The organism is Streptomyces sp. NRRL S-87 (genome assembly GCF_000719335.1).
GTDB lineage: Bacteria > Actinomycetota > Actinomycetes > Streptomycetales > Streptomycetaceae > Streptomyces.
The window spans coordinates 1-56,788 of the sequence record NZ_JOGB01000009.1 but is presented as its reverse complement, the minus strand read 5'-3'; the positions used below and the strand labels follow the sequence as shown (position 1 = coordinate 56,788).

Sequence of the window (56,788 nt, the reverse complement as noted above, 5' to 3'; positions counted from 1 at the left end):
AACGAACGGGCCACCCGAACACGACCGGACCACCGAACGAACCGAGCCGTCCGAACGGACGGGACCGGCCGGGGCGCTCGCCCCGGCCGTCGACGGTCGAGCGCCGAGCGCCGAGCGCCGAGCGCCGAGCGTCGAGCGCCGGCCAGGGGCCGTCGGTCGTCCACCGTGCGGAACGGGCCGTCAGCTGCCCGCGGCCGGGGTCGCCGTGGCGGCCGTTGCCGGAGCGGCTTCCAGCTCCCAGGCGTGCCGCTTGAACTCCCGCTGGTAGTCCGGGTGGTCCTCCCACTGGCGGGCGATCCCGCGCAGGACGTCCCAGTTGTGTTCCAGCGACTGGTCGATGATCCCGCGCAGCGCCGCGTCGGCCGCGGCCCGCTGCGCGATGATCCCCTTGATGGCCGAGGCGCCGAGCACCGCGTTGCGCAGCGCGCGCAGGGCGCGGGACTTGTCGTCCATGCCCCAACCGTGGTCACTGCCCTCCTGCGGGTCGAACAGCGGCGTCAGCCGCGCCTCGATGAACGCGGTGATCCGCTCGAAGTGCTGTACGTCCAAGGCGGGACTCCCTCTCTCTGGCTGAACGGTCCGGGGTTCATCATCCGCCAGGTGCCGACCCGCCCGGTCACCGGCCCCGGTGCCGCGGGCCGGGTCAGCGCACGCCGTAGCGCGCGCTGACGCCGTCGAGGATGAGCTGGAGGCCCTCCTCGAAGTGGGCGTCGTACTCCTCGAAGAGGTGCGTGCCGGCCGCCGCGGAGAGCGGGAACTCCGCGAGCCGCTCGCCGCGCTCGGTCACGTCGTAGCCCTCGCGCCGCTCGCCGGGGACGGGGTGGACGCCCTGCTCCTCGGTCACGAAGCCGAGGGTGTACGAGAACGTCGTCGCGAGGGTCCGCACCGCCTGGTCGAGTTCGAAGCCGGCGGCGAGCAGGGCCCGGAGCTGGATCTCGGAGTGCTCGGCGTGGTCGGTGCCGGTGAACCGCGAGCCGCTGAAGACCCGGGCGCCGTCGCGGTAGGCGAGCAGGGAGTGCCGCAGGCCGCGGTTGGCGACGAGGACGCGGTCCCGCCAGCCGAGGGCCGGGGCGGACGGGTCCGGGTCCAGGGTGGAGAGGGACTCCGGGGCGTCCCGGGCCATCCGCCGGTACATCTCCGTCGCCATCTCGTCGATGAGCTCCTGCTTGTTCTTGAAGTGCCAGTACAGGGCCGGGGCCTTCACGTCCAACTCGCTCGCGATCGCGCGCAGCGTCAGCTTCTCCAGGCCGGTCTCGTTGAGGAGGCGCAGGGCCGCCTCCGCGACGGTGGTGCGGCTCAGCGGCGGGACGCGGGGCGGCGTGCGGTCGGGCGTGGGGGTCATCGCCTGCCTCTTCTCGGGTTCCGCTTTCTCGGGGCTTGACAGCTTAACAACGTTAAAGGCATTCTCGCTTCACGCTCTCCTTAACGGCGTTAAGGAGAGCGGGTCGCAGGGTGCGGCCACGGGGACGGAACGGGGAAGACGATGAGCGCGTACGCGGCGCAGCACCAGGCACGGGACGAGGCGCAGGGACAGGCGCAAGGACAGACGCAAGGCCGGACGCACGGGATCGAGACGGACGTCCTGATCGTGGGGGCGGGGCCGACCGGCCTGGTGCTCGCCTGCGACCTGGCGCGGCGCGGTGTCCGCGCCCTGGTGGTGGAGCGAGCGCCGGGGCTCTTCCCCGGCTCGCGCGGAAAGGGGATCCAGCCGCGCACCCTGGAGGTCTTCGAGGACCTGGGCGTCCTCGACGAGGTCCTGCGCTGGGGCGGCCCGGCCCCGATGGGGATGGCGTGGCGGGACGGGGTGCGGCTCGGCGAGCACCCCGTACTCGAACAGGGCGAAGCCACCGAGCAGGAGCCGTACGCAAACCCCTGGATGCTGCCGCAGTGGCGGACGCAGGAGATCCTTCTCGCCCGGCTGCGCGAACTGGGCGGCGAGGTGCGCTTCGGCAGCGAACTGACCGACCTGGCCCAGGACTCCGAGGGCGTCACGGCCACGATCGTTCCGGCCCCGGCCCCGGCCCCGGCCCCGGCCGCGACGGCCGCGCCCGCCCCCGGCGGACCGGCCGGCGCCGAGGCCCCCCTGGAGGTCCGCGCCCGGTACGTGGTCGGGGCCGACGGCGGCCGGTCGACGGTGCGCCGCCTGACCGGCATCAAGATGACGGGGGAGCGCGTGGACAACTCGCCGCTCGTCGTCGCCGACGTCGTCGTGGACGCCCTCGACCGGGACCACTGGCACGTCTTCCCGCCCTCCGAGGACGGCACCCGGGGCTTCGCGGCGCTGTGCCCGCTCCCGCACACCGAGGAGTTCCAGTTCGTCGCCCAGTACTCCGAGGCGCGCCCCGAGCTGACCCCGGACGACGTGCGCGCCGTCGTGGCCGAACTGACGCACCTGCGGGCCGAGGACGTCACCGAGGTGCGCTGGGCCTCCGACTTCACGGTGAACGCGGCCATGGCCGACCGCTTCCGCGAAGGCCGGGTCTTCCTCGCCGGCGACGCGGCCCACATCCACTCCCCGGCGGGCGGGCAGGGGCTCAACACCAGCGTGCAGGACGCGTACAACCTGGGCTGGAAGCTCGCGGCCGTGCTGCGCGACGGCGCGCCGGAGGGTCTGCTCGACACCTACGAGGAGGAGCGGCTGCCCAACGCCGCCGAGATGCTGGGCCTGTCCACGCGCATCCACCGCGGACAGGCCAAGCGCGGGGCCGCCACCCGCCAGCTGGGCCTGCACCACCGGTACTCCTCGCTCACCCGCGAGACCCGGACCGGGCTGCCCGACGACGCGCTGACCGCGGGCGACCGCGCCCCCGACGGCCGGCGCGACGGCACACGGCTCTTCGACCTCTTCCGCGGCCCGCACTTCACCCTGCTCGCCGTCGACACCGAGCTGCCCGGGCACCTGCCATCGCTCCCGCAGCTGCGCACGGCGCGCATAGGGGCGTACGAGGCCTACGGGCGGGGCCTGTTCCTGATCCGCCCGGACGGCTACATCGCCTGCGCCGCCCAGGACGCGGTGGCCGCACCCGAGGACTGGGCGGCCCCGTTCACCGGACCGGCGGTGCCGGCGGTCCGGTGAACCCGGCGGCGCCGGCGGTGCCGGGCGTCTGATGTCGGGCCGGCGGCCCAGGCCGTGCCGGCGGTGCCGGGCACCTGGCGTCGGGCCGGCGGCCCTGGACGGCCCACGCCCGCGCGGTGAGCGCGACCGTGCCGTCGGGACCGACGTCCACGGCCTGACGGAGTGCGTCGCGCAACCGGTCGCGGGCCGACGGGTCGAGCCCCGCGACGTAGGCGGGGGCGGGGCCCTGACCGGCGAGGAACGGCTCCCAGAGGTCGGCGAAGCCGGCGAAGCGGGTGGGCGCCTCGACCGGTGCGACGCGGACGTCCGTCAGCCCCGCCCCCACCCATACGGCGCGCAGCGGTTCGGGCCGGCACAGGGGGAAGCGACGGCCCTCGTGCAGTGCGGCGGCCGCCGGATCCAGCGCGACGGCCGTGTCCCAGAAGCGGCACAGGAAGCCCATGCCCTCGGCGTAGTCCCACACGTACGCCGCGACCAGGCCGCCGTGCCGCACCGTCCGGGCCGCCTCGGCCACCGCCGCCCGCGGGTCGGGCAGGAAGTTGAGCGCCAGCCCGCTCACGGCCGCGTCGCACACCCCGTCGCGCAGCGGCAGGGCGGACGCGTCGGCCACCGCGAAGCACACCGGGGCGGGGGCGGGGGCGGCGGCACCGGCGGCCGCCACGAAACCGGGGGAGCGGTCCAGCCCCAGCACCCGCCGCGGCCGGCACCGGTCGGCCACGGCTGCCGTCAGCGCCCCGGTGCCGCACCCCACGTCGAGCCAGCGCAGTCCCTCCCCGGCGCCGAGCCACTCCACGAAGGCCCGTGCCACGGGTCGGCTCCAGCGGCCCATGTACCGCTCGTAGGCGTCACCGGCGGCCCACATGCCCGGGGACTGCCCGGACGTCGCGGGTCCGGACTGCCCGGACGTCGCGGGTCGGGCCTGCCCGGACCTCGCGGGTCGGGACTGCCCGGACGTTGCGGGTCGGGACGGCTCCGACGTCACGGGCCCGGCTGGGGGGTGCGGGCCAGCAGGAGGGCGACGTCGTCCTGGGCGGCGGTCGGGAGGAGTCGGACCAGGATGCTGTCGCACACCTCGTCGAGGGGCCGGTCCAGGCCCTGGAGGGCGTCGGCGAGCCGGGCCATGCCCTGGTCGAGGTCCCGTTCGCGGGACTCGATCAGCCCGTCCGTGTACAGGGCGAGCACGCTGCCCGGCGGCAGCGCGAACCGCTCGGTGCGGAACTCGCGCCCGCCGGTGCCCAGGGGGGTGCCCGCCGGCCCGTCGAGGAAGGTGACCGCACCCCCGGGCAGGACCACCGCAGGCGGCGGGTGCCCGGCGCGGGCGAGCACGCACTCGCCCGTCACCGGGTCGTGGACGGCGTAGACGCAGGTGGCCATCTCGTCCTCGCCCACGTCCGCCACCACCTCGTCGAGGGACCGCAGCATGTGCTCGGGCGGGATGTCGTGCCGGGCGAGGGTGCGCACCGCCGTGCGCAGCTGACCCATCACGGCGGCCGCGTGGATCCCGTGGCCCATCACGTCGCCGATCACCAGACCGGTCCGGCCGCCGGACAGGCGGATCGCGTCGTACCAGTCGCCGCCCACGTCGTGGTCGCTGGCCGGGAGGTAGCGGCCCGTCAGCTCCAGGCCCGGCACCTCGGGCAGCGCGTTGTTCGTCAGGCTGCGCTGGAGGGTGAGGGCCGCCTCCCGCTGGCTCATGTACAGGCGGGCGTTGTCGATGTTGAGGGCGGCCCGGGCCACCACCTCGTCCATCAGCACGCAGTCCTGCTCGTCGAAGGGCTCGCGCCCCTTCAGCCGGGTCACCGACACGGCGCCCAGCACCTTCCCCCGCGCCACGAGCGGGATCAGGCGCGCCGAGCCGACGGCGGTGCCGAGGTAGCGGCGAAGCGATTCTGCACGGCTGCCCTTGATGAGGGCCGGGACGTCCGAGGTGTACAGGTTCATGGCCCGGGCCTCGGTGATGACCTGCTCGTACACCGAGCCGAGGGGGATCTGGAAGGTCTGCCCCACCGCGAGCTTCGCCGTCGGCGCCGTCGGATCGGGGAAGGCGGCCGCCAGCCGGCGCAGCAGCCCGTGCGGGGCGCTCGCGTCGTCGGGGGCCAGCACCGTCTCCAGGATCTGCACGTCGGCGGAGTCGGCCAACCGGGGGACCAGCACCTCCACGATCTCCTCGGCGGTCTGCCGCAGGTCCAGCGTCGTACCGATGCGCTCCCCGGCCTCGGCCAGCACCGCGAACCGGCGCCGGGCGCGCTCGGCCTCGACCAGGGCCCGCTGCCCGTCGGTGATGTCGATGAGCGAGGCGATCAGGCCGAGCCGCCGCCCCGCCCCGTCCCGCAGCGGGGCGTACGAGCACGACCAGGTCCGGTCGTGGTCGGGGTCGGCCGGGGTGCGGCCGGTGCGGCGGGCGTCCAGCACCGCCTCGCCCCGGTCCAGCACCCGCTGCATCATGGCCTCCAGCGCGGCGGCGTTCACGCCCGGGACCACCTCGGTGAGCCGCCGCCCCATGTGCTGGGCGGCGGGCACGCCGTTCATCCGGGCCAGGGCGTCGTTGACGCGCAGGAAGCGCAGGTCGGGGCCGAGCGTGGCGAGCCCGATGGGCGACTGGGTGAACAGGCTCTCCAGCGCCGCCAGGGAGTCGCGCATCCGCAGCACCTGGGAGGTCTCCACCGCGATCAGCATCGCGCCCGGCCGGCCGCGGGGGTCCGCGGCCGGCAGGATCCACATCTCCATCGTCACGGGGTGCCCGTCGCGGTGCTGCACCGACAGGGTGCCGCCCACGGTCTCCCCGGAGTGCACGCGCCGCGTCAGGTCGTCGGCGAGGCCCCAGTTGCCCCGCGGGACGAGGACCTCCGCGGCCGGTTTCCCGAGCACCGCGCCGGGCCGGTATCCGAGCAGCTCCTGCGCGGCCAGCGACCATTCCACGATGCGTCCGTCCGCGTCCTCCCGCCACAGGGCCATGGGCAGGAGCTCGCGGAGCACCCCCGCGTACCCGACCGCCGTGAGGGGCTGATCCGGACTCTCGCTCGTCGACTGGTAAGTGTCCAATGCATCGACCTAACCCCGGGGGGTGCAGTTCTACCGAAAACCCTAGCCGAGGCCCGGCCACGCTGCGCCACCGTGCCCGTCCGCCGCACCTCCGGCAGCGTGGCGGACGGGACTGCCGGGCCGGTCAGCAGGCCTTGCGGACGTACCCGGTGCGCCCGACGGGGCGCAGGTCGACGTTGCGCTGTACGACGGACAGCCGGCCGCCCCACGTCGCGCAGGTCCTCTTGAAGTCCCGCGCGCGGTACTCGATCACGAAGACCCGGTTGCCGTACGCCGCCGTGTACGCCCCGCACTCGTCGTACCGGCCGCACTCCTCGGCCACGGCGAAGTCGAACCCGGTGCGCCGGCCCTGCGGAGCCAGCTCGGACGTGTTCTTCTGGCCGATCGCCAGTCCCCGGGCGTGCGAGCGGGCGGCCAGCAGCCGGGCGAAGGCCACGTTGTCGCTCTTGCGCAGCAGGCCCTTGGAGCGCTCGTAGGAGTCGAGGTTGTCCGGCTCCACGGCCTGGAAGCCGTGCCGGGCGCAGCCGTCGATCCACCGCCCCACGACGGCCGCCAGCCGGGTCCGCTTGGCGGCGGTGCGCGTGTCGAGGAGGACCTCGTTCCAGTCCTCGTCGACCACGGGTCGGCCGTGCGCGTCCTTCAGCAGCAGGTCCGGGTGGTTGCGCTGCCACCAGCGGAGCTCGTTCGGCTGGGCCTGGTAGCCGTTGACGTAGCAGATCGTGTACGCCCCCGGCACCGGCCGGTCCGACCGGTCGCGGGAGAGCACCTCCACCCCGGCCGCCGGACGGTACGCGCCGCCGAGCTGGTAGTCGAACGGTGCGTTGCCGGGCGGCATCGGGATCCGCACGGCGGCGGCCACCGGGCCGGCGGCCCCGACCCCCTGAGCGTCGGAGGAGGCCGCGCCCGGGCCCGTTCCGGAGGCCGCGCCCGTGCCGGCCCCCGCCGCCGGCCGGTGGTCGGCGGCGGCCGCCAGCGGTTCCGCCCGCCCGCCGTCGTCGGAACCGTCCGGGGAGTTGAGGTACGGCAGCCCCGCCAGCAGCCCGCCGGCGGCGCCGAGCGTGAGGCCGTACCGCGCGGCGCGGCGCTTGAGGGACGGGGTGCGGGCTTCGGTCACGGGCTTGCTCCTCGGCGCTGGGCTCTTCCACGAGAGCGACGAGCCCGGCGGACGGGCCGGGCCGAGGCGATCACATCATAGGCCCGCCCCGCCCCGCGCCCGAACCCGTCAACCGCCGCCCTACACCATGACTTCGGCCACGTCCGCCCGCCGGAACGGGGCTGTGCGCCGGGGGCGCATCACCCCGCCCACGCGCCCCCGGGGCGCGCCTACGCACCCGCCAGAGGGTTCGGCAGCGCCGCCCACACGTCACCCGTGCCCGGAGCGCTCAGGCGCATCAGGGTCAGGGCCTTCGCCGGCAGCGGGTGGGTGCGCAGGGCCGCCGCGTCCGGGCCGTCGGGGACGGTCGCCAGGGCCGCCTCCAGCAGCGTGCCGAGCGTCTGCGCGTCCCCCGCCAGCGGTCCGAGCGCCCCCGTGACCAGCGACCCGAACAACTTCGCCCGCAGCGCCGCCGGGTCGTCGGTGTGCTGCCGCTCCGTGAGCGCCGGCACCGCGATGCCGTGCCGCGCCAGCCGCTCCGGGCTGATCCGGGTGTCGGCCACGTCCCGGTACACCAGCCGCCGCGGCTCGCCCCCGGCGTCCAGCACGACCAGCAGGTTCTGCCCGTGCGCCTCCAGCGCCAGCCCCAGTTCCAGCAGCCGCAGCCCGATGCCGACCACCAGTTCCGCGTAGGCCGTCAGCCACTCCAGCCGCCGCCCGGCCGGCACCACGGCCCCCAGGCTCCCCACCGGCACCACCGACTCTCCCGCCGCCCGGTCCGCGTACCGGTCCGGTGACTCGCGCAGCACCGCGGCCAGGTCGGGCGCCGGCGCCCCCACCGCGCCCAGCGTGCGCGTGATGTGGAGCCGCCCGGCGAGCGGGCCGTCCAGCCGTGCCGCCAGGCCCTCGACGAACTCCGACAGCACCGCCGCGTTCGCCACCGAGTACGCCGAGATGTCCCGCACCGACGAGGTCAGCCGCGCGCTGAGCGCCGTCTTCACGTCCACCCCGGGCCCCAGCTCCGCCGCCTGCGCGTGCAGCGTGCGCAAGGCCATCAGCGGCCGCGCCGGCAGTGCCGGGCCCCGTACCGGTCCGGGCAGCACGTGCGCCGCCTGCCAGGGATGCACCGGCACCAGGACCGCCGTGCCGTCCCGCAGCACGTCCGGCCACGCGCCCGCCACCACGGCCTCGCGCGCCGCCACCAGCGGCAGCCGCACCACCGGCCGGTGCTCGGGCGCGTAGGCCAACTGCTCGGCGGCCGTGAACCCCGGCCGCGACCGGCAGCCCGGGTGGTACGGATGCCCGTCGACCACCCGCTGCTCCCACTCCCACGAAGCCCCGGGCCGGCCCGCCGCGACCGGCGCCGTCCGGGACAGCGCCAACGACGCCGCGCTGCCGTCCAACTCGGTCGCGAAACCCTCGCCGTACGGCACCCCCAGCGCGTGCAGCAGGCGCGCCGGATGCGCGTACGCCGCCCCGTCGAGCTCCACAGCCTTCAGCACGGCACCGGTCGCCCACGGGTCCTGCACCGGCCCGTGCAACCGCCGTCCGTCGGCCAGCCGCAGCACCAGCCCGTCGCGCACCGTCTCGCGCCCGGTCACCCACGGCACCGGTTCGTGTACGAGTCCCCGCCACAGCCGGCCCAGCACCGACGCTCGGGCCCCCGGCAGCGCGGCCGCGTACGGGGCCACCAAATCGGGGCGAACCACCTGCAGTTCGTCGGCGAGGGCGACCTCGGCGGCGGTCTGGAACACTGGTCCTCCTGGAACGCACGGGGGTGCGAGGGTACCCATACTGATCTCTGATGAACGCGATTCCCGTCACCGCCGACCCGACCACCGCCCCGACCGCCGACGCGCTGGCCGTCATACCGCTGCTGAACTGCCTGCTCAGGGAGCTCGCCGACCCGGTCGCGGACCGGCCCGCCCACCTCCTCCTCGACCAGGCCTCGCCCGGCCCGCGCACCTACCGGCTACGGGCCGGCGGCGACCTGCTGCGCGTCCGCGGCCGGCACCGGCCGCACGACCCCGAACTGTGGTCCGACCAGGGCTGGCGGCGGCTGCACCACGCCGATCTCGTCGACCTCGTGACGCGGGAGATGGCCCTGGCCACCGGCCTGTCCAACGACGCCCTGGCCGACGAGATGGCCGAAAGCCACGAGGCCGTGGCCGCCATCCTCGCCGCCCGTGCCCGTACCGAGGCACCCGCCGACGCCTGGCTGCGCTCCGAGCAGGCCCTGGTCACCGGCCATCCCTTCCACCCCGCCCCCAAGGCGCGCGGCGGCGGGCCGGCCGACGGCTGGCTGCGCTACGCCCCCGAGGCGCACGCCCGGTTCCCCCTCGTCCTGCTCGGCGTCCGCGAGGACGCCCTCGTCGAGGAGGGCGACACCCGTGCCCTCGACGCCCTCGGCCGGGCCCCCGCCGGCTACCGCGTTCTGCCCGCCCACCCCTGGCAGCTGGCCCTCACCGCCCACCTGCCCGAACTGCGGGCGGCGTTCGACGACGGGCGGCTGGTCCGGCTCGGCGAGACGCCCTGGCCGGTGCACCCCACCGCCTCCGTCCGGACCGTGCACCTGCCCGGCCGCCGCCCGGCCGGCCACGACGAGGACCTCTTCCTGAAGTTCAGCCTCGACGTCCGCATCACCAACGACGTCCGCCGCCTGTGGCGCCACGACCTGCTGCGCCTGCTGCGCACCGACCGGGCCGTGGCCGCCGCCTTCGCAACCGGCGCCGAACGCCCCGGAGCGGCGTGGATGAGCGACCGCGGCTACCGCACCGTCGACGGCCTCTTCGAGGCCTGCGCCGTGCTCGTCCGCGACGGCCTGGACCGGCACCTGCGGCCCGGCACCACCGCGCTGCTCCCGGCCGCGCTCGCCGAGGGGTTCGAGGGCAACCCCCTGGACCGGCTGGCCGACCCGCGGCCGTGGTGGGCGGCCTACCTGCGGTGCGTGGTGCCGCCGGTGCTGGACGCCTTCGCCCGGCACGGCCTGGTCCTCGAGTGCCACCTGCAGAACACCCTGGTCGCGGTGGACGCCGCGGGCACCCCCGTGCAGGCCGTCTTCCGCGACCCCGAGGGCGTCAAGCACGTACCCGAAGTGGGCCGCGGGGCCGGCTGGGAGCGCCTGGTGTACTGCCTGGTCGTCAACCACCTCGCGGAGCTCGCCGGGGCGCTCGCCGAACGCTTCCCGGGCGCCGCTCCCGCCCTGTGGACCGCCGTACGCCGGGAGTTCGAGGCGTACGCCGACCGGCGCGCGCTCCCCGAGATCGCGGACCTGCTCGCCGGGCCCACCCTGCCCGGCAAGGCGAACCTCCTGCTGCGCTGGACCGACGCCGACGGCGCCGCCTCCCGCTACCTCCCGCTGCCGAACCCCCTGCTCGAGTCCCGGGCCTGAGCCCCTGCCCGAGCCCCGGACCGAACCCCGGCCCGAGCCACGGGCCCCGGCCCCGGACCGAACCCCGGCCCGAGCCACGGGCCCCGGGCCCGAGCCCCGGGCCCGAGCCCCGGGCCCGAGCCCCGGGCCCGGGGCCCGCGCCGGCCGGGCGGCGGCCGACCACTCCGTCCGCTCCGTCCGCCCCGGCCGCCGCCCGGACCGCGCGTCCGGGCGGGCCGGACTCAGGTCATCGGCCGCAGCACGGGGGAGCCGTGCGCGGCGGCGGCGTACGCCGTCCCCGCGCCGGGGTCCGCGGCCGCCGTCTGCCCGGCCGGGCCGGACAGCGCGCTGCCGGCCCGCCACGCGGCCCAGCTCAGGTTCCAGTCCCCGAAGCCGTTGTCGAAGGGCGTCATCGCCGCGCCGCCGCTGTTGACCACGGTGACGATGTCCCCCTCCCGCACCGTGTCGAAGAACCAGTGCGCGTCGTCGGTGCTCATGCCGGTGCAGCCGTGGCTGACGTTCTCCTGGCCCTGCGCCTCGACCGACCACGGCGCGGCGTGCACGTACTCGCCGCTCCACGTCACGCGCGTGGCCCACTCCACGGGCAGGTCGTAGAACTCCTGGGTGCCGCGCCCGATGCCCACGCTGTCGCCCCGCATCCGCACCTTGGGCTCCTTCTTGAGCACGACCTTGATCCCGCTGCGGGTGCGGAAGCCCGGCTTGCCGGTGGTCACCGGCAGGGTCCGCAGCCGCAGGCCGTTGCGGCGTACGGTCATGCGGTGCGTGCGCGCGTCGGTGAGCGCCTCGACCCGGTCGCCGATCAGCAGGTGCAGCGGTTGCGACGGGCCGCCGTACCGGCCGCCGCCGAGGGCCACGCCGTCCAGCCCCGCGCGTACGTCGACCACGGTGTGCGCGGGCCAGAAGTCCCGCGGCCGGTAGTGCAGGGTCCGGTCGTCCACCCAGTGCCAGGAGCCCTCCACCCGCGGCTGCGAGCTGACCTCCAGGGCCCGTTCCACCAGCGCCCGTCCCCGCCGGTCGGTGGCCGGGACGGCCAGGCTCAGCTCGGCGGTCAGCACCTGTCCGGCGCCGAACGTGCCGGGCCCCGGGCCGAAGTCCACGGTCAGGCGCTCGCCGGCGGCGGCTTCGGTGCCGTCCGCTCCGGCGGCGGGGCCGCGGTCGTCGGGAACCCTGCCCTCCGGTGCGGTGCGGAACGCCAGCGTGACCCCGACGGCCCGCTCGTCGCGCCCGCCCTGGGCCCGGACCCGGACGGCGTACGACTCGCCGGCCCGCAGCGGGTCGGTGCTCCGCCACGTCCCGCCCGTGGGGTCGAGCACGCCGGCGATGCGGCGGCCGTGCGCGTCCTGGACGACGACGTCGGTCAGCCGGTCCGGCTCGGCCACCGCCAGGCGCAGCGGACTGGTGGCGCTGGTCGGCGGGCCGGCCGGTGGGGCCCCCGCGGCGAGCGCCGCGAGCAGCTCGGCCGGCCCGGAGTCCGCTCCCTCCGGGGTGGCCCGTACCGTCTGCTGCCGCCAGCCCCCGCACGCGCCGGCGCGCAGGCTCCCGGCCTGGCAGTCGGTGGCGGTGCCGACCACGACCCGGTCCAGCAGGACCGGGACCGCGGCCGTCGGCGGTCGGACCGGGGAGGCGGCCGCCGGGGACCGCCCGGGTGCCGCCGCGGTGACCAGCAGCGCGCCGGTCACACAGGTCAGAGTGCCCCACTTCAACCGTTGCCGTGCCTGCGACACCGTCACGCCGCCCTCCTGCGCTCGTAGCCGGTTCGCAGTATGGGCGGCGCGGGTGCACCAAATGATCATCTACTCGGTCCGCTGGGCCGTACGGGGGCGGAGAGCACCCGCACGGCCCAACGCCCGTCCGGCCCGTCGTCCGGCCGGACGGAGGCGGATCCGTCAGAAGCGGAGCTGCCAGCTGTCGATGTAGCCGGCGTTGCTGGAGTAGGGGTCGTTGGCGCGCAGGCGCCACGTGCCGTTCGCGGTCTCCGCGGAGGCGTTGACGGTCCAGACGCCGCCCACGTCGGGCATGTCCCACGAGGTGTCGGCGAGGCTGAGCGGGTAGGAGGTCCCGTCGGGGGCGACCAGGGCGAGCTCGAGGAAGCCCCACGCCGGGAACTTGATCGAGACCGCGACCTCCAGGTCCTTCGGGGCCGCACCGGCCACGCCGCTGGCGGTGACCGGCGACAGCGCGGGGACGTTGCCGCTGATGACGTAGTTCTTGGAGTTCGAGAAGCGCTTGCCGACCGGCTTCAGCGGCGTGGCGCCGACGTAGAGCAGCCGGTTGTACGAACCGGTGCCCCGGTCCCAGATCGTGCCGGTCGTCGAGTTCGCCTTGAGCGCCGCCGTCACGGTGGCCGGACTGGCCGTGCGGTGCGAGGCGAGGTACAGCGCCACCGCTCCCGCGACGTGCGGGGTGGCCATGGAGGTGCCCGACAGGGTCGTCGAGGAGGTGTTGTCCCACCAGACGGCCGACGTGATGTCCGTGCCGGGCGCGAAGAGGTCCACCAGCGGACCGTAGTTGGAGAAGTCCGAGCGCCGGTCGTCGCTCTGGGTGGAGCCCACCGTGATGGCGGTGCCCACCCGCGCCGGCGAGTGCTTCGAGGCGTCCTCGTTGTTGTTGCCCGCCGCGACGGCGTAGGTGATGCCCTTCGCGATCGAGTTGCGGACCGCCGTGTCGAGGGCCGGGTTGGGCAGACCGCCCAGGCTCATGTTGGCCACGGCCGGCTTGACGGCGTGCTTGGTCACCCAGTCGATGCCCGCCACCACCTGGGCGGTGGTGCCCGAGCCGCTCGCGTCGAGCACGCGGACGGCGACCAGCTTGACCTTCTTCGCCACGCCGAAGGTGGCGCCGCCCACGGTGCCCGCCACGTGCGTGCCGTGCCCCTGCTCGTCGTCGGCCGGCGTGCCCGGGGCGACCGCGTCGTAGCCCGACCTGGCGCGGCCGCCGAAGTCCCGGTGCGTGAAGTTGACGCCGGTGTCGATGATGTACGCCGTCACGCCCGAGCCGGCGGTGGTGGGGTACGTGTACTTCTTGTCCTGGCCGGGCTTGCGGCGCCGGTCGATCCGGTCCAGCCCCCACGAGGGCGGTACGGGCTGCGTGGTGTCGGCGTGGACGAGGCTGTCCTGGACGACCTGCGCCACCGCCGGGTCCGCGGCCAGCCGCCGGGCCTGCTGGGCGGTCAGCTCGGCCGCGTAGCCGTTGAGCGCCGAGTCGTAGGTCCGCGTGATCTTCCCGGAGTACCGCTCGACGACCGAACGGCCCTGCGGGGACTGCGACTTCGCGCCGGCGTCCTTGAGGATCACGAGGTAGCTGCCGGGCACGGTGCCCGGTGCCCCGGCGTTGACCACGACCCCCTCGGGCGGCGGTGCCGCCTCGGCCTGGGCCGCCAGGCCCGCGGAGAGCAGCGTCGCCGCGGCGACGGCGAGCACGGCGAACCGCCGGCGCCCGGAACGGATTTGGGCATGCATGTAGGAACTCCCCCCTGGGACCCCCTGCCGGTCCCGTGAGAGGAAAGAGTGTCTGTTCGGCCTGTCCGTCGGCAAGGGGTCTTCCGGCGCGGCGCGCACCCAATCGGCCTTTCGTCATGGGGAGTTGGCGCGCTGCGCACGGCTCTGACGTGCTGCGGGGCGGCCCGGCCGGCCGCTGTCGGGTCCCTCTGGTCGCACGCGTGTACCCCTAGCGGTCCGGACGGCCGTCTCGCCGTTCGGACGTGCTCGGCCCTGCCCTACCCTGCCCTGCCCGTGGAGTGGGGGCTCTTTACGCTGCACGGGGTAGTGCACGTACGCTGAGAGGCAGGAGGGCCGGATGGGAACGGAAGGGCTCGCTCGGGCGGGTGGATCGCGTCGCCCGGAGAAGCGGGAGGCGATCGTGCGGGCGGCGGCACTGGTCTTCGGCCGCGAGGGCTACGCGCGCGCGAGCGTCGACACGATCGCGGCCGAGGCGGGGGTGTCGAAGCGGACCGTCTACAACCACTTCGGCGACAAGGAGACCCTGTTCCTCACGGCCTCCGTCGAGACGGCCGGCGAGCTCACCGAGCACATCGCCGCCCTCGCCGACCGGCACCTGCGCAAGGTGGTGGACGTACGCGCCGACCTGGCGGACTTCGCGGTCGACCGGGCCCGGGCCGTGCTGGCGCTCGCCGACAGCTACGCGCTGCCCCGGGCGATCCGCGCCGAGGCCGCGAACCTCCCGCCGGACGTCCTCAAGGCGTGGCTGGAGGCGGGCCCGGTGGCCTCGGTGCGCGACCTGGCCGGACACCTCGAGCGGATCGCGGGGCTCGGGCTCCTCGCCGTCGACGATCCGGTGCTCGCCGCCGAGCACTTCAACCTGCTGACCTTCAGCGGGGCCGCCGACCGCTCGTTCTGGGGGGCCGTGCCGCTGCCGGACGAGGAGCTCGTGCGGATCGCCACGGCGGGCGTGGACACCTTCCTGCGCCTGTACGGGGCCGGTGCGGCCGGCGCCTGAGGGGCCCGACCCGGTTCGGGCGGGGTGTGGGACGGGGTCGGCCCGGGCGCACCCCGGCCCTCCGGCCGTGATGCGCCGTCAGGTCCCGTCGGTGGCGTCCGACGGGACCTGACGCGCGTCCGCCCGGTGTCGGGACGGACGCGCGACCGCTCAGTGCCAGAGCTGGTAGCGGCCGCCGTTCTCGGGGTGCAGGTAGACGTCGGTGCCGTTGCTGTCCAGGAACTGGCCCGTGGCCTTGTGCTTGAGCTTCCAGCCGGCGCTGGTGCGGACCTCGTACCAGCGCTGGTAGTCGTTGCCGGTGCACCGCTCCGCGTACACGTCCTGGTCCCAAAGCGTCGTGCTGCCAGGTGACCCAGCCGTCGGCATGGGCCGAGGTGGTGAGTCCGACGACGAGGGCGGCGGCGCCGCCGGCGGTGGCCAGGGCCCGAGTGATGCGCTTCATGGATCTCCGTAGCTCGGTGGTGGATGTGACGACGGGTCGGTCGACGTCCCGGCGCACGACGGTGCGTACGTCGGGGGTGGAGCGGGGATCGGGCGGTGTCCCGGAGGAGTCGTGGCGCGGTCCGGACTCGGAGCGGGTGGCCGCCGGTCCTGCGCCGGCTGGCCGTGCCCGTGCACGTCTGCCGGTCTCGTGCGTGCAGGTCGGCCGGTCTCGTGCGGGCCGGCCGGGCCTGCCCCGGCTGGTGTGCCGGGCCGGTGGGGACGACGGAACAGTAGGGGCCGGGCCGGGGCCGCGGGTCGGTCCGGCCGTCCCCGGGACGTCCCGGGGACGCGGCGCCGTGTCCCGGGAAGCCGGCCGGGACGTCCCGCGCGACGTCATGGGATGCCCCTCCGCCGGGGGCGTTTTCTCTTCCCCGTCCTGAGGCTCCGCCAGCAGAATGCACTCTCCGGTGTACAAAGTGCACTGCACGGTGTAGTTTCAGTCAGGCGGGGAGGACACCGGCCCCGCGGACCGGAAAGCACCCGCACCTTCGGAAGGAATCGCCATGCCCGTCGCCACCGTCGGCACCGCCCGCATCCCCTACCGCGTCATCGGCCAGGGCCCCGCCCTCGTCCTCGTCCACGGGACCGGACCCGGCTCGATGATGTGGGACCACCTGATCGACGCCTTCGCCGACCGCCACACCGTGGTCCTCCCGGAACTGTCCGGCAGCCAGACCGCGGAGGACGACGGCGGCGCGCTGACCGTCGACCTGATCGCCGGTCAGGTGGAGGCCGTCATCGAGGACGCGGGCCTGGGCCCCGCGGACGTCATGGGCTTCTCCCTCGGCGCGCCGCTGGCGGTCGCCGTCGCGGCCCGGCGCCCCGACCTCGTACGCCGCCTCGTCGCCGTGGCGGGCTGGAGCCACCCCGACGACGAGTACCTGCGCAACATGATGACCGTGTGGCTGCAGATCGCCGACAACCCCGAGGCCTTCGGCCGCTACGCCACCCTCACCGCCTTCAGCCGCGGCTACCTGCAGGGCATCGGCCGCGAAGCGGTCGAGCTCAACACCACCTTCATGCGCCCCACCCCCGGCGTCCTGCGTCAGATCGACCTCAACCTGCGGCTGGACGTCCGTGACCTGCTGCCCCTCGTCCGGGCCGAGACCCTGGTGATCGGCTGCGCCCAGGACGCCACCATCCCGGTGGCCAACCACCGCGAGCTGCACGCGGGGATCCGCGGCAGCGAGTACGCCGAGTTCGACACCGGCCACATCGTGGTCTTCGAGCAGGCGGAGGAATTCACCAAGGTGGTCCGCGACTTCCTCACCGTCTGACCGTCCGGACCCAGACCCGAGACCGAGACGCGAGCCGCGAGACCCGAACCGACCCCGGATCCACCCCGCAAACGCCACACGCCCCAAGGAGCTGAACCGCCATGTCCTCGACCGAGCCCACCCCGGACACCGCAGAGACCCCCTGGCAGGGGGCGCGGCTCGACCTCGACGCCTACCTGACGCGGATCGGCTACGACGGCCCGCGCACCGCGACCCGGCAGACGCTGTTCGACGTGTACCGGGCGCACCTCACCACGATCCCGTTCGAGAACTTCGAGATCATGCTGGGCCGGCCGGTCCTCCTCGACCTGCCCGCCCTGCAGGACAAGCTGGTGCGGCGCCGTCGCGGCGGCTACTGCTACGAGCACGTCCTGCTCCTCGCCGCCGCCCTCGAGGCGCTCGGCTTCAGCCCCCGGGGCCTGCACGCCCGCGTCTCCCTGGGCGCCCGCAGGACCCTGCCCGCCACCCACGCGCTGCTCGCCGTGCCGGCGGCCGAGGTCCCCGGTGGTCCCGTCCGGACCTGGCTGTGCGACGTCGGCTTCGGCAGCGGCCCGCTCACCCCGCCCGAGCTCGTCGACGGGGCCGAGGTCTCCACCGGGGGCTGGTGGTTCCGCCTGGAGCGCACGCCCGATCCGTGCGGCACCGACCTGTGGACGCTCTACGACGGCGGCGAGGACGGCCGACGGAACGAGGACGGCCGCCTCGACCGGCACCGGTTCACCCTCGCCCCGCACCACGCCGTGGACTACGAGGTGGGCAGCCACTACGTGAGCACCCACCCGCGGTCGCCGTTCGTGACGCGGCCCTTCGCGCAGAAGTTCACCGCGGAGGCGGCGTACCGGATCGACGGGACGGCGTGGAGCGTGCGCAGGCCCGACGGCTCGGTCGTCACGACCGAGGTCACCTCGGACGACCTCCCGGGCATCCTGGAGCGTCTCGGCATCGTCCTCGACCCCGCCGACGTCGCCCGCCTCCAGGACATGGTCAAGCCCTCCGCCCAGGGGGCGGAGGGCACGTCGGTCCGGGCGGTCGGGGTCCCGCTCAGCCCCGAGGGGTGAGCTCGGCCATCTCGCTCCAGCCCTGCCCCGGCACCTCCACGTGGATGATCTCGGGCTTGGTGGCGATGGCGCCCGCCATCACCTCCATACCGGCCTTGAAGTGGTCGGAGGCGACGTGGGCCGCGCCCGCCGCGGCGTCGGCGAAGCCCTCGAGCAGCGTGTACTGGTTCGGGTCGTCGACACTGCGCGACCAGTCGTAGAAGAGGTTGCCCGGCTCGCTGCGCGTGGCGCGGGTGAAGTCGTCGACGATGGCGAGCCAGTCGTCGCCGTGCTCCGGGCGGACGGTGAACCTGACGGCGATGAAGATCATGCCGTCCAGGCTGGCACCCGGCACGCCGCGAAGCACGCCCGACGCCGCGGTTTTCCGGCCCTGCCGGAAAAACCGGCCGGTCGCGAGCTCGGCCGGTCCCGCCGAACCCGGTCCCGCCGGCCCCGGTCCCGCCGAACCCGGTCCCGCCGGCCCGCGCCCGCCGCCCCGTGGCCCTCCGTCGCCGGTCCCGCCGGCCCGGGGTCCGCCCGCATCACAGCCGGCCGGCCGCCGCCTCCGCAAGGGCCCGCCGGACCGCGTCCGGCCGACGCCGGTACTCCGCCGTCGGCAGCGACACCGACAGCGCGTGCACCGCGTCGGTCCCCGCCCCGGCCGCCCCCGGCAGGGCGAGCGCCAGGCACGTGTACGCCGGGTCGGCCTCGCCGATCGAGACCGCGAAGCCCTGGCCGCGGACCCGCGCCAGCTCCGCTTCCATCCGCTCGGCCGAGGTGATGGTGGCCGGGGTCAGCCGGGCCATCCCGTGCTCGTCGAAGTACCGCCGGCGCAGCGCCCGCGGCAGCTCCGCGAGCAGCGCCTTGCCGTGCGCGGTGGCATGGGCGCGCAGCTCGCGGCCCGGGGCGAACGGGTTGGCCGTGTCCGTCACCGGGGCCGTGGTGTCCACCACCGTGATCCGGCCGCCCTGGTACGCCGTGTGGTAGGCCTCGCCGCCGGTGGCCCGCCGCAGCCGGGACAGCAGCTCGGCCATGCCGTCCGCCCGCCCGTCCGCGGGCCCGAGGTGCCGGCGCAGCGCCCGGTGCAGCCCGGGGATGCGCGGCCCGGGCACGTACCCGAGCGGCGTCCGGGTCAGGTACCCGCGGTCGGTGAGCGGCCCGAGCAGGTGGTACGCCGTGGACAGTGCGCACCCCACCTGCCGGGCCAGTGCCTTGGCGCTCACCGGGCCGGGCGCCTCGGCCACCGCGTCCAGGACGGCCAGCGCCCGGTCCACCGACTGCGGTCCACCCTGCGGCATCCTCGCCCCACCCCCGTGCTCGGGCCCGTTCCCGGCCCCCGACCCTACGCGACCGAGGGCCGGTCCCCCTTCCCCCCGTCGTAGCCGCGCTTGTTGGCCAGGCGCACGGTCACGGTCCGGTCGGGGTTGCGCTGCGAGACCTCGAAGGGGCCCGCGACGTCGACGTCCGGGAAGGCGTACCCCTCCGGCACGTCGGTCTCCACCAGGTAGTACGAGCCCGCGACCAGCGTGTCGTAGGTGCAGGCGCCCTGGTCGTCGGTGGCGCAGCCGTCGTCCACGAGCAGGTCCCGGCCGGTGCCGCGGTTCTGGAGGCCGGGCGTGCCGTTGGTCTCCCGCCACAGCTCGAAGACGGCGCCGGCCAGTGGGCGGCCGGTCTTCGCGTCGGTCTTCAGCAGCAGGATCCGGCCCTCGTACGGGGGCTCCGGCGGCACGTGCCGGGTGTTGGAGGCGGTGATCGCCACCCCGTCCGCCGCGTTGCCGGCGGTCAGAACGAGCGGCCCGAAGACGCGCGGGTCCGGGAGGTCGTACCCGGTCGGGGCGGCCGTCTCCTGCCAGTAGTAGGTGCCCAGCGGCTGCACCGACGTGCAGCTGCCGTCGCCGCTCGAGGTCGCGCAGGTGGTCACCGAGGTGTCCGGCGCGGCCCCGTCGCTCTGCAGCCCGGGGGTCCCGTTGGTCTCGCGCCACAGCGTGAAGGCGGCGCCGCCGAGCGGCGCACGGCTCTCCGCGTCGACCTTGACGATCCGGACCCGGCCGGTGGTCGGCCCGGGGTCGGGGGTGCGGGTGTTGGCCGCGGTCACGGAGACGCCCGCGCCCGCGTTCTCCTCGGTCAGTGCCGGCACGGCGAAGACGGCCGGGTCCGGGAGGGCGTACCCGTCCGGGGGCGCCGTCTCCCGCCAGTAGTACGTGCCGAGCGGCACCCGCCGCACGCAGATCCCGTCCGTGGGCGTCGTGCAGGCCTCTCCCACCAGGGTGTCCGGTGTCGCCCCGCCGGTCTGGAGGCCGGCCGTGGCGTTGGTCTCGCGCCACAGCTCGAAGCGCGCCCCGGCCAGTGGCGCCTGCGTCCCCGCGTCCTCCTTGAGGACGGAGACGTCACCCAGGGTCGGCTCGGGCTCGTCCCCGCACGCGGGCAGGTCGCCGTTGAACGGGTACGCGTGGAACTCGACGCCCGAGGTGGCGGAGGTGTGGGTGAGACCGCCGGCTGTGAAGAAGCGGCCGTTCATGCCGGGCAGGGACACGGTGGCCTGGGACGCGCCCTGGCCGATGAGCACGCTGCCCTGGAACTGGCCGGTGCCGGTCAGGTTCACGGTGGTGGCGTCCGGGAAGTTCCACAGCAGCCGGTCCCGGTACGGGCTGTCCCCGACGTACGTGTTGATCGTGCGCGTCGTGCCGAGGACGTTGACCAGGACCGTCGCCCCCGCGGGGATGCCGCGGAACTCCAGCCCCTGCTGCCCCCCGGTGGCGCCCGCCATGTCGAAGTCGACGTTGAAGACCTGCAGCGCGGAGGTGCCGTCGCCCGTGAAGACGGTGGCGGACCCGGTGTTGGACGCGGTGCCCGTGCTCGGGCGCGGACTGCCGTCGACCCGCGCGTAGCACCGGCTCGCCGCGGTCAGGCGGGGCGCCAGCCCGGCGTACGGGAGGGCCGCGCCGGTGTCCCGCACCGGCGTGCCGGTCGCCACCCCGGTGAGCGCGCCGGCGTGCCGCACCACTCCGCCGTCCGCGAGCAGCCGCTCGCCGGCGGCCACGGTGACGTCGCCCCCGGTGGTGAGGAAGTCCGAGCCGAGCGGTGGCCGGACCAGCGAACCCGCGCCCACGATGCCGACGTTGTACACGCTGCTGCCGGCCGGGTCCTTGTCCTGGTCGAAGTCGCCCAGCACCACGACCTTGCCCTCGGCCTCGGCTGCCCGGCCGCGGACCCTGAAGTTCCCGCCGACGAAGATGTTGATGTTGCGGTCCTCGCCCTTGGCCCCGGTGCCGACGGACACCGGGGGGAACGGGTCGGGGCACCGGCCCGGGATGCAGGGCCCGAGCCCGCCCGGCAGCGGCGCGGCGGCCGCCGCCCGCCCGGGGGCGCCCGCCGCCGGCCGCGCCGCGGTCCCGTCCGGGCCGGTGCCGGCCGCGAGTGCGGGCGTGGTGGCGGCCAGTACGGCGCCTGCGGCGAGCCCGAGCGCCCAGCGCGGCACCGGTGCGCGCCGTCCGTCCCTCATGTGTCCGTGCATCTGGTGGTCTGCCCTCGCGTCTTCTCGAACGTCGTCCCGGTCGCACTCGCGGACCGGCCGGCCGCCCGCCGGGCCCGCTGTGCGGGCGGGCGCACGGGGGGTGCGGTGCGGTGGCTGCCAGGCTGCGGCCCGGTGTCCGGGGCGGGGCCGGCCGACACTCGCCATACGCCCGTCTTCCGCTCCGGCGTCACCCGCCCGGGGAGGTCCGACCGGGCCGGCACACCGGGCGTAGACCGGGGTGGGGGGACCGGGGCCGGTAGACCGGGCGTGGACCGGGGTGCGGCGGACCGGGTCCGGCAGGCCGGCCGGCAGGCCGGATCCGTGCGGTGGGGCGACGGACGGCCCCGCCGGACGGGTGGATCTCGGGAGTGGTGTGAATGGTGCTAGTGTCATTGGCATCATGCTGCTGAGACTGGACGCCACCGACGGAGCCCCGCTGCACGAGCAGGTCGCGGGCGCCGTCCGGCGCGCCGTCGCCGAGGGCGAGTGCGCCGCCGGTGACCGGCTGCCGCCAGCCCGGGACCTGGCCGCCGCGCTCGGCGTCAACGCGAACACCGTCCTGCGCGCGCTGCGCACCCTGCGGGACGAGGGCGTCCTGGAGTTCCGGCGCGGCCGGGGAGTGACCGTCGCGGTCGGCGCCGACCGGCGCTCGACGCTGGTGGACCAGGTGCGCGGGCTCGTGGCGGACGCGGCCCGGCTGGGCTACAGCAGGAACGACCTCATCGAGATGATCAGGGGGCTGTCGTGACGGACCGCGGGGGGCGCGGCGCAGCCGCGACGGGAGGCGGCGCAGGGCGGTCGCGGGGCGGGGGCGCGGGGAGTGCGCGGGCCGGCGGGCCCGGTCGGACCGGAGACCCGCGCGGGGCCGCGAGTCCACGTCCGACCGGAGGCCCCCGCCGGGCGGGAAGTCCGCGCCGGGCCGCGGTGGCGTGGGCCGCCGGCGTCGGCGCGGTGCTCGCCGGGCTGCCGCTCGCCGTCAGGGGCCGGCTCCCGGACCGGCTCGCCACGCACTGGGGCGGCGCAGGACCGGACGGCTCGATGCCGCTGTGGGCGGCGGCGCTGTTCCCGGCGCTGCTGTGGGCGGTGCTCGTCCTGTCCGTCGGACTCGCCGTCCGGCGCGGTGCCCTGCCGGCGCGCGGCGGGCTCGGCGCCGTCCTGCCTGCGGCGGCGGTGTTCCTGACCGGCATCCAGGCCACGGTGGTGCGCGCCAACCTGGACCGGGCGGACTGGCGGCAGGCCGGATCCGTGGCCGCCGGGATCGCGGTCGGAGCCGCGGCCGCGGTGCTGGCCGGAGTACTCGGGTGGGCGGCCGCCGCGCGCGCCGCGGGGCCGGGAACCGCACCGGCGGACGCACCCGCACCGGCGGACGCACCCGCACCCGCACCTGCTGCACCGGGGGACGTGACGGCCGCCGGACCGGCCGTGGAACTGCCCGACGGGGCCCGCCTGGTCTGGCTCTCACGTACCTCGAACCGCTGGCTGTCCCTGCTGGGCGTGGTCGCGGGCCTGGTCGCGTTCGCCGCCCTGGCGGCCGCCGCAGCGGGAGCGACGGACGCCGGCTGGGCGGTGGGCGCGCCCTTCGCCGTGGTCGCGCTGGCCGGGGCCGGCTGCTCCTCGGTGACCGCGCGCGTGACCGAGCGGGGGCTGGACGTGGCCTTCGGGCCGCTCGGCCGACCGGTACGCCGCTGGTCCGTCCAGGACGTCGCCTCGGCCCGGGTCGAGACCCGCCGGCCGGCGCAGGTCGGCGGCTGGGGCTACCGCCTCAGCGGTCACGGCACCACGGTCATGCTGCGCGCGGGGGAGTGCCTGGTGGTCCGCCCGCGTACGGGCGCGGAGTTCGCCGTCTCCGTCGACGACGCCGCCCGCGGCGCCGCGCTGCTCAACGCCCTGACGGCCCGGGCGCCCCGCTGACCGCGTCGGGTCCGCCCGCCGGGGCGAACCCCCTCTCCCCGGAGGCGGGCCGGGCGCCGCCCCGCCCCCGGCCCGCGACCCCCGTCCGCGCCGTCTCGAAATCCGCCTCCGCCCTCCGCCTCCGTCTTCGTCTTGGACTCCGGCTCCGCCCTCCGCCTCCGTCTTCGTCCCCGTCGACCACGCGTGCGCGGGGTGCCGGCGCCGGGTCACTCCGAGGACAGCCCTGCGGCCGGCTCGGGGTAGACGTCGACGTCGGTCGGGGACGGGTCCGGCGGGTCGAGGGGGGTTTCCGGCAGGTGGGGCACGCCGATCCAGGCCACCACCGGGCTGGTCGGCGTACGCGAGCCCCCGGTCGGCTCCACCGTGATGCACACCGCGGTGGCCCGGGCCAGCGGGCCGACCAGGCGCAGCTGCCGGTCACCCCAGCCGGCCAGCACGCCCGCCGGCCGGTAGTCGCCGGAGTCGCTGAACCAGAGCTCGTACGCCTTGCCCGCGGGCAGTTTCGGAAGCCCGGTCGCGAAGAACGCCGCCGCGTCCCGGTCCCGCGACACCGCCACCGTGGAACGGCCGGCGGCCACCAGCTCCTCCGTGTTCAGCTGCACGTCCGGAGCCGTGAGGACGTCCGCCACCCCCGACACCTGCTGCTCGGCCCGGCGCACCACGGTGTGCGCGTCCCGAGCCTCGCCGTGCTGCCACAGCGCCACCCCGGCCAGCGCCAGTACGGCCGCCACGGCGGCGCCGACGGCCACCGCCACGCGCCGGCGGCTCCGGCGGCGGGAGGGGGAGCCCCGCTGCCCCGGCGCCGGCGGGGCGGGACGACCCGTGCCCCGGTGCGGGCGCTCCGCCGCGCCGGCGGCCGGGGGTGCCCCGGGGGCGGCGGTCGGAGGCTCCCGACCCATGCCGGTGGAGCGGGCCCCGCCGGTGGGACGGGACACGGCGGGCGGCGGCCCCTCCGCGGCCCCGTCGGGCGGCGGCTCCGGTGCACCCACGGCGGGCCACCGTTCCTGCGGTACGGTGCCGATCGCGCGCAGCACCCGCCCGCGCAGCGCCGGCGGCGGCTCCGCCTCCAGGCCCGCGCCCAAGCGGGCCGCCACCGCGCCCAGTTCGACCGCTTCCAGGGTGCACTCCGGGCAGGTCGCGAGATGGTCCTCGAACACCCGCCGCTCGTCCTCCGGCAGCGCGTCGAGCACGTAGGCCCCGACCGCGTCGTGCGGCCCACCGCCGGCCATCACGGCCTCCTCAGGCAGTCGCCCACCAGCCGCAGCCCGGACCGCAGCCGCGCCTTCACCGTGCCGACCGGCTGCGCCAGCGCCGCCGCCACCTCGCGGTGGGTCAGTCCCGCGTAGTACGCCAACACCATGCACTCGCGCTGCGCGCGCGACAGTTCCGCGAGGCAGCGCCCCACCCGCTCGTGCTCCAGGTGCCGCTCGACCTCCTCGACGACCTCGTCGAACGGCCGCTCCCAGTCCCGTACGGCGCTGCGGCGCTCCCGCTCGCCCGCCGCCCGCGCCGACCGCACCCGGTCGACGGCGCGCCGGTGCGCCAGTGTCAGGACCCAGGCCATGGCGCTGCCCCGTTCCGCCCGGAACCGGCCGGCCGTGCGCCACACCTCGACCAGGACGTCCTGGGCCACTTCCTCGGCCTGGGCCACGTCCCTGACCACGGTGCAGGCCATCCCCATGACGGGGCGGCTGACCACCTCGTACAGCCGCGTGAACGCCTCACGGTCGCCGTCCGCCGTCCGCTCCAGGAGTTCGTCGAGCTCCGACCCCGCTGTTCTGCGGTCCCCCGAGGAGGACCGTTGACGTCCGGCGGACACACTCAGCGCACCTCGTTCCCCTCGTGGACTGCCGGCGGCACCGGCCCCCTCCCATGCCAGCACCATTCGCCGGCGGCCGCATCACCGGGGCCGTGTGCGGCCGCGTCCCCGCGGCGGGAGCCGCGGTCCTCGGGGCCGGCCGAGCGGATTTCCGGTCACGTGGACCTTGCCACGTGACCGGAAGGTCCACGTCACCGGAAGGTCCGCGCGACCAGGGACCGGCCGTCCTCAGGGCCGGTCATCCGTTCCAGTCGTCTCCGTTGCCCCAGCGGTCCTTGCAGACCACGTGTCCCTGCACCCAGACCCAGGTCCAGTGACCGGGGACGTACACCCAGGTCCAGTGGCCCTTGTCGTGGTGCTTCCACTCCCAGTGGCCGTCGTGCCACCGGCCGTCGTCGTCCCGGTGGCCCTGCTTCCAGTCACGGTCCTGGGACCAGTCGCCCCTGACCCACTTCTTCTCCCAGTGGCCCTTGATCCACTTCTTCTGCCAGTGCCCGTGCTTCCACTCGCACCGGTCGGACCTGTCGTGGTCCTTCTGCACCGCCGCGGTCCCCGTGGCCGGAGCGGCCGTGGCCGCACCGATCCCCGCCGCAGTGGCTCCGCCGGCGAGCAGACCCGCGGCGGCGACGCTGACCATCAGCCGTCGGACTCCGAGCTTCCCGGTCATGGCCGGCACCTCCTCGTCTTCCTGCGTCTTGCTTCGTCCTGCTTCCGGTCCGCCCCGGGGAGCAACCCGCGGGGTGTACCAGTGATTCGTAGCCGAGGGGGCCGGCGGACGGTCCCGGCGACGAGAAACTTTCCGGGCCGCTCCCTCAGTCACCTTTCTGAATACTCGCATTGTTGAGTATCGTCGGGCGCATGACCGGCACCCCCGCGCACTACCAGCGCTACGTCGCCCTGGGCGACAGCCAGACCGAGGGCCTCGGCGACGGCGACGACAGCACCGGCCAGCGCGGCTGCGCCGATCGCTTCGCCGAGCTCCTCGCCGCCCACGAACCCGGCCTGAGGTACGCCAACCTCGCCGTGCGCGGCCGCCTGGCCCACCAGGTGCGCGAGGAGCAGTTGGCCCCCGCCCTCGCCCTCCGCCCCGACCTGGTCACCGTCGTCGCCGGGGTCAACGACCTGCTGCGACCCGGCTTCGATCCCGACGCGGTGGCCGGCCACCTGGAGGCGATGTACGCGGCATTCGCCGCCCAGGGCGCCCGTGTGGTCACCGTGACGTTCCCCGACGTCGCCCGCCTGGTCCCGCTCGCCCGGCCGCTCGGCAGCCGGGTAGACGCCCTCAACGACCGCATCCGCGCGGCTGCCGGGCGGCACGGCGTCACGCTCGTCGAGCTCGGCCGGCACGCGGTGGTCACCGATCCCCGCCTGTGGAGCGCGGACCGGCTGCACGCCGGTCCGCTCGGGCACGAACGCATCGCGGCCGCTCTCGCCCACGCCCTCGGCCTGCAGGGCAGCGACGACGCGTGGACCCGTCCGCTGCCCGCGCCCGCCGTCCCGCGCCCGACCGGCTGGCGGGCCGCGCCGGGCGAGCTCCGCTGGGCGGCCGGCTTCCTCGGCCCGTGGCTGCTGCGCCGCCTGCTCGGCCGCTCCTCCGGTGACGGTCGCACCGCCAAGCGACCCCGGCTGCTGCCCCTGCGCGCCGAAGGAGTCTGATGTCCGCGGGAGTTGGCGAGGTGGCGTAGGGGGCGGACGCGGGCCCCGCGGCCGGTTCAGGCGTACGTGATCGGGCAGCCGTGCCGCAGTGAGTACTCCGCCGCCCGCAGGTACAGCGCGATGTGGAAGGCCGCGTCGAGGTCCCGGCTCCAGGGGCCCGGCCGGGCCCGGGCCAGTTCCGCGGCCCCGCCGTCCAGGAACCACGAGGTCAGGGCGAGTCGGGTGCCGGCGACGGGGACCTCGTCGGGCAGTGCCACGGCCCGCGCCAGTCGGCGCGCGGCCGCGCGTGCGCCCTCGGCTCCCGCCACCACCGCCTCGTCGAAGTGCGGGGACGCGACCGGGAGCCGCAGCGCCTCGGTCAGCGGCAGGGGGACCAGCACCGTCCAGCCCCACACGGCATCGTGCTCAGCCGGCGTCAGGTGCGCGGCGCACAGGGCCGTGAAGCCGTCGGGGCCCGCGACCAGCTTCTCCTCGAAGCCGGGTTCGGGAGCCGGCGCCCGCCGACGGCCCGGGCCCGTCGGCCGTGGCCACCACGCGCGGCGGCGCCTCCGCCCGGCAGGGGGTGGGCCCGACGCCTTCGCGGGTGGGGCGGGGAAGGTGTACGGGGGCAGGCCGCGCCGCGCCAGTTCCGCGTCCAGCGCCGCCGCGAGCGGCCGCCTGCCCTCGTCGTACCGGTCCTCGTCGTACCGGTCCTCGTCGTGCTGGTGCACGTCGGACGGGTCATCGGTCCCGGCCCCGTTCGGCGGGGCGAAGTCGTCGCCGCGCCAGTCCCGTTCGTGGACGCCCACGAGATAGATCCCCATGCCCGGACGGTAGGTGGTTGCGCTGACAGCGGGCCGTCGGGATGCGGGGTGGGTGGGTTGGGGGTTGGGGGCGGCGCGGCGAGGGTCCGGGACGGGACGCGGCCCGGCCCGGTCAGTCCTCCTTGGCGCGCAGCTGGTCGGCCGCCTCCTGGTAGGCGGCCGTCGCCCGGGTGAAGTAGTCGAAGAGCACGCGGAGTTGCTCGGGCGAGTAGTCGCCCAGGATCTGCGCGATCCGCTGCCGGGCCGGGGCCATCACCCGGTCGAGCTCCGCGGGCGCACCCACCGGCTCGACGAGCACCTTGCGACGGTCGCCGGGCGCGGGCGCCCGGCGCACGTAGCCCGCCTGCTCGAGCCGGTCGACCAGACGGGTGGTGGGCCCCGTCGTCAGGCCCGTGCGCGCGCCGAGCTCGCCTGGGGTCATGGCCCCCGAGAGCTCCAGGATGTTCAGCGCGTACAGGTCCGTCGCGCCCAGGTCGCAGGCCCGCGCCCCGGCATGGCCGTGCAGCATCACGGCGCTCATGTAGCGCCGGTAGACCTCGCTCGCGTCGGAGCGCATCCCTGCCGTTGACATGAGCCGACCCCCTCCCTAATCTCTTCCTCAAGGAAGAGAAATCTTCAAAGAAGTAACTTCATGTACGAAGTTACCATGGGAGGGACGTGTCATGACCAGCACCCGTACCGCCACCCCTGCCCCCACCGCCGCCGACCACGAGGCCGTCCGCGCCCTGCTGCGGCGCAGCGCCGAGGCCTGGGGCCGCGGCGACGGCGCCGCCTACGGCGAGCACTTCACCGCGGACGCCACGGACGTGACCTTCGCCGGCACCGTCTACCACGGGGGAGCCGAGATCGGCCGTGCCCACCAGGCCCTGTTCGACTCGTTCCTCAAGGGCACCCGCCTCACCGTCGAGATCACCGACCTGCGCTTCCTGGGCGCCGACGCGGCCGTGGCCGTCACCCGCGGCGCGGTCCACAAGGGCGCGGAGCCGAAGCGGCTCGACAAACTGGCCACGTACACGGTCGTGCGCGAGGTGGACGGGCAGTGGCGGATCGCCGCCGTGCAGAAGACCGCCCACCGCCGCCTCATGGAGGCCTTCTCCTTCCGCGCCGAGCCCGCGACCCGGCCCGCCGCCCGCTGAGCCGGCTCCGCGCGAACCCGTCGGGGGCTGGAGTCCGCAGGGGTAGGGGCAGGGCAGGGTCAGGGGCAGGCAGGCTCAGGGCGCGGGTCAGGGCGTCAGGCGGCGGCACAGGAGGGCGTCGGGGGTGCCCCGGCTGCCGACACGGGTGGTGAAGGCGATCCCGGCCGCGTACTCGTCCGCCCCGCACTGGCCCTTGTAGCTGCCGGACGCCCAGTCGCCCCCGAGGTCACCGGCCGGCCGGTTGTCGCCGCGGTCGAACCACACCGTCCGCCCGGCCGTGCCCAGGGCCGTCCGGGCCGGCGCGCACAGGGCCGCCGAGACGCGCTCCCCGCGCCGGCTGTACCCGATCAGGAACTGCCCGGTCGGGCACTGGAACTTGGTGTACCCCGACGCCCAGTCGCCGCCACCCGGGACGAAGCGCTCGTCGCGCACCACGATCTGCCCGCCGTCCACCGCCCGCAGGTCACCGGCCCCGGCGTCGGTGCACAGCCCGCGGCCGCCCGTGTGCCCGAGGCCCGTCAGCCGCAGTCCGTCCGGGCAGGCCGCCTTGCGGGCGCCGGAGTCCCAGTCGCCCTCCGCCCGGGCCCGGAGTGACTGGACGAAGTCGGCGTGGTCGGTGTTCAGCTGCTGCCACACCGGTACGCGGGCCACCTGGCCCGTCCGCTCCGGCCCGGCCAGCAGGCGCTGCCACGGCGCGCTGCGCCAGTCGCCGGCGTCGAGCATCCCCGACCGGGTCCCGGAGGGCCCGTACCGCAGCATGGCCCAGCTGTCGTGACCCTCCCAGCCGACCAGCGGCCAGTACGCGAAGTCAGCGTCGGCGGCCACGAGTTCGTCGGTCATGTTCCCGAACCAGGCGCGCGGCTTCGCGCCCGTCTCGTCCGACCCGATGCCGAACTCGCTCACCCACACGGGCGCGGTGAAGTGCTTGCCGCCCTCCCCGGAGACGAAGAAGGCCTGGTCGTACAGGACCCGGTGCAGCTCCTCGCGCGAGAGGTCCTGGTAGCGCGGGTCGTGGGTCTCGCCGAGGCCGGTGGCGCCGCTGTGGTTCGGGCCGGTGTACCCGTAGAAGTGCGCCGAGTAGACCAGCTTGCCGGAGCGGACGAGGGCGTGGGAGAGCGTGCGGGCGGGGGTGAGGGTGGGCCGGCCGTGGGCGAAGCCGTCCACGGGGATGCCGGTCCAGTTGATGCCCTCGATCACGACGAGCAGCTCGGGGTTGGCCTCGGTCAGGATCCGGTCGCCGGCCTGCTGGGCCGCCGCCTGCCAGTCGTGGTCGTCGCCCAGGCCCCAGTTGGGGTCGTCCCACACGTTGCGGCGCACCTCGTTGTACAGGTCGGCGCCGACCACGCGGGGCTCCGATCGGTAGCGCCGCGCCATGAACACCCAGTCGTCGGCCCACTGCCGGGTGGACTGCGAGGTGTTCCAGCGCTCGTTGCCGTCCACGCCGCAGCACCAACGGGTCGTGTTGGTGTGGTTGTTGAGGATCACCGCGAAGCCGTCCGCGGCCAGGGCCGCCACCACGGCGTCGTACACCTGCAGCGGGGTCCGGCCCCGCAGCGCAGGGTTGGCGGCCACGGCCGCGTCCGGCACGGGCGCGGTGGTCCGGATCATCTCGTTGGAGAACGGCAGCCGGATGCTGTTGAGGCCCAGCCGGTGGAAGTCCGCCATCAGGGCGGGCAGCGGCACGCGGTCCAGACCCAGCGGGATGCCGTGGGCGTCCTGGCCGGCGTGGTGGCTCGAGGGATCCGCGACGTCACCGGATCCGGACCACGATCCCTGCGCCCCGTCCCAGTTGGCGGCCTTCATGCGGAAGCGGTTGCCGTCGGCGTCGACGACGTACCGGCCGCGCGTCGAAAGGGGCGGGCGCCAGGCGGGGGCCGCGTCGGGGGTTGCGGGGCTCGTGGCTTCGGAGGCGGGGAGCGCGGCCGCGGCGGCCGTCGTGCTTCTGAGGGAGGTCGCGCCGGCGGGCGTTGTGTGTGCGGAGTGGGCGGCGCCGGCAGGGGGTGCGGCGCCCGCCGCCGTCCCGGCTGCCGCCAGCCACAGTGCCGCGCCCGTCCCCAGTGCCCGCAGGAACCGCCTCACGAATCCGCCCGCCTCTCGCTCGCCCACCAGTCCGACGGCCGTAAATTACTGGCGAGTTGGGTGAGGCGCCAGAGTCGTGCGGCAGCGTGGCGGGTGTGGCTCAGCCCCGTCTGCGCCGTGCCAGTCGGCCGCCCAGTGCTTGGGCCGCCCCTGCGGCGAGGGGGAGCAGGGCCGCGCTCAGGACCGGCGAGGCCGGCGGCAGCCCGGCCCGGCGCAGCCGGTTCAGTGCCCAGATGCTGTACGGGACCACCACCGTCGGGGAGGTCGCCACGCCGGGGGTGTAGCCGCGGTAGGCGGCGGACTGGGCCATGTGGACGGCGCCGTGCAGCCCGAAGCCCGTGAGCACGGTACGGAAGAACGGGCTGCGGCCGCCCGTGCGGGCACCGTCCGCCGCGGCGGCCGCGATCAGCCCGGCCATGAGGCCCACGGCGGCGTTGACCTGTGGCTGGGTGAGCTCCATGCGTGCCCAGACCCGCTCCGGCACGCGCGGGAACCGGGCGCGCAGCCGTGGTCCGGCGGTGCGCGACCACGGGGCCATCGTGAGCAGTTCCTCGATGTCGTTGGCCGCCCAGGCCGCGAACAGCCCCCAGTAGACGGCCTGGGGTACGGGGTCGCGGGCGGGGGGAGGGGGTGGCGTTTCCGGGGTTCGGGAAGGTCGCGGGGTTCGTACGGTTCGTGCGGTTCGTGCGGGCCGCGGGGGTCGGGGGGTTCGTGCGGTCCCGGTGGTGCGTGCCGAGTTCGGGGTCAGGACCACGCGCTTTGGGATCTTCATGCGGTGATCGTCGCACGGCCCGGTGCACGTCCGGGGTCCCCCGAAGGGCGTCCGGTCGTGAAAAAAGCACGTGCACGCGTCCCCGCCGCCTCACTACATTCGCTGTGCGCGCCGCCCGCAGGGCGAAGTCGCGTACCCGTGGACCAGTCTGACGCCGTGTGAAGAGAGGGGAGCCGGGCCATGTGCCGTTGCCGCACCGCCGCGTTCGCTCCCCGGCCCCGGTACGACGTGATCCCGGTGTCCTCCGCCGCGCGGTGACGGCTGCGCGGCCGTCACCGTGTCCCCGTGACGCGTGTACGCGTCCCTGCGCGTCCTGCCTGTTGCGGGACCGCCCCACCCGCCGTACCCGTGTCCCTGCCGGGTGCGCGTGCCGGGTGTTCTCCGGGCCGTAGCCCGTCCGGGAATCGCGCTGCCCTGATCATTCTTCGTACGAAAGGCCATGGGCCATGCGCGCCATCGGCACCACCGACCTCCACACCGTCCGCAACCTCGGCATCCTCGCCCACGTCGACGCGGGCAAGACCACCCTCACCGAGCGGATCCTCTTCGCCACCGGCACCGTCCACAAGCGCGGCGAGGTCCACGAGGGCACCACCGTCACCGACTTCGACGCGCAGGAGCGGGACCGCGGCATCACCATCTTCGCCGCGGCCGTCAGCTGCGACTGGGCCGGGCACCGGGTGAACCTCATCGACACCCCCGGCCACGTCGACTTCTCCGACGAGGTCGAGCGGTCCCTGCGGGTGTTGGACGGAGCCGTCGCCGTCTTCGACGGTGTCGCCGGGGTCGAGCCGCAGAGCGAGTCGGTGTGGCGGCAGGCGGACCGGTACGGGGTGCCGCGCCTGGCGTTCGTCAACAAGCTGGACCGGGCCGGCGCCGACCTCGACGCGGCCGTCGCCTCCATCCGGGACCGGCTGGGCGCCGTACCGCTGGTCGTCCAGCTGCCCATCGGCAGCGAGGACGCCTTCACCGGCGTCGTCGACCTCCTGCGGCTGCGCGCCCTGCGCTGGGACGCGGCGGGCGGCGCGTACGACACCGGACCGGTCCCCGACGAACTGCGCGCGGAGGCCCACCGGCGCCGCGCGGAACTGGAGGAGACCGTGGCGGGCCTGCACCCGGGCGCACTGGAGGAGTACTGCGCCACCTCGGCGCTGACCGAGGCGACGCTGGTCCGGGCGCTGCGTGAGCTGACCCTCGCGCGGGAGGCCGTGGTGGTGCTGTGCGGTTCGGCGTACCGGAACCGCGGCATCGAGCCGCTGCTCGACGCCGTGCTCGCCTACCTGCCCTCGCCCGCGGACGTCCCGCCGGTGCGCGGCACGGCGGTCGGCGACCCGGCCGCGTCCGGGGGCGCGGAGCGGCCCGCCGATCCGGCGGCGCCGTTCACCGCGCTCGCGTTCAAGGTGACCACGACGAGCACCGGCCGGCTGACCTTCCTGCGGGTGTACGCGGGCACCGTCCACAAGGGCGACCAGGTGCTGGACCCCGGCACCGGGCGCACCGAGCGGATCGCCCGCATCCTGCGGGTCCAGGCCGACCGGCACTCCGAGGCGGAGCGGGCGGTGGCCGGCGACATCGTCGCCGTGGTCGGCCCCAAGGCCGCCCGGCCGGGCAGCACGCTGTGCGCCCCCGGCGCACCGGTCGTCCTGGAGGCTCCGCACACGGCCGAGCCGATGGTCTCGGTCGCGGTGGAGGCCCGGCGCAGCACCGACACCGGCAGGCTGGCGGGGGCGCTCGCCAGGCTGGCGGAGGAGGACCCGTCGCTGGCCGTCCGCACCGACCCCGAGACGGGGCAGACGGTGCTCTCGGGCATGGGCGAACTCCACCTGGAGGTCGCGGTGGAGAAGGTCCGCCGCGAGCACGGGGTGGAGGTGTCCGTGGGCCGCCCGCAGGTCTCCTACCGGGAGGCCGTGGCGACCGGGGTGCGCGGGCACGTCCATCGACACGTCAAACAGGACGGCGGCGCGGGCCAGTTCGCGCACGTCGTGATCGACGTCGAACCGCTGGAGGGAGGTTTCGCGTTCGCGTCCACCGTCGTGGGCGGCAGGGTGCCGCAGGAGTACGCACGGGCGGTCGAGGCCGGCTGCCGCGACGCCTTGGCCGAAGGGCCCTTGGGCGGTCATCCCGTGACCGGCCTGCGGGTGGTGCTCACCGATGGCGCCACGCACTCGAAGGACTCCTCGGAGCTCGCCTTCCGGGCCGCCGGCCGCTTCGCGCTCCGCGAGGCGCTGCGGGCCTGCGAGCTGCGGCTCCTGGAGCCGGTGGCCGAGGTCACGGTCACCGCTCCGGACGACTGCGTCGGCGGGGTGCTCGGCGACCTCGGGGCGAGGCGCGGCCGGGTCACCGGCTCCACCGCCGGAGCCGAGGGCGGCCTCGGCGCCGGGGGCACGGCACAGGTCACGGCGACCGTACCGCTGGCCGAGCTGTTCGGGTACGCGTCCGCCCTGCGCGGCCGCACCCGGGGCCGGGCCACGTTCACGGCCCGCCCGGCCGGCCGCCGGCCCGTCCCGGCCCCGGTGGCGGCACAGGTGCTCGGCGGGTAGCCCGGGCCGGCCGCGGCCCCGGCCCGTGGCGGCCGGGCCCGGGGCCCGGGGCCATCCCCAGGCCCCGGGCCCTGGCCTTCGGGCCTGGCTTTCCGGCCCGGCCCTCCGGGCAGTGCCTGCCGCAGGCCTCCCCCAGCGGTAGCTGGGGGAGGCCTGCGGGCCGTGACGGCTCAAGCGCCGAGGGGACCCACACACCACAGGTGGAAGCCCTCACTCACGTGGAGTGCCTGCGCTGCCCCCTCACCCCCTCACTCGATCCCGCCCGCCCGGTGAACCCCCTCCAGCAGCGCCAGCTCCTCCTCCGACAACCGCAGCGCGCCCGCAGCCACGTTGGCCTCGAGGTGGGCGGGGTTCCCGGTGCCGGGGATGGCCAGCACGTGCGGCCCCCGGTGCAGGGTCCAGGCCAGCCGGACCTGTGCCGGGCTCCCTCGGCGAGGTGTTCGGGGGTGACGTTGGACAGGCCCAGGTGCCGGATCAGCCCCGCCTCCCGCAACTCCGCCAGCACGCCGAACCGCTCGGCCACCGGCGCGGTGCCGAGCACGCGCAGGTTCACCAGGTCGAGGTGGTCGCGGCCGAGCTGGCGCAGGTTCTCCTCGACCTGGCCGCGCAGCTGTCCGGGCCCGGCGTGGTCGAGCCACTCGCCGGAGGGGTCCCGCCCCGGACCCACCTTGGTCGCGATCACGATGTCGTCCCGGTACGGCGACAGGGCCCGGTTGATCAGCTCGTTGGCCGAGCGCAGGGCCGAGAAGTAGAAGGCCGCCGTGTCGATGTGGTTCACCCCGAGCTCGACGGCCCGGCGCAGCACGCCGACCGCCCGGTCCCGGTCGCGGGGGACCGCGCCCGTCTCGAGGGCCCTGCCGAACTGGGGCAGGCGCATGGCGCCGAAGCCGATCCGGTTGACCGTCAGGTCGCCGAGGGTCCAACTGCCCGCGGCCGCCGCGGAGAGGTCGTCAGAAGTCATCCGGTGATCATCTCATCGACCGTGCACGTGCCCCCGGTCCGTCGGCTCCGCCACTCGTTGGGGTGGACCCCCGGGCGGGTGGCGTCCCCGGCGGACCTTCACCGGGGAGCATGGCCTGCGCTCACACCCCCGTGCGGGACTTCGGAAGGGACGGACCCGACGTGTCCGAGACAAAGATCAGCATCGACCACACCCTGTGCATCGGCAGCGGCATGTGCGCGCTGACCGCGCCCCGGGTCTTCGGCTCGGACGACGACGGCTTCGGGGAGCTGGCCCCCGACTGGCAGAGCGCCGCCGGGGACCCGATGGTCAAGGAAGCGGTACGAGCCTGCCCCGTCCAGGCGATCCGGGTCGACGCGGGCTGAGGGTCGGGCCGGGACGCCAAGGCGCTGGCCGGCCTCAGCGTCCTTTGCGCAGGAAGCGGCGCAGCTTCGTCAGCGGCCAGGTGTTGACGACGTCGTCGGGCGTCAGCCAGCCCCGCTGGGCTGTGCCCACGCCGTAGCGCAGGTAGGCGAGGTGCGTGGTGGCGTGCGCGTCGGAGTCGATCGCGAACTTCACCCCGTGCTCGCGGGCCCGCAGGATGTCCTCGTCGCACAGGTCCAGCCGCTCCGGGTGCGCGTTGACCTCGAGCGCCGTCCCGGTCCGCGCGGCGGCCTCGAACACCGCGTCGAGGTCGGCGTCGATCGGCGGCCGGCTGCCGAGGCGCCGCGTCGTGGGGTGGCCGATCACGTTGACGTACGGGTTCTCGCAGGCCCGGACCAGACGGCGGGTCAGATCCGCCCGGCTCTGGGTGAAATGGGAGTGCACCGACGCCACGCACAGGTCGAAGCCGGCCAGGAACTCGTCCGGCCAGTCCAGTGAGCCGTCCGGGCCGATGTTCAGCTCCGTGCCGTGCAGCAGCCGCATCCCGTGGTGCTTCCGGTCCAGCGCCCGCACCTGCTCGCGCTGGACCAGCATCTTCTCGGCGGTCATGCGCTGCATGGCGAGGTTCGGAGCGTGGTCGGTGACCGCGTAGTACGCGTACCCGCGGTCGGCCGCGGCCGCGACCATGTCCTCGAGCGGGGCGAGCCCGTCGGTCAGGTCGGTGTGGGTGTGCAGGTCGCCCCGGACGTCCTCCTCGGTGACGAGCTCCGGCAGCTCGCCGCGCAGCCCGGCCGCGACCTCGCCCCGGTCCTCGCGCAGCGTCGGCGGGATCCAGGGCAGGCCGAGCCGGGCGTAGACCTCCTCCTCGGTCTCCGACGCGAGGACGTCGCCGCTCTCCGCGTCGAAGACCCCGTACTCGGAGAGCTTGAGGCCGTTCCGGACCGCCAGCTCCCGGGTGCGGATGTTGTGCGCCTTGGAACCGGTGAAGTACTGCAGGCCCGCGCCGAACGAGCCCGGCGGCAGCACCCGCAGGTCGACCTGGAGGCCCGACTCCGTCCGTACGGACGTCTTCTTGTCGCCGTGCGCGATGACCTCGGCGGTCTCGGGCAGCCGGGTCAGCGCCGTCATGAAGCGTGCCGGGCGCTCCGCGGCCACCAGGACGTCCACGTCACCGATGGTGTCCCGCATGCGGCGCAACGAGCCGGCGTACGCCGCGTCCCGGCAGCCGGGCAGCTGCGAGAGCTCCGCCAGGATCCGCTCGGCCACGTCCGTGGCGGTGCTGAGCAGGATGCGGTCGCCGGACTGCTCCAGGAGGGCGATGCCGTGCAGGATGTTCTCCTCCGTCCGCTCCCCGAAGCCCTTGAGGTCGCGCAGTTTCTCGGCGTCGATCGCGTCCCGCAGCTGCTGCACGGAGGAGATGCCGAGCTCGTCGTGGAGGACCAGCGCCTTGCGCGGCCCCAGCCCCGGGATCCTGGTCAGCTCGCGCACGCCGGCCGGGATCGCCGCACGGGCCTCGTCGAGGGCCGGTAGGCGGCCGGTACCGAGGTAGGCGAGGACCTTCTCCGCGATCGACCTGCCGACGTTCGGGATCTCCTGCAGGCCCTTGGCGTCGAGCCGGGCGACGTCCGCCGGGTACCCGCCGATGGCGCGCGCGGCCTTCTCGTACGAGCGCACCCGGAAGGCGTCGCCGCCGCTGATCGCGACGAGGTCGGCGTACTCCTGGAGCACGGCCGCCACGTCGTCGTTGGCCCGGGCCATACCTCCAGGGTGCGCCCGCGGGGAGCGGGGTGCGTTTCGTGGGCGTGGGTGTGGGGGCGGCGGTGGTGTCGTGGCGGTCGTGGAGGTGGAGGCGGCGCAGTCGGGGCGCGGGCGGGGGCGGGGGCGCGGGCCGGGGCGCGGGGCGGCTGGCAGGTGCGCCCCCCGGTGCCGCCGCCGGCCGGGGTCCGGGCGTGCCCCGGGGCGGTGCCCCTCGTTGGCCCGTACGGGGACTCGGGAGCCGGGATCCAGGGCCCGGTTCCCGGGTCCGGGGACGGTCCGGGGACGGCCCGGACTCGGGAACCGCACCGGACCGGTCCACCAGTTCCGCCACGCCCTGCCGCAGGACCACCTCGCCGGCGCGAGGGCCGCCCCCCGACCCGCCGCCGTTCCCCGGGCCGCTCCGCCCGTCGGTGCCGTCCGCCGGACACCTCCTCCTGGCTGGGAGCGGGGTGTCGACGTCCCCGGTGGTCGGGTGGCGTGCGCGGGGCGTCAGGCGTGGTCGTACCAGGAGAAGGCGGCGATGCGCCAGCCGGCCGGGGTGCGGACGAACTGGAAGGCCTTCGAGCCCGAGCCCTCGTACGGTTCGCCGTCCAGCAGCCCGGACTTGCGGTACTCGCCGAAGCGGGAGGCGATGTCGCCAGCGATCTCGGTCCGCTCGGAGGTCTCCCACTCCGAGAACTCGACCAGCCGGCCCTCGCCCAGCAGCCGCTCGCGCGGCTCGATGAACTCCTCCACGCCGTACACCCGGTACGACGGACCGGTCACGACGATCACGCCGCCCGGGACCATCAGCCCGCGGATCCGCGCCACGTCGGCGGCCCCGCCGCCGCGGTTGTCGAAGGCACCGAAGAACTCGGCGGTCAGCGCGTCTATTTCGGCCTTGGGCGACATGGGCGCGACAGTAACACGGCCTCTCGAAGGGCCGGGCGTCGGACGTCCGGGGCGCGGTCGACGGGGGACTACGCCCTCCGAGCTCCTCCCGGTCGGCCTGCTGTCGCCCGTCGCGGCCGGACTCGGCGTCACGGACGGCACGGCCGGCCTGATGGTGACCGCGCTGGACCTGGTGGCCCTGCCGCGTCGCCACCGACCGGGCGCTGCGCCCGCTGAAGGGCCCCTTCATCTGCGGCCCGGCACCCGCGACCAGCCGGGCCGACGTCGTCACCCCGGGGCTGCGGGCTGGCGGCTGCTCCGGGGCGCTTCTTGCGCTTCTCGTCGCTTCTGGCGGCCGGGGCGGCCGGGGCCGGCCGGGGTCGGGTCCCGGCCGCGGTCAGGTGCGCAGCAGGGCGGCGAGGTGGGAGTCCAGGAGTTCGTGGGCCGCCTCCGGGGTCAGGTGGCCGACCAGGACGTGGCCGGTGAGGCCGTCCGCGAGGGCGAGCAGGGTGCGGGCCGCGCGACGGGCGTCCGCATCGGCCGTCGGCGCGGTCGCTTCCGCCACCAGTCCCGTGAACACGTCTTCCAGCGCCGCGTAGTTGGCCCGCAGGAGCACGGCCAGTGGTTCGCTGACCGCCGCCTGCGCGAGGAAGGCGAGCCACACCCGGGCCTCCGCCCGGTGCTCCTGCCGGAGCAGCGAGACCTCGGTCGCCGCGTGCCCGAGCGCCGTGCCGGCCGACTGGGCGGGACTGCGCAGCAGCCGGGCGCGCACCCGGTCGGCGACGCGTTCGCCCACGTACCCGAGGGCGAAGACGAGCATCTCCTCCTTGGTGCGGAAGCACCGCTGGACCGCGCCCATCGACACCTGTGCGCGCGCCGCGACGTCGCGCAGGGTGACTCCTTCCAGTCCGCTCTCGTCGGCCAGCCGGCACACGGCCTCGGCGATCGCCCGTCGGCGCGCCTCGTGGTCCACCTGCTTCGGCACCCGGTCCGTCCCCTCCCCGCGCACGCGGCACGGCGTCCGCTCCTCGCGCCCCGCCGTCACCGGGTGGGTCGCCGTCGCCCGTTCGGTCGCCGCGCCCGTTCGGTGGACGTCACTCGTTCGGGCGCCCGTCACTGGCTCGGACGGCGTCACTCGTTTATTCGATGCGCTCGCATCGGATCTCAGTCTACTGTTCCGATGCGCCTGCATCGGAAAGGCCGTGGCGGCGCCGGCGGAGGGGAACGGAAATGATCATGCGGACGACCCGGCGGGAGACGCTGTGGCAGTTGTCGGCCGGGGCCCAGGCGGCCGCGGTCCGCACGGGGGAGGTCACGGCCGTCGAGCTCGTCGACAGCCATCTGGAGCGCATCGCGGAGGTCAACCCGCGCGTCAACGCTGTCACGCAGCTCTTCGCGGACCGGGCCCGTGAGGACGCCGCCGCCACCGACCGCGCCCGGGCGGCGGGTGCGGCGCTGGGGCCGCTCGCCGGGGTGCCGTTCACGGTGAAGGAGACCACGCCCGTCGAGGGCGTGCCGACCACCTTCGGCTCGCCCCGCTTCCGTGACCACGTGGCGGCGGCCGACGCCCCGCCCGTGGCCCGGCTGCGCGCGGCCGGCGCCGTACCGATCGGGCACGCCAACATGCCCACGCTCGTCCTGGCGGGCATGCACACCCGCAGCGAGCTGTACGGCGACACGCTCAATCCCTGGGACGCCGGCCGCACGCCGGGAGGCACCAGCGGTGGCGACGCGGTGGCCGTCGCCACGGGTATGGCCCCGCTGGGACTGGGCAACGACTCCGGCGGATCCGTCCGGGTCCCCGCCCAGTTCTGCGGGGTGGCGGCCCTCAAGCCCACCCCGGGCCGGTTCCCCGCCGACCGCCGCGTGTTCGGCCCGGACGACCCCGGCCCGGCGTCGCAACTGCTGGTCACCGACGGCCCGTTGGCCCGGACGGTGGCAGACCTGAAGATCGCGTACGAGGCGCTGGCCGGGCCCGACCCGCGCGATCCGTGGACCGTGCCCGTGCCGACGTACGGCGAACCGCTCGCGGGGCCGCTGAAGGTGGCCGTCGTCGCGGACCCGGGCGGGCGCGGGGTCCACCCGTCGATCGCCGCCGCCGTGGCCGTCGCCGCCGAGGCGCTGGCCGACGCTGGCTACGACGTCCGCGAAGTGGCGGACGTACCGCGGCTCGACGAGACCCTGGAGGCGTACATGGGAATCACGCTCGCCGAGTTCGCGCCGAGCTGGCCGGTCGTCCGCAGCCTGCTCGGGCCGGGCGGTGACCGGTACATCGGCATGGTGATGGCGGACGCGGCGCCCCCGACCGGCGCCGAGGTGATGCGACTGATGGGGACCTGGTTGGGCATCCGGCGCTCGTGGGCCGAGTTCCTGGACGCGTATCCGTTGCTGCTGGGTCCGGTGTTCACCGAGCCGCCGGTCGAACCCGGCCTGGAGTCCCGGGACCGGGCCGGCCGCGACCGGGTCGCGTCGGCGATGCGGCTGTGCACGGCGACGAGCTTCGCGGGGCTGCCGGCGGTCGCCGTCCCCACCGGTATGGCCGACGGGCTGCCGACGGGGGTGCAGCTCGTGGGCCGGCCGTTCCGCGAGGACCTGTGCCTGGCGGCGGCGGCCGAGGTCGAGGCGCGGGTGGGGGTGCTGACTCCGGTCACGCCGGTCGGGCCTTAGGGCGCGGTCGACCTCCGGGGCGGGACGGGTCGAGCTTCGATCGGGGCTGGTTCGGTGCGGGCTGGTCCGGTTGATTGCGATTCGTTGAATTCAGTCACGTTCGTTCTGGATCAGTCCAGTTCGTTCGGTCTGGGCCCGGAGGGCCGTCAACCCGGCCGGCGTCGGGGGCCTCGTGCACCCCTGGCCCGGGCCTGCCGCCGGACCAGCCCGCCACCCCTGTCGCCCGCCTCCCCCCACACGCACCACGCGGCGGCCGGGTCGCCCGGGCGGGCGGTGGTGGGGCCGTGCTAGGGCGGTGGTCGGGACCGGGACGTGGTGCAGCAACCTCTCGGCGGTGGGGGGTGTTCTCTGTGCGGAGTGATCTCGTGCCGCACCCCCTCCATCGGGCAGGCTGTACGGACGATCACTCGACAGACGCAGGTCCGAGAAGGGATTGTCATGACTTCAGCATCCGCGCAGGACAGACTCGCAGCCGTGCACGCGGAGGTGGTCCGCCGCAATCCGGCCGAGCCGGAGTTCCACCAGGCGGCGCGGGAGGTGCTGGAGACCCTGGCGCCGGTCCTTGCCGCCCGCCCCGAGGTGGCCGAGGCCGCGCTGGTCGAGCGGATCGTCGAACCGGAGCGGCAGGTGCTCTTCCGGGTGCCGTGGCAGGACGACCGCGGCCGGACCCACGTCAACCGCGGCTTCCGGGTGGAGTTCAACAGCGCCCTGGGCCCCTACAAGGGAGGCCTGCGCTTCCACCCCACCGTCAACCTCGGCATCGTGAAGTTCCTCGGCTTCGAGCAGATCTTCAAGAACGCCCTCACCGGCCTCGGCATCGGCGGCGGGAAGGGCGGCAGCGACTTCGACCCGCACGGCCGATCGGACGCCGAGGTCATGCGCTTCTGCCAGTCGTTCATGACCGAGCTGTACCGGCACATCGGCGACCGGACCGACGTTCCGGCCGGCGACATCGGCGTCGGCGGGCGCGAGATCGGCTACCTCTTCGGCCAGTACCGCCGCATCACCAACCGCTGGGAGGCCGGAGTGCTGACCGGCAAGGGCGTCGGCTGGGGCGGGTCCAACGCGCGCACCGAGGCCACCGGTTACGGCAACGTGCTCTTCACGGCCGAGATGCTCCGCCAGCGCGGCGAGGACCTGGAGGGCCAGCAGGCCGTCGTCTCCGGCTCCGGCAACGTGGCCATCTACACGGTCGAGAAGCTCCACCAGCTGGGCGCCCGCGCCCTGACCGTCTCCGACTCCAGCGGCTACGTCGTGGACGACAAGGGCATCGACCTCGAACTCCTCAAGCAGATCAAGGAGGTCGAGCGCGGCCGGGTCGAGGACTACGCGAAGCGGCGCGGCACCTCGGCGACCTTCGTCCCCGGCGGCTCGGTCTGGGACGTCCCCGCCGACCTCGCCCTGCCCTCCGCGACCCAGAACGAGCTCGGCGCCGAGGCCGCCCGGTCCCTCGTGCGCAACGGCGTCAAGGCCGTGTCCGAAGGCGCGAACATGCCCGTCACGCCGGACGCCGTACGGGTCCTGCGGGAGGCGGGTGTGGCCTTCGGTCCGGGCAAGGCCGCCAACGCGGGCGGCGTGGCCGTCAGCGCGCTGGAGATGCGCCAGAACAGCGGCCGCGACGTCTGGTCGAAGGAGCGGGTGGAGAGCGAACTCGCCACGGTCATGCAGGACATCCACCACACCTGCTGGGAGACGGCCGAGCGGTACGGCGCCCCCGGCGACTACGTCACCGGCGCCAACATCGCCGGTTTCGAGCGGGTGGCCGACGCGATGCTGGCCCAGGGGCTCGTCTGAGCGACCGTCCTTCGGCGCCCGGGTCCGGCGGCTCCCGGACCCGGCGCCGCCGGACGGTGGTGGGGTTGCTCGTGCGGACCGGAGGTCGTTTCGCGCTCGGTCGATGTGGTTCGTCCCCGAGCCCATGTGGGGACCGCGACCCGTGTCCTCGTCCTTACGGCCGCTCCGGGCGGACGCATGAGATGTGCCGTCGGCCCCGCTCGGGGTTTCGGCGCCGACGGCACGGCCGGCCCGCCGCGTACGAGGGGAAGAACCGCGGCAGGGCCTCTGGAACGACCATGCCCGTCCGCGCGCCCCCGCGCACGCCGGATGACCCACCAGGGGGTCACGCGATCGCCGCGCCGGGACCGGACCCGCTCCGCGCACCCTGCGGCCGGCGCCCGGCACGATGGCCGGATGGCCGACAGCGAATCCGACCCCGGACCCGACGGTGCGCCGGGCGGGGCCGGACGGGCCGGGGGCATCGACGGTCAGGAGGGCTTCACGGAGGAGAACGCGGTGACGGTCACGGTGTCGTCGCACTCCGCGAAGACCCCGTCGACCATGGCGATCTGGTGCTTGCCGGCGTCCGGGACGCCCAGGACGATCGTCGGGTAGCTGGACGGCGTCGCGCCCGAGACGCAGTACCCGTCGGCCTCGCCCTGGACCTGGACGAAGGTGAGCTTGGTCCAGGCGCTGCCACCCGGGGCCAGCGGGACCTTGGCCGCCGTACCGCTCCGGGTGACGGCGAGCGGGCGGTTCTTGTCCGGGGAGCCGTTGCCGGCGCCCGCGACGGTCGGGAAGCCGCGCAGGGTGCAGGTGTGGGAGGAGGTGTTCGTCACCGACACGATCGCGGCGCCGGTACCGGTGCCGTCCGGGCGGTTCTCGGCCTGGCGGGCCTCGGAGACCTCGATGTCGTCCACGCCGCAGGGCTTGGCCCCGCCCCCGGTCCCGCCGGTGCCCCCCGAGCCGCCGGTGCCCCCGGTCCCGCCCGTGCTGCCGCCGGAGGTCGAGCCGCCGTCCGAGGACCCTCCCGACGTGCCCGCCGAACCCCCGCTCGTGGAGCCTCCGGTGGAACCGCCGCTGCCCCCGGTCGAGCCCCCGGTCGAGCCCGCGGTCGAGCCCGCGGTGGCCGTCGGCTTCGCCGGGCCGCTCGCCGCCGGCGGGGTCGAGGGCGCGTCGCTCGCGCCGTCGTCGCCGGCCGGCGTGCAGCCCGTCATGAGGGCGGCGGCCGCGGCCGCCGTGACCAGTGCCGCCGCCGTCCGGCCGATACCTGCTGTGTACTGCATTGGGAGCTCCCCGAGGTTGTCGCGACCGGTCTCGCGCCGGCACTCGCGTCCGGGGACACGGTGCCGGACGGGGGAGGGGTTCCCGGGGCGGCGCGCTGTGGCGATTCTGTGACGCGTTCATGATCCGACGGGGTTCCCGCGGCCGGCCCGCGGTACGTTGCGGGGCCGGTCAGTTCGCTCCGGGCCGTACGACCAGCGCCCCGACCAGGCGTTCGACCTGCTCGACGGGCGGGGGCGCGTCGGGGCGGCCGGTCATCAGCAGGTGGTGGAGCGTTCCCACCAGGGCCAGTGCCACGGCGCCGACGTCCAGGTCCGCAGGTGTCCGCCCGAGGTCCCGCTCGGCCACCAGGTACGCCTCCACGGACGCCTGGATCGCGTCGAACCCGGGGGCGCCGGCCGCCCATGCCTCGCGCACCCGTGCGGCCGCCACCGGACGCGTGACGGCGAGACCGACGACGCCCGGGTCGAGGGACAGCACCGCCGAGGCCAGCGCGAGGAGGTGGGCCGCCACCGTGCCCCGGCCGGCCTCCGCGGGCAGGGCCGCCGCCACCCGCGCCGAGCGGCCGAAGCGGTCCAGCACCAGCTCGGCCACGAACTCGTCGAGCCCCGCGAAGTGCGTGTGCAGCACCCCCTTGGCGCAGTCGGCCTCGGCCGTGACCGCCCGGCTGGTCAGGCCGGCGGCTCCGTCCCGGGCCAGCACGCGCTCCGCGGCGTCGAACAGCCGCTCGCGCAGGTCGGGGATGGCTACTCCGCGTGGTGACATCAAGTCCCTCCGGGGAACGGGGATTGCAAGTATGGGCAAGCGCCCATAGTGTTTGGGCGTGCGCCCATTCTATCGGGGTGGAGCGCAGTTCCGTACGCCCACACGCGGGAGGTCCGTCCATGCCCGAGATCGCCAACACCGCCCAGGCGCAGGCCTGGAACGGCTACGAGGGCGCCCACTGGGCCGCCCACCAGGACCGCTGGGACGCGGTCAACGCGGGGTTCGACCAGCCCCTGATGGACGCCGCGGCCATCACCCCCGGTGAGCGCGTCCTCGACATCGGCTGCGGCGCCGGGGCCACCACCCGGCTGGCCGCCCGAGCCGCCGGACCCGACGGCAGCGCCCTCGGCCTCGACCTGTCGGCGCCGATGCTGGAGCGCGCCCGCGCGACCGCGGCGCGGGCGGGCCTCGGCACCGTCCGCTTCGAGCAGGGCGACGCGCAGGTCCACCCCCTGCCGCCGGGCGCCTTCGACGTGGCCGTCAGCCGCTTCGGCGTCATGTTCTTCGCCGATCCCACCGCCGCGTTCGCGAACATCGCGGGCGCCCTGCGGCCGGGTGGCCGCGTCGCCCTGCTCTGCGCCGCCGAGCCGGCGGGCAACGCATGGCTGACGGCCTTGGCCGCCCTCGGAGACCTGCTCCCGCTCGAGGGCCTCGGGCGGCCCGGCGGGCCCGGCATGTTCTCCCTCGCCGCCGAGGGCGCCGGCGCCGCGCTGCTCGACGCCGCGGGCCTGCGCGACGTACGGGCCGAGCACGTGACGGCGTACGGCACCTGGGGGAGCGACGCCCGCGAGGCCGCCGACTTCCTGCTGGACAGCGGGCCCGGCCGCCATCTGACGGCCCGGGTGGACTCCGCCGCGCACGACCGCGTACGGGCCCGGCTCGTCGAGGAGCTGCGGCCGTACGAGGCGGGCGGCGTCGTACGGCTGCGCGCCACGGGCTGGCTCCTGACGGGCGCCGTCGCGGAAGGCTGAGTGAGGGCGGGCCGTCGGGCAGGCAGGTCGGACACGCCGGTCGGACACGCCGGTCGGACACGCCGGTCGGGCGGGCCGGTCGGACACGCGGGTCGGGGCTGGCGGGTCGGTCACGGGGGTCGGTCAGGCGGGTCGGTCACGGGGGTAGGTCAGGCGGGTCGGTCGGACCCGGTTCCCAGCGCGGCGGTCAACTCCGCCACGAACGCCGCCAGGTGCGGTGTCCGCGGACCGCGCCGGGTGGCGACGTACCAGGTGCGGGTCAGCGGCTCCGGGCCGAACGGAACCAGGGCCAGGCCCCGCGGGGCGGCGTACGGGGCGGCCACCCAGTGGGGTAGCACGGTGACCCCCTGGCCGCCGGCCACCAGCTCGACCAGCACGTCGGTGAGCACCGGCACGGTCGTGACGCGGGCGGGCCGGGAGCCGTGGGGGAGGGGCAGCGGGACCGAGGGGATCCGGCTCTGGTCGTACACGTCGTAGAGCAGGAGGCGGGCGTCGGCGAGGTCCTCGGCGGCGACGTGGTCCCGACCCGCCCACGGGTGCCCGGCCGGCACCACGGCCACCATCTCGTCCTCGAACAGCCGGGTCAGGCTGACCCGGTCCGCCTCCCGGTCCGGCTTGGTGACCAGCGCGACGTCCACCCGGTCCGCCAGCAGCGCCGGCACGGGAGCGTCGTCGGCCACCTGCTCGATGCGGACCTCAGCGTCCGGGTGCCGGGCGCGGAAGGCGCGCAGCACCGGCGGCAGCCACTGGTACGTGGTGCTGCACTGGGCCGTGAACCGCACGTACCGCTCGCGCCCCTCGCGCATCTCGTCCAGGTCCCGGGCGGCCGACTCCAACTCGCCCAGCACCCGGCGGGCGGCGACGAGCATCCGCCGGCCGGCCGCGTTCGGGACCAGCCTGCGGCCGCGGCGGTCGAACAGCGGCATGCCGAGCCGGTCCTCGAGCCGGGTGAGCCGCTGGCTGAGCGCGGGCTGGCTCACGTAGAGGCGTTCGGCCGCGGCCGTCAGGGTGCCCGCGTCCGCGGTGGCGGACAGCAGTTCAAGGTCGCGCAGGTCCACCTCGGCTTTCATAAGCCCGGATTATGTCAGGCTCCGATCTTCGTCGTGGTGTGATGGGCCGCCCGCCCGTAGCGTCGGACCACCGGCCCGGACGCCACTCGGTGCCGGCCGAACGGCCCACGAGACCAGGAGCGTTCCCATGCCGACCACCACGCCCCCGCCCGCCGCCGGGGCCGCCGTCGCAACCGCCGCCACCACCGGCGTCGCCGCCACCCCGGTCGACCCGGTGGTCACCGCCTCCCCGGTCGACGCGGTGGCGACCGGCGAGGCGGACGCGGCGGTACGACGGGTGCTGGCCGCCTACTTCGACGGCCTCCACCACGGCGACACGGCCGCACTGGCCGGGGTGTTCCACCCCGAGGCCGTCTACGCCACCGCCACCGAGGGCGTGTTGCTGCGGCTGACCATGCCCGAGTACTTCCCGCTGGTGGATGCCCGGGAGCCGCCCGCCGCGCGCCGGGAGGCACGGCGGGACCTGGTGGTGTCGGTGGAGTTCGCCGGGCCCGTGACCGCGCTCGCCCGCGTGGAGTGCTCGATGGGGCCGCGCCGGTACACCGACTTCCTGACCCTGCTCCTGCTGGACGGGCGCTGGCAGGTCATCGCCAAGGTCTTCCACTTCGAGACCCGGCCCGCGGAGGGGGAGTGAGCCGGCCGCACGTGTGCGGCGCGCGGGCGGTCGCGGACGGCGGGGCGCTCACGCGGCGCGGTCGGGGCCGCCGACGACGCGCTCCAGGTCGGTCATGAGGGTGTCGAGCCAGGACACGGCCGCGTAGTACAGCCGTGGTGCCCCGGGCGGCTCGGCCGCGAAGCCGTCGAAGGCCGGGTCGCGCAGGGGGACCGGGGCGGACGGGGTGTCGCCGCCGGGATCGAGGGCGGCGCTGACCAGCAGCATCCGCCCGGCCACCCGGTCGCCCAGCCGGGTCAGCGCCTCGGCCGCCGGACCGGACAGCGGCGGCACGGCGACCGCCGCCGTCAACCGGCCGGCCCCCCACAGCGTGTGGTGGCCCGCCATGAGTGCGGCCTGCCAGTCGGTCCCGGGCAGGGTCAGCGGCTCGGGCAGGGTCGGCGGCTCGGGCGGGATCGGCGGCTCGGGCTGGGGCAGCGGCTCGGGCCGGGGCTGCGTCCGGGGCTGCGGCCCGGCCGCCGCGCCGGCCGTACTTCCGGCGGCCGTACCCGGACCCGTCGCCGTCCCGGGGGCCGCGCCGCCGAAGGCCGGCGTCTCGCTGGCGAACTGGGCGTAGGCCGACTCCGCGAGGACCACGGCCCGGGTCAGGGACCGGCGCCCGAAGACCCCGGCCGGCGTCTCGCGGGCACCGGAGGGGGGTCCGGTCCGGGCGACCGCGGAGCTTGCCGCCGCCGGACCCGCCCGCGCCGTGGCCACCCCGACCGCGGTCCCCGCGGAGGGCGCCCCGCGGACCCCCGCGGAGGGCGGCGCCCCGCGGACCGGGGCCGCCGTCCCCGTCCCCGTCGCCGCGCCCACCGTCCCCGTCGCCGCGCCCGCCGTCCCCGTCGCCGCGCCCGCCGTCACCGTCCCGAGGTCCGTGCCGTCCGCCCCGGCCCCGCCCGCGCCCGCCTCCGCCGCCAGCGAGGCCGTCGTGGCGACCACGATCTCGGCCGCCCGGCGCAGGAGCCCCGCCCCCGCCCGCCGCAGCTCGTCGTGGGCGCCCCGCGGCCAGGCCAGCAGGCCGAAGACGCATCCGATCGTGCTGCCGATCAGCACGTCCAGCAGCCGGAACTCGGCCAGGTGCCAGTCGGCGGTCGCGAGTTGCGCGAACACCGTGGCCACCGTCATCGAGAAGAACGCCTGGGCCCAGCCCACCCCACGCACCGGCCCCAGCGTGAACGTCACCAGCAACAGCACCGGCAGTACGGCCGCGTAGACGGTGGTGTCCCCGCCGGCCGCCGTCAGCAGCGCGGCCGTGGCCGTCACGCCGATCAGCGTGCCCGCCAGCGCCACCCGGACCGTGCGCCAGGTCTCGCCGACCGTGGTCCGGGTGAGCGTCAGGGCCGCCAGCATCGCCCAGAAGCCGTGCGGCAGCGTGTCCACGCCGGCCACCAGGCGGGCCGCCGCCAACGCGAGGCTGATCCGCACGGCGTTCTGGAAGAACACCGACCGCCGCCCGGCGTGCCCGGAGAGCCGGTGCCACCACAGCGCCGGCGCCCGCATGCCCGCGTACCAGAACCGGTCCGGTGACGTCAGGCTCGCCGGCAGCCGGTCCGCCGCGGGCCGCTCCACCGCCGCGGCCCGGCCCCGTACCGCGAAGTCGGCGGCCGTCGCCGCGGTCAGCGCGGTGTCGGCCACCTCCAGTACGGCCGCCTCCCGGCGCAGCGCCGCCGCAGGCACCGAGCCGGGCGACGGGGGCCGGTCTGCCAGGGACTCGCGCGCGGCCCGCAGGGCCTCGTACGTCGCCCCCGGGGCCGCCCCGGACCGCAGCCGGGCGGCCGCGTCCGCCGCCGCGGCGGCCACCGAGCCCAGGACCTCGGTACCGGAGCCCACGGGGTCCCGGCCGGGCGGGATCGCGGGCAGTCGGGCCAGCCGGGCCAACAGGGTCCGGGTGGCCAGACCGGTGTGCGCCCGGGCGCGCTCCCGCACGCCGGGACCGGCCGGCCGCTCGGCCTCCGGCACCCGCAGGGCGCGCAGCGAGGTGCCGGCGTCCTGGGCCGCCCGCACGGAGTCCGCCGGCAGCGCGTACGGCGGACCGGACAGCCGGTGCGCGCAGTCCGCGGCCGTCTCCAGGGCGCGGGCGGCGCGCTCCGGGTAGGAGGCCGGCCGCGGCTCCGGGAAGACCAGCGCCTCGGCCAGGATCAGCAGCACGAGCCCGACGGTCGTGCCCAGCAGGCGGTCGCCGAGGGAGTCAGGGTCGTAGGGCGGGAAGGAGGGCAGGATGTACAGCAGTTGCAGGCCGGGCCCGGCCCCCGCCAGCCGGGGCCCGCCCACGGCGACGAAGGTCAGCACGAAGCCGATGACCAGCATCCCGACGACCGCGGTCCAGGTCCGTACCGACAGGTACGTGCCGATGACGACCAGCAGCCAGCACACCGGCAGCAGCCGCACCAGCTGGGCCGCCCGCTGCGGGCCCGTGCCCGGGATCCGCGACAGCCCCGCCAGGGACACCGAGCCGAACAGCGCGTACGTCGCCGCCACCGGCCGGTCCAGGCCGTACAGGAACGCGTAGAACCCGGCCGAGGCGACCAGCGCGATCCGCACCGCCCGCCGCGCCGCACCGGCGTAGGCACTCGGAATGCGGCCCCCGCCGACACCACCCACCTCACCAGCATCACGTACACCGGGGCTTCCGGCACGCCGGGTCGACCACGACGAACACCGCTCCCACCTGCGGGTCGTCCGCCCGGCGCGGGATCGTGCTCGTGGACGTGGACGTGGACGTGGACGTGGACGTGGACGTGGAGGTGGACGTGGAGGTGCCGGGCCGCCCGGTCAGCCCGGTCCGGGGTCGCGGGGGCGGGAGCGGTGGTCCTGCCAGGCGCGCACGGCCTCGGCGCGGGGGCCGTCCGGGTGCGCGGCGTGCCACTCGCGCAGGAAGCGGTTGAACTCGAACTGCGCACCGATCTCCTGCGGGCGGGCCGCCTCCGCGCGCGTGGCGTGCCAGTGCGCGACGGCGTCCGCCAGCGTCAGGCCCGCGCCCTCGGCGACGAACTGCCGCATGAAGGCGTCGAAGTGGAACGCCGGCCCGATCTCGCGGCGGAAGAACTCCCGCAGCACCTGACTGCACCGCTGACCCTCGGGGATCACGCTCGTGCCGTCGACCGGCGCGGCCAGCTGCCGCCCCGTGCCCCGGGCCCGGCGGGCGCCGGCCGCGGCGGGCTGGGCGCCGACCAGGGCGGGCGGGGCGCCGTCCAGGGCGGCGCGGAGCCGCTCGGTGAGCGCCTCCTTGCCGCCGCCGCGCGGGACGCCGAGGTCCCGGGCGAACGCGGTCAGCTCAGCCAGGGTCCAGTACCAGCGTGCCAGTTCGTCGCCGGTCAGGGCGCGGCTGAGGGCGGGTCGCGCCCCGGACTCGTCGTTCGTACGCATGTTCCCATCGTAGGGCCACCCGATCCCGTTCAACGTTCACGGAAATGCCCGAGTCGCCCCCATCGCTCATATGACTGTGTGATGATGACGCCGCCTCCGCTTCTACGCGGTGAACCGCGGGCGGGGGCTTCGTCATTCGCACTTGGGAGGGGAAGCCTTGAGAAAGGCCGCTGTCTTCGTCGCGGGCGCCGTCGCCGCCGTCACCGCACTCGCCGTTCCGTCGGCGGGCGCCGCGACGCACCAGGCCGGACTGCACTTCGGCGCGCTCCAGTTCGACGGTCCGGGCGCCGACCTGCCGCGTACGAACGCGAAGCTGAACGCGGAGTACGTGGACCTGCACAACAACAGCCGGTCCGCCGTCCGGCTCACCGGCTACACGGTGAAGACCGCTTCCGGTTTCCTCTACACCTTCCGCTCGTTCACGCTCGGCGCGGGCAGGACGGTCCGGCTGCACAACGGCCAGGGCACCGACACCGCCGCCCACGTCTACCGCAAGAAGAACAACTACTGGTTCAACAACTCCAGCGGCTCGGTGAACCTCCTCGCCCCGGGCGGTGCCAGGAAGGACAGCTGCTCCTGGCGCGCCAACGGCCGCGGCTGGACCAGCTGCCACTGAGCCGCCCCGGCCGGGGGCCGGCCGCCACTGGCCGGCCCCGCCGGGCCCCGCGCCGCGATCGGCCGCAGGCGCCCGGTGCGCGCGTCAGGCGCCGTCCCCGGCTCCGCGTCGCCGGGCGACGACCACCGCGTCGTGCAGGGTCGCGTCGTTGCCGTCGGCGTCCTGCACCGTCCGCGGCCTGCTCTCGCAGACCCGCACGTCCCACTCCGCGGGGTCGAGGCCGGCGACGACCGCCTCGGGCGTGTACAGCATGTCCGGGAACAGCCGCGGCCCCGCGCCGGACCGCAGGTCCCACGGGTGGTGGCCGACCACCAACAGGGTGCCGCCCGGCGCCACCGCGGCGCCCAGCCGCCGGAACATCTCCGTGCGCAGCTCCCCCGGCAGCTGCATGAACTGCGCGGAGACCAGCTCGTACGCCCCCTCCGCCGGCGGCTCCTCCAACAGGTCGGCCCGCGTGAACACGATCCGCTCCGCGACCTCCGCGCCCGCCTCCGCGACGTGCGCCGCGGCCCGCTCCAGCGCCGTGGCGGAGATGTCCACCGCGGTCACCCGCCAGCCCCGCCCGGCCAGCCAGAGCGCGTCCGCGCCCTCGCCGCAGCCCACGTCGAGCGCCCGGCCGGGCTCGAGGGCGGCCACCTCGGCGACCAGCTGGGGGTTGGGGCGGCCGCTCCACAGCGCGGACTTGGCCCGGTAGCGCTCCTCCCACCCCTCCTTGCTGAACGTCTCGCCGATCCGCTCCCGGTACACCCCGACGGCCGCGCGGGTGTCCTCGGCGACCAGGTCGGCGTTGATGGCCGCCCCGGCCTTCAGGCCCATCGCGGCCGCGGTGACCACCTGCGCCTGCACGTCGGCCACGTTGCCGGCCACCCACACGCCGGGCACGTCCGTCGCCCCGAGGGCGTCGGCGGCCACCTGGCTGCCGATCACGCTGCCGGCCACGGCCACGTCGACCACCTCCAGGCCCAGGGACTCGGCCAGCTCGACGTGGGCGTCGAGGCTCGTGGCCACCACCAGCGCGTCGAGTGCCACCGTCTCGCCCGGGACCGTCCGCACCCCGGTCAGGCGGCCCTCGGCGTCCCGCTCCAGCGCGGCGACCGGCCCGTCCACGACGAAGATCCCGCGGGCCGCCAGGCGCTCGGCCTGCTCCGGAACCGGTACCGGCGCGCCGTGCCGCAGTACCAGCACGTGCGGGGTCCACTGCCGCCACAACTCCGCCTGGTGCCAGGCGAGCGGCCCGGTCGCCAGGATCCCGACGCGCAGGTCCCGGACCTCCCAGCCGTGGCAGTACGGGCAGTGCAGGACGTCGCCGCCCCAGTGGTCGGCCAGCCCCGGCAGGTCCGGCAACCGGTCGGCGAGGCCGGTGGCCAGCAGCAGCCGCCGTGCCCGGACGGGATCCCCGTCCGCCGGGGTGACCAGGAAGCCGTCGCCGTCCTTGGCGACCGCCGTGACCCGTCCGTCGACGATCCGGCCCCCGTACCGGGTCACCTCGGCGCGACCGGCCGCCGCCAGCTCGGCGGGCGGGGTGCCGTCCCGGGTCAGGAAGTTGTGCACGTGGCCGGAGGGCGCGTTGCGCGGCTCCCCGGCGTCGACGACCAGGACCGAGCGTCGGGCCCGCGCGAGGGCCAGCGCGCCGCTGAGCCCGGCCGCGCCGCCGCCGACCACCACCACGTCGTACACCCCGTCGCGCGGTCCCCCGTCGGCGCCGTCGCCCGCACCGGGCCCGGCGCCCCCGGCCCGATCGCCGTGGTCGCCGTGGTCGCCGTTCCCCTGCTGACCGTGCACGTGGCCCGCCCCGCCCCGGCCGCCGCCCCCGGCACCGCCGCGGACGGCCCCGGGACCGCCCCGGCCGCCCTCCCCGGGACCCCCGTGGCCGTGGCCCTCGTGCCGCTGCCGACCCCGACCGTGCTGCCCGTGGTCCTCGTGACCCTGCTCCGCCCGCTGCATGCCGGGCCTCCTTCCGCTCGTCGGTGCTGCTGCCCACGGTGCGCCCGACACCCGGCTCCGGCAAAGTAACCTTGCCGATATGGCAAACGACGACGCCGCCGTGCTCGCCGCGGTCGGTCCCCGGCTGCGCGCCCTGCGCAAGAAGCGCGACCTCACCCTGAGCCGGCTCGCCGAGACCACCGGCATCTCCGCCAGCACCCTCTCCCGCCTGGAGTCCGGCGAGCGCAAGCCGAACCTGGAGCTGCTGCTGCCCCTGGCCCGCGCGTACGAGGTGCCGCTCGACGAGCTGGTCGGAGCACCCCCGGTGGGCGACCCGCGGGTCCCGCTGCGGCCCATCCGGCACGGCGACTCGACCATCGTGCCGCTGACCCAGCAGGCCGGCGGCCCGCAGGCCTTCAAGATGGTCATCCCCGCCGACCGCCGCGACCCCGACCCGCGCACCCACGAGGGCTACGAGTGGCTCTACGTCCTCAGCGGCACCCTGCGGCTGGTCCTCGCGGAGCACGACATCGTGCTCAAGCCCGGCGAGGCAGCCGAGTTCGACACCCGCCTGCCGCACTGGTTCGGCAGCTCCGGCGACGGCCCGGTCGAGATCCTCAGCCTCTTCGGCCCCCAGGGCGAACGCATGCACGTCCGCGCCAAGCCCAGGTCCGCCCGCCGGCCGTGACTCCCGGACCCGGCACGAGGACCGCCCCCGACCCGGCCGGTACGGGACGGGGCACGCCCGTGCCGACACCGCCCGCCTCGCGCTCGCACGGGAAAAGGCGTTGATCCCTCCGCGACGGGCGGGCTAGCGTTCCCGCATCGGCGTGTAGCTCAGTAGCCAGAGCACCGGGCTCCAGACCCGGAGGGCGCAGGGGCAGGACCTGCCACGCCGGCTTATGGACACCTACGCTGACCAGCAGCTCCCGCATCCCGCCCACCCCTACGCCCAGGCGCAGTTGGCCCGGGCGGCCACGACGGCCCGCACCCACGCGGACGAGACCGTCCGCCGGCGGGCAGCCGAACGGGTCGGGCAGTGGCGCGAGGTGCTCGCGGGTACGGCCGACGGCCGGCTGGTGATCGGCTCCCGGACCCCCGTGGCCGGACTCCCGGCCTGGGTCACGCCCGAGGTCGTCCGCGGCGGCTTCGCCACGGGCGCCCCGAGCGCCGGCGGACCGCTGCTGCCGTACGAGGAGGCGTACGCCCGCGAGGCCGGCGTACCCGCCACCCGCGCGGACCTGTTCGGCCACGCCCTCACCCGGCCCGGCCTGGACCGCCTCTGGGACCTCCTGGACAGCGGCCGCTACGAGGTGGCCCTGCCGGAGGAGGCCGCCCTCCTGACCGTCGCCTGGCTGCTGCGCGCCGGCGACGCCGACGCCGCCCTCGAACTCGTCGGCGTGCTCGCGCCGTTCGCCGACCGGCTGCGCTTCACCCCCCGCCCCGCCGGCGCCCCCGTACACGACCCGACCGCGGTGCACCGCCGCACCGTCGCGGAGGTCAGCGGCACGCTCGCACGGCGCCGCCCGCACGCCGGCGTCGAGGCCCAGCGGGAGGCGCTCACCGTCTGGCAGCCGTTCGGCGACGCCCTGCTCGCCCACTGGCTCGACACCGCGCCCGCCGGCGGCCGGGTGCTCGACCGCACCCCGGACCGCGCCTGGTACGAGCGCGGCGGGGCGCTGCTGCGCCGCTACCGCGAACTGGCCGCCGCCCACCCGCACTGCGGCAAGCACCGCAACCCCAAGGAGAACCTCGGCATCCTGCGCGGCGCCCTCGAAGAGGTCGTCGCCCGACGGCCGTTGGAGCCGCGCCGACTCGGCATGCTGCGGCACGCCGCGGAGTCCATGGTCCGCCGCCGGGGCCTGCCCGGCTCCGCCCCGCACACCGCGCTGCGCGCGCGCCAGGCGGCCCAGGCCGCGCTCCCCTCGCACCACGCCGTGGCGCAGCTCGTGCTGCGCCGCCTGTCCGGGCTGCCCCAGGACGCCGGTCTCGTCGACACCGGCGCGCCGGTCGCCCCGGTGACGCCGGCCGAGGAGGCGGTGACGGGGCTGCCCACCGGCACCGAGGTGCCCGACGCCCTCCGCCGGGTGGTCGCCGCCGCGCTCAGCGCGCCGGTGGGCACGCTCGTCGAGCGGGGCGTGGTCCCGTCGGCCGAGGTGCTCGCGGAGCTGGTGCCGCAGCTCGTCGCCGTGACGACGGCCGAGGCGTACCCGGACCCCGCCCTGCGCGTGCTGATGGCGGCCACCTACCGGGCGTTCCGCAACCGCCGTTCGCTGCTGCTGCTGAACCTCCAGGGGCAGGTGCGGATCGAGGAACTGCCGTGGGTGCGTGCTGCGGCCGGGCACCGTGCGGGGGCGGACCGGTCCGGGGCGGCCCGGTCCGGGGCGTACGGTGACGCGGTGGACGGCACGTCCGGTGGCCGGGCGCCCGGCGCGGCGGGCGCGGCCGTCGGCCATGCCGCTCGCGACGCGTCCGCCGCCGATGCCGTTCCGACGCGCGCCGAGGCGGTGCTGCGCCAGCTGGGCGAACTGGCCGTGCAGGGCTTTCCCGCCACGCTGCTGCCCAACCCCCTGGTGCGCGAACTGGGCGTGCTGGCCCGGCAGGCGGAGCTCGGCGCGCCGCTGGTGGAGGAGCTGGCCGCGGACATCTTCGAGGGTACGTTCGGCCCGAAGTTCCTCGCCGCCGCCCGGATCGCCGCGGAGCTGCTCGGCGGCACGGTCTACGAGCGCTACTACGGCATCGACTACGCGGCCGTCCGCAACCTCGCGGTGGCGGAGGCGGCCGAGGCCTCCCTCAGCCGGTACGGGGTCCGTACGTCCCCGGGGTTCGCACGGCTGTGCCACGAGCGGGCCGCTGCCTCCCGTGTGTCGGGGGTGGGGGTGTCGGGGGTGTCGGGGGCGTCCGGCTCGTCCGGGACGTCCGGAGCGTCGTGGCCGGTCCGGTCGGTGGCGGCCAACGGCATGGTCATCGAGCAGGCACAGATCCTGACCACGCACAACCTGGCCGTGCTCGTCGCCCGCGCGGGCATCGCGCCGCAGCCGGGTTGGGCGGACCTGGCGTTCCGGTGCTTCACCGCCGTGTGCCGGCTGACGGCCCGGGTGCACGGCAACCCGTGGCCGCTGACGACCGTCAAGGACGCCGCCTACGCGTGGCGGCACATGGTGTTCCACCTCTCGCTGTGCGGCGCGGAGGAGCGCGCGGACGTGCTGGCGCGGCTGGAGGCGGAGGCGGCCCGCCAGCCGGCGCACGTCGGAGCCCGGCTCGCGCCGGCGCTGGCCGGCCTGCGGTGGGCTGCGGCGGGCGGGAGGTTCGAACCGGACGGCACGGCCGACGGCGGGCGGGCCCGCCGGCTGCTGGGCTGGACCACGGGCCGGCATTGGCTCAGGGCGGACCCGTTCGCAGACAATTCGTGAGTGGGTAACGGGGAGACGTGACGGGTGCTGCCCCCTGCGCGCGCGGGGTGCCTGTGTCCGGTGGGCTGCTGCCCGTCTCCGGTGGGGCGCCGTGCGGGTGGGGGCCGGTGGTGGGGTGGGCTCGCTCCGTGGGCCGCCCCGTGGTGTGTGGGTCCCCTCGGCGCTTGACAGGGGAGGCCTGCAGGCCTCCCCCAGCTACCGCTGGGAGGTACCCCCAGCGGCAGGCCCACCCCAGGGGCTTTGGGG

The 56,788-nt window shown here is 75.8% G+C and carries 46 protein-coding genes, 1 tRNA gene and 1 pseudogene; 19 read left to right on the top strand and 29 right to left on the bottom strand.

Features of this window, described 5'->3' with window-relative positions; translation table 11 throughout:
* Positions 1-180 precede the first annotated feature (180 nt).
* Both IF43_RS0107715 and IF43_RS0107710 read right to left on the bottom strand, forming a co-directional pair.
* Positions 181-549 carry a hypothetical protein gene (locus tag IF43_RS0107715; protein WP_030195847.1) on the bottom strand — a complete coding sequence of 123 codons (369 nt, stop codon included), beginning with the start codon at positions 547-549 and terminating at the stop codon, positions 181-183.
* Positions 550-643: 94 nt separating this feature from the next.
* Entirely contained in the window at positions 644-1,342 is a 699-nt protein-coding gene (locus IF43_RS0107710; protein WP_051794859.1) for a TetR/AcrR family transcriptional regulator, read from the bottom strand.
* 225 nt (positions 1,343-1,567) lie between these two features.
* Between IF43_RS0107710 and IF43_RS0107705 the strand changes: the two genes are divergently transcribed.
* The gene (locus tag IF43_RS0107705) at positions 1,568-3,076 is read left to right on the top strand and encodes an FAD-dependent monooxygenase (protein WP_234332023.1); all 1,509 of its coding nucleotides are present in this window, start codon (positions 1,568-1,570) and stop codon (positions 3,074-3,076) included.
* Here the strand turns inward: IF43_RS0107705 and IF43_RS0107700 are convergent.
* The 4 genes from IF43_RS0107700 to IF43_RS0107685 form a co-directional block, all read right to left on the bottom strand.
* Positions 3,045-3,938: a class I SAM-dependent methyltransferase gene (locus IF43_RS0107700; protein WP_078909973.1), complete on the bottom strand. Its 894-nt coding sequence runs from the start codon at positions 3,936-3,938 to the stop codon at positions 3,045-3,047. The genes IF43_RS0107705 and IF43_RS0107700 overlap by 32 nt on opposite strands.
* Positions 3,939-4,054: 116 nt before the next feature.
* Complete coding sequence (locus IF43_RS0107695; RefSeq protein ID WP_030195834.1) at positions 4,055-6,118, bottom strand: SpoIIE family protein phosphatase; 2,064 nt, start codon at positions 6,116-6,118, stop codon at positions 4,055-4,057.
* 124 nt (positions 6,119-6,242) lie between these two features.
* Complete coding sequence (locus IF43_RS0107690) at positions 6,243-7,232, bottom strand: endo alpha-1,4 polygalactosaminidase (protein ID WP_234332003.1); 990 nt, start codon at positions 7,230-7,232, stop codon at positions 6,243-6,245.
* A 209-nt stretch (positions 7,233-7,441) separates the two neighbouring features.
* Positions 7,442-9,004: an IucA/IucC family protein gene (locus tag IF43_RS0107685; RefSeq protein WP_051794857.1), complete on the bottom strand. Its 1,563-nt coding sequence runs from the start codon at positions 9,002-9,004 to the stop codon at positions 7,442-7,444.
* 11 nt (positions 9,005-9,015) lie between these two features.
* On the opposite strand from IF43_RS0107685, the gene IF43_RS0107680 reads away from it, so the two are divergent.
* Positions 9,016-10,602 (top strand): IucA/IucC family siderophore biosynthesis protein, encoded by a 1,587-nt coding sequence (locus tag IF43_RS0107680; RefSeq protein ID WP_030195826.1) that lies wholly within the window; start codon positions 9,016-9,018, stop codon positions 10,600-10,602.
* A gap of 221 nt (positions 10,603-10,823) precedes the next feature.
* Here the strand turns inward: IF43_RS0107680 and IF43_RS0107675 are convergent, their stop codons facing one another.
* On the bottom strand, positions 10,824-12,332 hold the full coding sequence (locus tag IF43_RS0107675) for an Ig-like domain-containing protein (protein ID WP_234332002.1): 1,509 nt from the start codon (positions 12,330-12,332) through the stop codon (positions 10,824-10,826).
* 156 nt (positions 12,333-12,488) lie between these two features.
* Complete coding sequence (locus tag IF43_RS0107670) at positions 12,489-14,060, bottom strand: S8 family peptidase (RefSeq protein ID WP_030195819.1); 1,572 nt, start codon at positions 14,058-14,060, stop codon at positions 12,489-12,491.
* A 337-nt stretch (positions 14,061-14,397) separates the two neighbouring features.
* Here IF43_RS0107670 and IF43_RS0107665 point away from each other — a divergent pair, with 337 nt between their 5' ends.
* On the top strand, positions 14,398-15,057 hold the full coding sequence (locus tag IF43_RS0107665; protein ID WP_037887618.1) for a TetR/AcrR family transcriptional regulator: 660 nt from the start codon (positions 14,398-14,400) through the stop codon (positions 15,055-15,057).
* A 150-nt stretch (positions 15,058-15,207) separates the two neighbouring features.
* Here the strand turns inward: IF43_RS0107665 and IF43_RS41480 are convergent, their stop codons facing one another.
* A complete protein-coding gene (locus IF43_RS41480) occupies positions 15,208-15,423 on the bottom strand; it encodes a hypothetical protein (protein WP_158939200.1) in 216 nt (71 codons plus the stop codon).
* A gap of 620 nt (positions 15,424-16,043) precedes the next feature.
* On the opposite strand from IF43_RS41480, the gene IF43_RS0107655 reads away from it, so the two are divergent.
* Both IF43_RS0107655 and IF43_RS0107650 read left to right on the top strand, forming a co-directional pair.
* The gene (locus IF43_RS0107655; protein ID WP_030195817.1) at positions 16,044-16,817 is read left to right on the top strand and encodes an alpha/beta fold hydrolase; all 774 of its coding nucleotides are present in this window, start codon (positions 16,044-16,046) and stop codon (positions 16,815-16,817) included.
* A gap of 101 nt (positions 16,818-16,918) precedes the next feature.
* Positions 16,919-17,875, top strand: coding sequence for an arylamine N-acetyltransferase (locus IF43_RS0107650; RefSeq protein WP_063753281.1), 957 nt, complete (start codon positions 16,919-16,921; stop codon positions 17,873-17,875).
* Here IF43_RS0107650 and IF43_RS0107645 read toward each other — a convergent pair.
* The 3 genes from IF43_RS0107645 to IF43_RS40460 all read right to left on the bottom strand — a co-directional run bounded on the left by IF43_RS0107645 (position 17,859) and on the right by IF43_RS40460 (position 21,356).
* Positions 17,859-18,185 (bottom strand): putative quinol monooxygenase, encoded by a 327-nt coding sequence (locus tag IF43_RS0107645; protein WP_030195815.1) that lies wholly within the window; start codon positions 18,183-18,185, stop codon positions 17,859-17,861. The two genes, IF43_RS0107650 and IF43_RS0107645, sit on opposite strands and share 17 nt — an antisense overlap.
* 211 nt (positions 18,186-18,396) lie before the next feature.
* Positions 18,397-19,152 (bottom strand): IclR family transcriptional regulator, encoded by a 756-nt coding sequence (locus IF43_RS0107640; protein ID WP_030195814.1) that lies wholly within the window; start codon positions 19,150-19,152, stop codon positions 18,397-18,399.
* A gap of 44 nt (positions 19,153-19,196) precedes the next feature.
* Entirely contained in the window at positions 19,197-21,356 is a 2,160-nt protein-coding gene (locus tag IF43_RS40460) for a choice-of-anchor A family protein (protein ID WP_107048427.1), read from the bottom strand.
* A 412-nt stretch (positions 21,357-21,768) separates the two neighbouring features.
* Here IF43_RS40460 and IF43_RS0107630 point away from each other — a divergent pair, with 412 nt between their 5' ends.
* Positions 21,769-22,116, top strand: coding sequence for a GntR family transcriptional regulator (locus IF43_RS0107630; protein WP_030195811.1), 348 nt, complete (start codon positions 21,769-21,771; stop codon positions 22,114-22,116).
* Positions 22,117-22,292: 176 nt separating this feature from the next.
* A complete protein-coding gene (locus IF43_RS0107625) occupies positions 22,293-23,279 on the top strand; it encodes a DUF1648 domain-containing protein (protein ID WP_037887616.1) in 987 nt (328 codons plus the stop codon).
* A 206-nt stretch (positions 23,280-23,485) separates the two neighbouring features.
* Here the strand turns inward: IF43_RS0107625 and IF43_RS0107620 are convergent, their stop codons facing one another.
* The 3 genes from IF43_RS0107620 to IF43_RS0107610 form a co-directional block, all read right to left on the bottom strand.
* Positions 23,486-24,508, bottom strand: coding sequence for an anti-sigma factor (locus tag IF43_RS0107620; RefSeq protein ID WP_051794851.1), 1,023 nt, complete (start codon positions 24,506-24,508; stop codon positions 23,486-23,488).
* Complete coding sequence (sigK, locus tag IF43_RS0107615; protein ID WP_051794849.1) at positions 24,508-25,098, bottom strand: ECF RNA polymerase sigma factor SigK; 591 nt, start codon at positions 25,096-25,098, stop codon at positions 24,508-24,510. Before sigK ends, IF43_RS0107620 begins: the two co-directional genes overlap by 1 nt.
* Before the next feature lie 238 nt (positions 25,099-25,336).
* Positions 25,337-25,765, bottom strand: coding sequence for a hypothetical protein (locus tag IF43_RS0107610; protein ID WP_051794847.1), 429 nt, complete (start codon positions 25,763-25,765; stop codon positions 25,337-25,339).
* A gap of 191 nt (positions 25,766-25,956) precedes the next feature.
* On the opposite strand from IF43_RS0107610, the gene IF43_RS0107605 reads away from it, so the two are divergent.
* Positions 25,957-26,754, top strand: a complete 798-nt coding sequence (locus IF43_RS0107605) for an SGNH/GDSL hydrolase family protein (protein ID WP_030195798.1) — start codon at positions 25,957-25,959, stop codon at positions 26,752-26,754.
* A gap of 56 nt (positions 26,755-26,810) precedes the next feature.
* Here the strand turns inward: IF43_RS0107605 and IF43_RS38670 are convergent, their stop codons facing one another.
* Together IF43_RS38670 and IF43_RS0107595 are read right to left on the bottom strand one after the other, a co-directional pair.
* A complete protein-coding gene (locus tag IF43_RS38670) occupies positions 26,811-27,557 on the bottom strand; it encodes a hypothetical protein (RefSeq protein WP_234331999.1) in 747 nt (248 codons plus the stop codon).
* 112 nt (positions 27,558-27,669) lie between these two features.
* Positions 27,670-28,128 (bottom strand): MarR family winged helix-turn-helix transcriptional regulator, encoded by a 459-nt coding sequence (locus IF43_RS0107595; RefSeq protein WP_234331998.1) that lies wholly within the window; start codon positions 28,126-28,128, stop codon positions 27,670-27,672.
* Positions 28,129-28,219: 91 nt separating this feature from the next.
* Here IF43_RS0107595 and IF43_RS0107590 point away from each other — a divergent pair, with 91 nt between their 5' ends.
* Complete coding sequence (locus tag IF43_RS0107590) at positions 28,220-28,693, top strand: SgcJ/EcaC family oxidoreductase (RefSeq protein WP_037887612.1); 474 nt, start codon at positions 28,220-28,222, stop codon at positions 28,691-28,693.
* 87 nt (positions 28,694-28,780) lie between these two features.
* Here the strand turns inward: IF43_RS0107590 and IF43_RS0107585 are convergent, their stop codons facing one another.
* Both IF43_RS0107585 and IF43_RS0107580 read right to left on the bottom strand, forming a co-directional pair.
* Positions 28,781-30,772, bottom strand: a complete 1,992-nt coding sequence (locus tag IF43_RS0107585) for a glycoside hydrolase family 5 protein (protein ID WP_234331995.1) — start codon at positions 30,770-30,772, stop codon at positions 28,781-28,783.
* A 100-nt stretch (positions 30,773-30,872) separates the two neighbouring features.
* A complete protein-coding gene (locus tag IF43_RS0107580) occupies positions 30,873-31,355 on the bottom strand; it encodes an HXXEE domain-containing protein (protein WP_030195788.1) in 483 nt (160 codons plus the stop codon).
* A gap of 635 nt (positions 31,356-31,990) precedes the next feature.
* Here IF43_RS0107580 and fusA point away from each other — a divergent pair.
* Positions 31,991-34,084, top strand: coding sequence for an elongation factor G (gene fusA, locus IF43_RS0107575; RefSeq protein ID WP_030195786.1), 2,094 nt, complete (start codon positions 31,991-31,993; stop codon positions 34,082-34,084).
* Between the two features lie 248 nt (positions 34,085-34,332).
* On the opposite strand, the pseudogene IF43_RS36160 reads toward fusA, so the two are convergent.
* Positions 34,333-35,045 (bottom strand): annotated as a pseudogene (locus IF43_RS36160) (aldo/keto reductase).
* A 161-nt stretch (positions 35,046-35,206) separates the two neighbouring features.
* On the opposite strand from IF43_RS36160, the gene IF43_RS42440 reads away from it, so the two are divergent.
* The gene (locus IF43_RS42440) at positions 35,207-35,410 is read left to right on the top strand and encodes a ferredoxin (RefSeq protein WP_030195784.1); all 204 of its coding nucleotides are present in this window, start codon (positions 35,207-35,209) and stop codon (positions 35,408-35,410) included.
* A 34-nt stretch (positions 35,411-35,444) separates the two neighbouring features.
* On the opposite strand, the gene polX is transcribed toward IF43_RS42440, so the two are convergent.
* The 3 genes from polX to IF43_RS0107550 form a co-directional block, all read right to left on the bottom strand.
* Positions 35,445-37,166, bottom strand: coding sequence for a DNA polymerase/3'-5' exonuclease PolX (polX, locus tag IF43_RS0107560; RefSeq protein ID WP_030195783.1), 1,722 nt, complete (start codon positions 37,164-37,166; stop codon positions 35,445-35,447).
* Positions 37,167-37,655: 489 nt separating this feature from the next.
* Positions 37,656-38,057 (bottom strand): DUF4440 domain-containing protein, encoded by a 402-nt coding sequence (locus tag IF43_RS0107555; protein WP_030195781.1) that lies wholly within the window; start codon positions 38,055-38,057, stop codon positions 37,656-37,658.
* 376 nt (positions 38,058-38,433) lie between these two features.
* Positions 38,434-39,021: a TetR/AcrR family transcriptional regulator gene (locus IF43_RS0107550; protein ID WP_030195779.1), complete on the bottom strand. Its 588-nt coding sequence runs from the start codon at positions 39,019-39,021 to the stop codon at positions 38,434-38,436.
* Positions 39,022-39,272: 251 nt separating this feature from the next.
* Here IF43_RS0107550 and IF43_RS0107545 point away from each other — a divergent pair, with 251 nt between their 5' ends.
* Positions 39,273-40,703, top strand: a complete 1,431-nt coding sequence (locus IF43_RS0107545) for an amidase (protein WP_030195778.1) — start codon at positions 39,273-39,275, stop codon at positions 40,701-40,703.
* A 438-nt stretch (positions 40,704-41,141) separates the two neighbouring features.
* Entirely contained in the window at positions 41,142-42,497 is a 1,356-nt protein-coding gene (gene gdhA / locus IF43_RS0107540; protein WP_030195776.1) for an NADP-specific glutamate dehydrogenase, read from the top strand.
* A 470-nt stretch (positions 42,498-42,967) separates the two neighbouring features.
* On the opposite strand, the gene IF43_RS36155 is transcribed toward gdhA, so the two are convergent.
* Entirely contained in the window at positions 42,968-43,765 is a 798-nt protein-coding gene (locus IF43_RS36155) for a DUF4232 domain-containing protein (RefSeq protein WP_030195774.1), read from the bottom strand.
* Positions 43,766-43,934: 169 nt separating this feature from the next.
* Positions 43,935-44,528 (bottom strand): TetR/AcrR family transcriptional regulator, encoded by a 594-nt coding sequence (locus tag IF43_RS0107530; RefSeq protein WP_030195772.1) that lies wholly within the window; start codon positions 44,526-44,528, stop codon positions 43,935-43,937.
* A gap of 119 nt (positions 44,529-44,647) precedes the next feature.
* Here IF43_RS0107530 and IF43_RS0107525 point away from each other — a divergent pair, with 119 nt between their 5' ends.
* Positions 44,648-45,499: a class I SAM-dependent methyltransferase gene (locus IF43_RS0107525; protein ID WP_030195771.1), complete on the top strand. Its 852-nt coding sequence runs from the start codon at positions 44,648-44,650 to the stop codon at positions 45,497-45,499.
* A gap of 149 nt (positions 45,500-45,648) precedes the next feature.
* Here the strand turns inward: IF43_RS0107525 and IF43_RS0107520 are convergent, their stop codons facing one another.
* Positions 45,649-46,569 carry a LysR family transcriptional regulator gene (locus IF43_RS0107520; protein WP_051794841.1) on the bottom strand — a complete coding sequence of 307 codons (921 nt, stop codon included), beginning with the start codon at positions 46,567-46,569 and terminating at the stop codon, positions 45,649-45,651.
* Between the two features lie 127 nt (positions 46,570-46,696).
* Between IF43_RS0107520 and IF43_RS0107515 the strand changes: the two genes are divergently transcribed.
* Positions 46,697-47,203 carry a nuclear transport factor 2 family protein gene (locus IF43_RS0107515; RefSeq protein WP_078909970.1) on the top strand — a complete coding sequence of 169 codons (507 nt, stop codon included), beginning with the start codon at positions 46,697-46,699 and terminating at the stop codon, positions 47,201-47,203.
* A gap of 48 nt (positions 47,204-47,251) precedes the next feature.
* Here the strand turns inward: IF43_RS0107515 and IF43_RS37840 are convergent, their stop codons facing one another.
* Positions 47,252-49,825: an FUSC family protein gene (locus IF43_RS37840; protein ID WP_078909969.1), complete on the bottom strand. Its 2,574-nt coding sequence runs from the start codon at positions 49,823-49,825 to the stop codon at positions 47,252-47,254.
* 171 nt (positions 49,826-49,996) lie between these two features.
* Entirely contained in the window at positions 49,997-50,590 is a 594-nt protein-coding gene (locus IF43_RS43390) for a DUF6434 domain-containing protein (protein ID WP_030195760.1), read from the bottom strand.
* Positions 50,591-50,747: 157 nt separating this feature from the next.
* Between IF43_RS43390 and IF43_RS0107500 the strand changes: the two genes are divergently transcribed.
* Positions 50,748-51,206, top strand: a complete 459-nt coding sequence (locus IF43_RS0107500) for a lamin tail domain-containing protein (RefSeq protein ID WP_030195758.1) — start codon at positions 50,748-50,750, stop codon at positions 51,204-51,206.
* Between the two features lie 84 nt (positions 51,207-51,290).
* On the opposite strand, the gene IF43_RS0107495 is transcribed toward IF43_RS0107500, so the two are convergent.
* Positions 51,291-53,150 carry a bifunctional NAD(P)/FAD-dependent oxidoreductase/class I SAM-dependent methyltransferase gene (locus IF43_RS0107495; RefSeq protein ID WP_199922688.1) on the bottom strand — a complete coding sequence of 620 codons (1,860 nt, stop codon included), beginning with the start codon at positions 53,148-53,150 and terminating at the stop codon, positions 51,291-51,293.
* Between the two features lie 79 nt (positions 53,151-53,229).
* Here IF43_RS0107495 and IF43_RS0107490 point away from each other — a divergent pair, with 79 nt between their 5' ends.
* The 3 genes from IF43_RS0107490 to IF43_RS0107480 all read left to right on the top strand — a co-directional run bounded on the left by IF43_RS0107490 (position 53,230) and on the right by IF43_RS0107480 (position 56,542).
* A complete protein-coding gene (locus IF43_RS0107490; protein WP_030195753.1) occupies positions 53,230-53,817 on the top strand; it encodes a helix-turn-helix domain-containing protein in 588 nt (195 codons plus the stop codon).
* 138 nt (positions 53,818-53,955) lie between these two features.
* Positions 53,956-54,028: transfer RNA gene (locus tag IF43_RS0107485), tRNA-Trp, on the top strand.
* A 3-nt stretch (positions 54,029-54,031) separates the two neighbouring features.
* Entirely contained in the window at positions 54,032-56,542 is a 2,511-nt protein-coding gene (locus IF43_RS0107480; RefSeq protein ID WP_030195749.1) for a hypothetical protein, read from the top strand.
* Positions 56,543-56,788 lie beyond the last annotated feature (246 nt).

Bases quoted from the DNA above. Each gene is read 5' to 3' on its own strand.
- IF43_RS0107665 (WP_037887618.1), top strand. From the start codon at position 14,398: ATGGGAACGGAAGGGCTCGCTCGGGCGGGTGGATCGCGTCGCCCGGAG.
- IF43_RS0107520 (WP_051794841.1), bottom strand. From the start codon at position 46,569: ATGAAAGCCGAGGTGGACCTGCGCGACCTTGAACTGCTGTCCGCCACC.
- IF43_RS0107610 (WP_051794847.1), bottom strand. From the start codon at position 25,765: ATGACCGGGAAGCTCGGAGTCCGACGGCTGATGGTCAGCGTCGCCGCC.
- IF43_RS0107645 (WP_030195815.1), bottom strand. From the start codon at position 18,185: ATGATCTTCATCGCCGTCAGGTTCACCGTCCGCCCGGAGCACGGCGAC.
- IF43_RS40460 (WP_107048427.1), bottom strand. From the start codon at position 21,356: ATGAGGGACGGACGGCGCGCACCGGTGCCGCGCTGGGCGCTCGGGCTC.
- IF43_RS43390 (WP_030195760.1), bottom strand. From the start codon at position 50,590: ATGCGTACGAACGACGAGTCCGGGGCGCGACCCGCCCTCAGCCGCGCC.
- IF43_RS0107515 (WP_078909970.1), top strand. From the start codon at position 46,697: ATGCCGACCACCACGCCCCCGCCCGCCGCCGGGGCCGCCGTCGCAACC.
- IF43_RS0107525 (WP_030195771.1), top strand. From the start codon at position 44,648: ATGCCCGAGATCGCCAACACCGCCCAGGCGCAGGCCTGGAACGGCTAC.
- IF43_RS0107620 (WP_051794851.1), bottom strand. From the start codon at position 24,508: ATGGCCGGCGGTGGGCCGCACGACGCGGTCGGGGCCTACGTGCTCGAC.
- IF43_RS0107680 (WP_030195826.1), top strand. From the start codon at position 9,016: ATGAACGCGATTCCCGTCACCGCCGACCCGACCACCGCCCCGACCGCC.
- IF43_RS0107640 (WP_030195814.1), bottom strand. From the start codon at position 19,152: ATGCCGCAGGGTGGACCGCAGTCGGTGGACCGGGCGCTGGCCGTCCTG.
- fusA (WP_030195786.1), top strand. From the start codon at position 31,991: ATGCGCGCCATCGGCACCACCGACCTCCACACCGTCCGCAACCTCGGC.
- IF43_RS0107490 (WP_030195753.1), top strand. From the start codon at position 53,230: ATGGCAAACGACGACGCCGCCGTGCTCGCCGCGGTCGGTCCCCGGCTG.
- IF43_RS0107480 (WP_030195749.1), top strand. From the start codon at position 54,032: ATGGACACCTACGCTGACCAGCAGCTCCCGCATCCCGCCCACCCCTAC.
- IF43_RS0107545 (WP_030195778.1), top strand. From the start codon at position 39,273: ATGCGGACGACCCGGCGGGAGACGCTGTGGCAGTTGTCGGCCGGGGCC.
- IF43_RS0107530 (WP_030195772.1), bottom strand. From the start codon at position 44,528: ATGTCACCACGCGGAGTAGCCATCCCCGACCTGCGCGAGCGGCTGTTC.
- IF43_RS0107670 (WP_030195819.1), bottom strand. From the start codon at position 14,060: ATGCATGCCCAAATCCGTTCCGGGCGCCGGCGGTTCGCCGTGCTCGCC.
- IF43_RS0107590 (WP_037887612.1), top strand. From the start codon at position 28,220: ATGACCAGCACCCGTACCGCCACCCCTGCCCCCACCGCCGCCGACCAC.
- IF43_RS0107685 (WP_051794857.1), bottom strand. From the start codon at position 9,004: ATGGGTACCCTCGCACCCCCGTGCGTTCCAGGAGGACCAGTGTTCCAG.
- IF43_RS0107555 (WP_030195781.1), bottom strand. From the start codon at position 38,057: ATGTCGCCCAAGGCCGAAATAGACGCGCTGACCGCCGAGTTCTTCGGT.
- IF43_RS38670 (WP_234331999.1), bottom strand. From the start codon at position 27,557: ATGGGGATCTATCTCGTGGGCGTCCACGAACGGGACTGGCGCGGCGAC.
- IF43_RS0107710 (WP_051794859.1), bottom strand. From the start codon at position 1,342: ATGACCCCCACGCCCGACCGCACGCCGCCCCGCGTCCCGCCGCTGAGC.
- IF43_RS0107650 (WP_063753281.1), top strand. From the start codon at position 16,919: ATGTCCTCGACCGAGCCCACCCCGGACACCGCAGAGACCCCCTGGCAG.
- IF43_RS0107655 (WP_030195817.1), top strand. From the start codon at position 16,044: ATGCCCGTCGCCACCGTCGGCACCGCCCGCATCCCCTACCGCGTCATC.
- IF43_RS36155 (WP_030195774.1), bottom strand. From the start codon at position 43,765: ATGCAGTACACAGCAGGTATCGGCCGGACGGCGGCGGCACTGGTCACG.
- IF43_RS0107630 (WP_030195811.1), top strand. From the start codon at position 21,769: ATGCTGCTGAGACTGGACGCCACCGACGGAGCCCCGCTGCACGAGCAG.
- gdhA (WP_030195776.1), top strand. From the start codon at position 41,142: ATGACTTCAGCATCCGCGCAGGACAGACTCGCAGCCGTGCACGCGGAG.
- polX (WP_030195783.1), bottom strand. From the start codon at position 37,166: ATGGCCCGGGCCAACGACGACGTGGCGGCCGTGCTCCAGGAGTACGCC.
- IF43_RS0107495 (WP_199922688.1), bottom strand. From the start codon at position 53,150: ATGCAGCGGGCGGAGCAGGGTCACGAGGACCACGGGCAGCACGGTCGG.
- IF43_RS0107605 (WP_030195798.1), top strand. From the start codon at position 25,957: ATGACCGGCACCCCCGCGCACTACCAGCGCTACGTCGCCCTGGGCGAC.
- IF43_RS0107595 (WP_234331998.1), bottom strand. From the start codon at position 28,128: ATGTCAACGGCAGGGATGCGCTCCGACGCGAGCGAGGTCTACCGGCGC.
- IF43_RS41480 (WP_158939200.1), bottom strand. From the start codon at position 15,423: ATGCCGACGGCTGGGTCACCTGGCAGCACGACGCTTTGGGACCAGGAC.
- IF43_RS0107700 (WP_078909973.1), bottom strand. From the start codon at position 3,938: ATGTGGGCCGCCGGTGACGCCTACGAGCGGTACATGGGCCGCTGGAGC.